Origin of the sequence: Brevibacterium linens (assembly GCF_003999335.1) — a bacterium.
Taxonomy (GTDB): domain Bacteria; phylum Actinomycetota; class Actinomycetes; order Actinomycetales; family Brevibacteriaceae; genus Brevibacterium; species Brevibacterium linens.
In genome coordinates this window covers 2,469,376-2,527,046 of record NZ_CP026734.1, presented here as the reverse complement: position 1 = coordinate 2,527,046, position 57,671 = coordinate 2,469,376, and the positions used below count along the sequence as shown (strand labels likewise).

Genomic DNA, 57,671 nt, shown 5'->3' with positions numbered 1-57,671 from the left:
GACGACCCCCGAGGAGTCGACCACTTCCTCGACCGTGAGCCAGAAGGAGCTCGACGCCGAACGCAAGAAGGCCGGCGAAGAGTACCTGGAGAAGGTCAAGGACGACCCGAAGTACAAGAACAAGTCCTCGAAGACCGACCTCGAGGTCAAGGCCCCGCCGAAGCCCAAGCCAACCGCCGAATCCTCGGCCGCTGCGAAGACGAGCGACGATTCGTCCTCCGACGAGAAGTCGAGCGATGAGAAGTCCTCCGACGAGAAGTCGAGCGATGAGAAGTCCTCCGGCGAAGGCGAAGGCACCTCCTCGGACACCTCGGCTCCGGCCTGCAGCGTGTCGTCGTCGATCGAGTCCGGTCTGCTGCCGAACGCCGTCAACGGCTACCGTGCCGTCTGCGCGAAGTTCCCCGAGGTCAAGACCTTCGGCGGACGTCGACCCGGCACCGGTTCGGACCACAACACCGGAGAAGCCGTCGACATCATGATCACCGGCTCCACCGGCGACCGCATCGCCGACTACCTCATCCAGAACCAGGGTGCTCTCAACGTCAAGTACGTCATCTGGGAGCAGCGCATCTGGATGCCCGGACGGGGCTGGAAGGGCATGGAGGACCGCGGAGGCGCGACCGCCAACCACTTCGACCACGTGCACGTGTCCTTCAACTGATCGCCGAACCCAGTGAGCGATTCTTCCCCACAGGGCGTCCTCGTCTGCGACAAGCCGCAGGGACTGAGCTCCCACGGTGTGGTCTCCCGCATCCGCCGCTGGTTCGGGACGAAGAAGGTCGGCCACGCCGGCACTCTCGACCCGATGGCCACGGGCGTGCTCGTCCTCGGCCTCGGCCGCGGCACCAAGCTGCTCACCTATATCACCGGGGTCTCGAAGACCTATTTCGCCACCATCCGTCTGGGGTCGTCGACCCCGACCGATGATGCCGATTCCGAGCCCGATCGCTTCGCGGACCCAGCCGACCTCGCCCGTGTCGACACCGCGGCCATCGAGGCCGCCGTGGCCGAGCTGCGCGGCCCCATCGATCAGGTCCCCAGCGCCGTCTCGGCGATCAAGGTCGACGGCAAGCGCTCCTATGCCCGCGTCCGCGCCGGCGAGGACGTCGCACTCAAGGCCCGTTGCGTCGAGGTCTCGGAGTTCCAGATCATCGACATCCGCTTCGCCGCCGAGGAGGGGCACATCGACGTCGACGTCGACGTCGACTGCTCGTCCGGGACGTATGTGCGCGCACTGGCCCGCGATATCGGCACCGACCTCGGGGTCTTCGGCCACCTCACCGCGCTCAGGCGGACGCGCGTCGGTGATTTCCACATCGACCGGGCCGCGACCCTGCCCGCGGACCTCGACGTTCCCGCCCCCACCCTCATCTCGCTCGCCGAGGCGGCCCGCACCCTGTTGCCGGTCGTCACCGTCGATGCCGGTCAGGCCAGGGCGCTCATGCAGGGGAAGACTGTTCCGTCCGGCGACTGGCATGCCGACCCCGCCCCCGACGCTGTTGGCCGGGCCGCCGCCGACACCGGCGGCTCAGAGAACCGCGAAGTGGCCGTCGTCTGCGACGATGCGCTCGTCTCCGTGGCCGAAGTTCGTCGCAGCGGCGGGCTGAAGTCACTGACCGCCTTCGCTATCGACCTCGCCTGAACGGGATCCGGTCGCTCCGCTGTCACAATGGAAAATGTTGTATTTGATAAATACAATCAAAAGTCTTGTATCTCTCGGTGCCATCTGATCTACTTGTCCTATGTTCGTCTTGACCATCGACCAGCAGGACTCGCGCTCACACGCCGACGCCGTGCCCCGCATCCTCGAGGCGCTGGCGCCGATCGAGACGATCGTCCCCTTCGCCCGCACCATCGGTGACGAGGTTCAGGGGGTCCTCGACGACCCTGATGCCGTCGCCGAGGCGGTCCGCCGCGTCGGCGTCGACGCCGGCTGGCATATCGGGATCGGAATCGGTGAGGTCGAACGGCCCCTGCCCGAGACCACCACCGAGGGCAGGGGAGCGGCCTTCTACGCCGCGCGCCAGGCTGTCGAAGCGGCGAAGTCCGCACCTGCAAACCTCGTCGTCGGTACCGACCCGGACAGTGACCATCGCGGCCTGGCTGAGGCGGCCCTGCGGCTGCTCATCAGTACGCTGAGCGAGCTGCGCAGCCACTCCCGCGGCTACGTCGGCTTCCGCCTCGACCACCCCGAGGCGACTCAGGCCGAAATCGCCGCAGAGTTCGACGTCTCCCAGCAAGCCGTCTCCCGGGTGCTGTCGGCCGGTCCCGCCGACATCGTCGCCGGCGCCGAGCACCTGGCTCGGCACCACCTCGCCCGCCTCCAACGAGCCCTGTCGGAAGGAGCCGCACATGTGGACTGAGGTGCTCGTCGCCATCGCCGCCGCCCTCGTCGCGGCGTTCATCGGCTGGCCGCTCGTGCCGCTCCTCCTTCGCCTGACCCATGCGGGCCCGGGAACCAGGCCCGCACACACCGGGGCCGAGGACCTCGAAGTCCTACGCGGCGGACTGTGGATCGGCATCGTCGAACGCGCACTCATCGCCGGAGCCATCGTGCTCGGACGACCCGAGCTCATGGCCGTGGTCATCGCGGTCAAAGGACTCGGTCGCTTCGCGGAGATCAAATCCTCGGCGGCCGCGGGGGAGCGGTTCATCATCGGCACCTTCGTCTCCATCGCCCTGGCCTCCCTCCTCGGCGTCATCGGCTGGGCGATCGTGGCCTGACCGGGGTCTCCCGGGTCTTCCCCGCCTCGGCGAGGTCCGGGTTAGGAGGCGGAAGATCTCTGCGATAATCTGAGTCGGTGCACGGAAGGAGCGAATGTCTGGTGGAGCTGTATCACGGACTCGGTGAAGTCGAGGTCGACGCTGTCGGCACCGTCGTCACCCTCGGCAACTTCGACGGCGTGCACCGCGGACACCAGACGGTCCTTGCCACCGTCGCCGCCCTGGCCCGGCAAGAGGGCCTGCGCTCGATCGCGATGACCTTCGACCCGCACCCGCGCACGGTCCACCGCCCCGACGACCCGACCGTGATGATCACCTCGACCCGGCAGCGCGCCGAGCTCATCGCCGCCACCGGAATCGACGGCCTGCTCATCCAGCCCTACGACCTCGACTTCGCCGCCCAGTCGGCCGAGGAGTTCGTGCGCAGATATTTCGTCGAAGCCCTGCACGCGAAGATCGTCGTCGTCGGCGACGATGTCCGCTTCGGGCGTGACAACGAAGGCACGATCGAGACTCTGCGCAGCCTCGGCGAGAAATTCGGCTTCCGGACCGAGACGATCGACGAGGTCGGGCGCGGGGGACGGTATTCGTCCTCCCGGATCCGGGAGCAGCTCACTGCCGGTGATGTCGCCGAGGCGGCCGATCAGCTCGGGCGCTACCACGCACTCCACGGCACCGTCGTCCACGGCGATGCCCGCGGACGCGACCTGGGATTCCCGACGGCGAACCTCTCGGACAATCCCGACGGACTCGTCCCCGCCGACGGCGTCTACGCCGGCTGGGCGACGTTCTCGGGTGAGGATCAGGCGTACCCGGCGGCGATCTCCGTGGGCACGAACCCGACCTTCCAGGGACAGGTCCGACGGGTCGAGGCGTACGTGCTCGACAAGGAGTTCGGCGAATTCGACGTCTACGACCGTGAGATGACTCTCGAATTCGTCTCGCGCATCCGCGGGCAGGTCGCGTTCACCGGGATGGACGACCTCATCGTGCAGATGCATGAGGATATCGCCGATGTGCGCGAGGTCCTGCACACCTGATAAGCTGATCTCTGCCGTTTTCACCGGTCGCGGTCCCATAGGGCAGAGACTTCAGGTCCCTGCGCCGCGCAACGACACGAAGGAGAACTCCATGGCTCTCGATACCGCTGTGAAGCAAGAGATCATCAAGGAATATGCAACTCATGAGGGCGACACCGGTTCTCCCGAGGTCCAGGTTGCACTGCTGACCCGCCGGATCACCGATCTGACCGAGCACTTCAAGGATCACAAGCACGACCACCACTCGCGTCGTGGCCTGCTGCTCCTCGTCGGCCAGCGTCGCCGCATGCTCAAGTACCTCGCGAAGGTCGACATCGAGCGTTACCGTTCGCTCATCAAGCGCCTCGGCCTGCGCCGCTGATTCGAGTCTGCTGATCAGCACCGTCTGATCGGACCGTCTCGAACTGTTCGGAAGCGTCCCACCTCTCGGTGGGGCGCTTTCGTGCTTCTGCGGTAGACTCATGCGTGGACGCACATGCCATGGACGTTTCGGTCTTCGGTAGTGGCCTCCGGAGGAACGCGCGCTGACACAGGCTTGCAGATGCAAGTGGCTGCCGGCACCGGTTCCGTGGGCCCCGATCGATGACCGGCGTGGATCCATGCATCGTCCACTGCCAATATCCCGCCGGAAGGGCGCGGGGCTTCGCACTGTGCAATGCAGGGCGCTGCCTCTTCGCGCCGAGGGGCCTCCCTCGAGCGTTGCAGGTCTTGCGATGACCGCCGCGCACCGGCACAAACTAGGAGACTACGTGGGACTCAACCCTGAATCCGCCGTTGCCCATATCGACAACGGCAGCTTCGGCAAACACACCATTCGCTTCGAAACCGGACGACTTGCCCAGCAGGCCGCCGGATCCGCCGTCGCCTACCTCGACGACGACACCATGCTGTTCTCGGCCACCTCGGCCGGAAAGAACCCCCGTGAGGGCTTCGACTTCTTCCCGCTGACAGTCGACGTCGAAGAGCGCATGTACGCCGCCGGCCGCATCCCCGGCTCGTTCTTCCGCCGTGAGGGACGCCCCTCCACCGATGCGATCCTCACCTGCCGCCTCATCGACCGTCCGCTGCGCCCCTCGTTCGTCAAGGGCCTGCGCAACGAGGTTCAGGTCGTCGTCACCGTGATGTCGGTCAACCCCGACCACATCTACGACGCCCTGGCCATCAACGCCGCTTCGATGTCGACCCAGCTGTCCGGTCTGCCGTTCTCCGGCCCCATCGGCGGTGTGCGCATCGCGCTCATCGACGGCCAGTGGGTCGCCTTCCCGAACCACTCGCAGCTTCAGGACGCCGTGTTCAACATGGTCGTCGCCGGTCGTGTTGTCGGTGACGACGTCGCCATCATGATGGTCGAGGCCGAAGCCACCGACAACGCCATCGACAAGATCAAGACCGGTGCGCAGGCCCCCACCGAGGAGGTCGTGTCCGAAGGTCTCGAAGCTGCGAAGCCGTTCATCGCAGAGCTCTGCCGCGCGCAGTCCGAGCTCGCCGATCGTGCCGCGAAGCCGACTGTCGAATTCCCCGTCTTCCGCGACTACGAGGACGACGTCTTCGAAGCGGTGAAGGAACTCGCCGAGGCGAAGCAGACCGAGAACTTCACCATCGCCGACAAGCAGGAGCGCGAAGCCGCCGGCGCCGCACTCCTCGACGAGCTCTTCGAGAAGCTCGGTGAGCGCTTCGAAGGCCGTGAGAAGGAGATCGCGAACGCGCTCAACGCGCTGACCAAGCAGGTCGTGCGCAAGCGCATCCTCACCGAGCAGGTCCGCATCGACGGTCGTGGGCTCAAGGACATCCGTCCGCTCACCGCCGAGACCAACGTCGTCCCGCGCGTGCACGGTTCGGCCATCTTCGAACGCGGCGAGACCCAGATCCTGGGTATCACCACGCTCAACATGCTCAAGCTCGAGCAGACGATCGATTCGCTCTCACCCGAGACCTCGAAGCGCTACATGCACCACTACAACTTCCCGCCCTATTCGGTCGGTGAGACCGGTCGTGTGGGCAGCCCGAAGCGTCGCGAGATCGGCCACGGAGCGCTGGCCGAGCGCGCCCTCGTGCCCGTTCTGCCCAAGCGCGAGGACTTCCCGTACGCGATCCGCGAGGTCTCCGAGGCCCTCGGTTCGAACGGTTCGACCTCGATGGGTTCGGTCTGCGCCTCGACGCTGGCCATGCTCTCGGCCGGTGTGCCGCTGCAGGCGCCCGTCGCCGGCATCGCCATGGGACTCGTCTCCGATGTCATCTCCACCGACCAGGGCGAGCAGACCGCGTACGCGGCTCTGACCGACATCCTCGGCGCCGAAGATGCCTTCGGCGATATGGACTTCAAGGTCGCCGGTACGCGTGACTTCATCACCGCGATCCAGCTCGACACCAAGCTCGACGGCCTTCCTGCCTCGGTGCTCGGTGCCGCACTCAAGCAGGCCCGCGAAGCACGCATGGTCATCCTCGACGTCATCGCAGAGGCCATCGACGCCCCGGCCGAGATGGCACCGACGGCACCGCGGATCATCTCCGTGAACATCCCCGTCGACAAGATCGGTGAGGTCATCGGGCCCAAGGGCAAGATGATCAACCAGATCCAGGAGGACACCGGCGCGGACATCAGCATCGAAGACGACGGAACCGTCCTCATCGGTGCCACGGACGGACCGGCCGCCGAAGCCGCCCGTTCGATGATCAACGCGATCGCGAACCCGCAGGTTCCCGAGGTCGGCGAACGCTACCTGGGCACCGTGGTCAAGACGATGAGCTTCGGCGCATTCGTGTCCCTGACCCCGGGCAAGGACGGCCTGCTGCACATCTCCGAGCTGCGTAAGCTCAACGACGGCAAGCGCGTCGAGGATGTCGAGGACGTCGTCGGTGTGGGCCAGAAGGTCCAGGTTGAGATCACGAAGATCGATGACCGCGGCAAGCTCTCGCTGGCTCCGGTCACCGACGAAGACGAGAAATCGGACGAAGAGGGATCAGACAACTGATACTGAGCAGTTCGCACACCGGGGAGGGCAGCCGAATCGATCGGTCTGTCCTCCCCGGTGGTTTGACGCTGACCACCGAACACATGCCGGGCCTGGCCTCGGAGACGATCGGGATCTGGGTCGCAGCCGGGTCCCGCGACGAATCCGCCGAGACCGCCGGGTCGACGCATTTCCTCGAACACATGCTGTTCAAGGGCACCGGGTCGAGGGATGCGAAGTCCATCGCCGCGGCCTTCGACCGCACCGGCGGGGATTCGAATGCGATCACCGCCAAGGAGCTCACCTGCTACTACTCCCGGTGCCTGGTGACCGACCTGCCGAACATCACCGGGCTGCTCGTCGACATGGTCTCGAACTCCCAGCTCGATACCGAGGAGTTCGAACGCGAGCGCGGAGTGATCATCGAAGAGCTCGCCATGTCCGCCGATGATCCCGGCGACGTCCTCTTCGACGACTTCGATTCCCTGGTCTTCGGTTCGCACTCCCTGGCCCGGCCCGTGGGTGCGACGAAGGATCAGATCCGCGTGCTCGGCCACCACACGGTCATCGACCACTATCAGTCGACGTACATTCCGCCTCGTCTGGTCATCGCCGCCGCTGGCGGTGCGACCCATGAAGAGGTCCTCGCGATGGTTGAGGATGCCCTCGCCGAGGCGGGGCTCGGATCTCGTGCCGACGTCTGGTCGGGTGCGGGGAGCGTGGTTCACGGTGCGGACTCGGTGGGCACCGGCGACGCGGACGGCGGGGCCGCCTCGGTGGCGAAAGGCTCGCACCTCGGTGGGGCCGCCCGGGTGCGTCCGGAATTCCACTCCGGGAAGTCGCATACGGTCAAGGACATCGAACAGCTGGGCATCATGCTCGGCTGCGAAGGTCTGGAAGAAGGCCATGACGACCGGTTCATCTACTCGGTCATGCTCACGATGCTCGGCGGCGGAATGTCGTCGCGACTGTTCCAGAGCGTGCGCGAGGAGCGCGGACTGGCCTATGCCGTGAACTGTGTGGCCAGCCAGTTCACGGATACCGGCACCTTCGGCATCTATGCCGGCTGTACGGCCGAGAACGGTCAGGCCGTCGTCGACCTGGCCATGAGCGAATGGGACCGGTTGGCGCACGAGACGCCGAGCCAGTTCGAGCTCGACGAGATCGTGTCCCAGCTCTCAGGCTCGATGGTGCTCGGTCTCGAGTCCTCTGCGGCGCGGATGAACCGTCTCGCGCGGTCGGAGATCTTCGGGCTGCCGCTCGAATCGCCGATGGACCTCATCGAACGTGTCCGCTCGGTCACGCCCGAGGACGTCAGCGAGATGGCCGGGCGGCTGCTGTCGCGGCCCAAGGCTCTGGCGCTGGTCGGACCGGCAGCCGAGGTTGAGCTGCCCTGAGCGCGTTGCCGCGTGCAGGGCTTCGGCTCTCGGTCGCGGGATGCCCGTCAGCAGGAACGTAGAAGGGGTAGGCGAGATGGCGAGGAAGAACGCGGCGGTCCGTCGGGAGGAGATCCTGGCGGCCACGGTCGAGGAGATCGAGGCAACGGGTCTGCGCGGGCTGCGCGTCTCCGACGTCGCTGCCCGTCTGGGTTTGAGCGCCAGCCTCGTCATCTACCACTTCGAGACGAAGGAAGCCCTCGTGGCCGAAGCCTTCGACTTCGCCGGGCGGCAGGACATCGACCATGCCAGGGAACTGGCAGCTGGGGCTGCCTCGGCGAGGGGGAGTGCTTCGGCTCTCCAGCGATTGCGGGACGTCGTCGGCTGGTACCTGCCCCGCGGGTCCTCGCGCAGCTGGAAGATCTGGATCGACGGCTGGTCGGCCGGACTCGTCGACGACGCTCTGCGGTCGACGTTCGCCGCTCTCGACCAGGAGTGGAAGTCGATCCTCGTGGGCCTCATGGACGAGGCCATCGCGGCAGGCGAATGCTCGGCCCCGGACGGTGGCACCGAGGCGTGTGCGACCCGGGTACTGGCCTTCCTCGACGGTCTGGCGATCCAGGTGATGGTCAATTCGCAGGCCGTCGATTCCGGGCAACCGGGTGCCTGGGTCGACGACTTCCTCCACCGCGAACTCGGGTGAGTACGCCCCTTGACGTGGTGGGCATCGCGCCGTCAGACTTGAGTCGTACACGTTACTGAATAGCGATTCAGTAAGGCTTGGACGTCATCTGCTCCCGACTCTCCTGGAGGCCCCATGTTCATGGACATCACCTGGCAGGACTCTGTCACCGGCGCGGCAGGCTATGTCGTCATCGACACCCTCGTGCGCGGCACCGCGTCGGGCGGACTGCGTATGCGCAAGGGCTGCTCACTCGACGAAGTGCGCGGACTCGCCCAGGGGATGACCCGCAAGGAAGCCATCCACCTCCGCGAGGGCCGACACTATGTGCCCGTCGGCGGTGCCAAGGGTGGCATCGACTTCGACCCCCGCGCACCCGGAGCCAAGGACGTCCTCGAACGCTTCCTCGTCGACATCAATCCGATCATGCACGCCTACTGGGCTCTCGGCGAAGACCTCGGTGTCCGCCAGGACGACATCGACGAGATCCTCGACCGCCGCGCACTCGGCTCAGGACTGTCCGCCGTCGACAAACTCGTCGACGATCCGGCCGCCGTCGAAACCCGCGCGGACAAGGCGTTCTCCACCATCGTCGACGGCCTCGCCCAGGACGAACTCGTCGGCGGCCTCGGCGTAGCCACCTCGGTGCTTGCCGCCCTGCACGACGCCGGCCGCGCCCCCGGTGAATCCACAGCCGTCATCCAAGGATTCGGCTCCATGGGCGGAGCCACCGCCCACTACCTCGCCGAGGCGGGACTGCGCATCGTCGGCATCGCCGATGCCGACGGATTCGTCACCAACCCCGCGGGACTCGACGTCGAAGCGCTGCTGATCACCCGCGACCAGTTCGGCGGCATCGATCGCGCAGCACTGCGCCCCGAGGACCACGTCGGCGATCGTGACGACTGGCTCGCCGCCGACGCCGACGTCCTGATCCCTGCTGCCGTGAGCTACTCGATCACGCCGGACAACTGCGACCGCATCACCGCCTCACTCATCGTCGAGGCCGCGAACATGCCCGTCCTGCCCGCAGCCGAAGAGACGCTGCAGACCCGCGGCGTCACCGTCATCCCGGACTTCCTCGCGAACTCGGCGACGAACGCCTGGTGGTGGTGGGTGACCTTCGGCGACGTCGACGGCAGTTGGGACGACAGTCGCACCATCGTCACCACCACCCTGCGCGACCTCACCGCCGAAGTCCTCATCGCCGCCCGCGACCAGGGCATCAGCCCCCGGGCGGCAGCCCAGGCGAAGGTCGATGCGAACCTCGCCGCGCTCCACGCGGCCTCTGCCGAAAACACCGCCGCCCCCGCCTCGGCGCTGGAAAGCTAGCGACATGGACGCGTTCTTCGATCCCGCCAGCGTCGCCGTCCTCGGTGCCTCGAACGATTCCAGCAAATGGGGTTTCTGGCTCGCCGCCGGAGCCCTGCGCGGATCCGAGCGCCGCCGCGTCTACCTCATCAACGCCACAGCCGCCTCGATCCAGGGTCGGCCGACATTCGCCCGCCTCAGCGACCTGCCGGAGACCCCGGAGCTGCTCGTCATCTCCGTGCCCGGCCCGACCGTCGCGGCAGTCGTCGCCGAAGCACTCGAGAACGGAGTGCGCGCCTTCCTCATCATCTCCGCCCGCGTCCCCGACGCCGACGCATTGGCTGCCACGATCCGTGAAGCCGGCGGCCGCCTCATCGGCCCGAACTCCTTAGGGCTCGTCGACTCACACGCTGATCTGCTCCTGGCCTGGGGCAATTTCACCCCCGGAAGTCTTGCCGTGGTCACCCAGAGCGGACAGCTCGGCACGGAGATCGCCACCCTCGCGGCCCGCAGCGGACTCGGCATCTCCCGGTTCGCGTCGATCGGCGGCCAATCCGACGTCCGCGCCGCCGAAGTGCTCACCACCCTCGTCGACGACCCCGCCACCGCTCAGGTCGCGCTCTACCTCGAATCCTTCACCGGCGGCGCCGCCCTCGTCTCCGCCCTCAAAGCCCTGCGCGCCGCCGGGAAGCCGACGATGATCCTGACCACCGGAGCCTCCAATGCAGGAGCGCGACTGGCACGATCCCACACCGGGTCGATGACCACGGCCATGGACACCATCGACGCCGCCTGCCGGGCCGCCGGCTCCATTCGCCTGACCACCCCCGGCCAGCTCGTCGAACTCGCCGGATTCTTCGCCTCGGCCTGGCTGCCGAACGGCCCGCGCATCGGTGTGCTCTCCGACTCCGGCGGGCAGGGAGCGATCGCCGCCGACACCGCCGAGAGCTGGGGTCTCAATGTCACCGAACTGACACCGACCACGCGACAACGTGCCGCCGGAATCCTCACCGACGCCGACCACATCGACAACCCCATCGACCTCGACGGCGCAGGAGAGAAGAACCTCGACGTCTACGCGGACCTCGCCGAGGTGCTGCTGACCGATACGGACATCGACGCCGTCGTCCTGTCCGGATACTTCGGCTGCTACGGCGAGGACGTCCCCGACCTCATCGACCGGGAACTGGCCGTCGTCGACCGGTTGGGTGACCTCGTCGCCGAGGCGAAGAAACCCGTCATCGTCCACTCGATGAGCGCATCCTCGCCGGCCGTCACCCGCCTCTGGGAGCTCGGCGTCCCCGTCTGCACCTCCATCGAAGCGGCCATGCGCGTGCTCGCCCGCGCCGACTTCTACGCCGCCCATTCGGGCCGGCTCACCGAACCACTCGAACTCACCGGCCCCGTCACCCCGTGGGGCACCGGATACGCCGCCGCCCGAGCGGTGATCGAGGACGCGGGGATTCCCGTCCCTGCCGCTGTCACCGTGGGCAGCGTGGGCCCGGGGGAGACCCGCGCACCCACCGAGGCGGTCCCGGAATCCGGACTCAATCCACCGTTCGCGCTCAAGGCCGGATGGCCTGCTCACAAGACCGAGGTCGGGGGCATCGCACTGGGGTTGAACGACCTCCACGCGGTCGAAACGGCGTATGCGGACATGGTGGGCCGCCTCGGCGATGGTGAGTACATCCTCGAGGAGATGGACACACGTGACCATGTCGTCGAGATCCTCGTCGGGGGTCGGCAGGACGAGAACTTCGGGCCGCTCGTCATCGTCGCCGCCGGCGGGACGGAGACCGAACTCTTCGCCGATACGTGGCTCGAACTCGCCCCCGTCACCCATGCCGAAGCCGGTGACATGATCGCGCGGCTGAGCTGCTCGCGGCTGCTCACCGGATGGCGGGGCAGGCCCGCCGCAGACATCGACGCCCTGGCCGAGGTCATCGTCGCGGTGTCCCGACTGGTGGCCGGGAACAACGCCATCGCCGAAATCGAGATCAACCCGGTGCGAGTCGCCCCGGACGGCGCCCTGGCTGTCGACGCACTCGTCGTGACAACGGACTACCCGCCAGCGGAGAACGTGTCAGCAGGGAATGTGTCAGCAGAGAACCCGAACAGCGAGGACTGAGAATGGACCAGACGACCACCACCGGCGGGGCACATCTGGCTCGCGCACTCCAGGCCGAAGGGATCACCCGTGTCTTCGGGATCCCCGGCACCCATAACCTCGAGATCTTCGCGCAGCTGAGTGCCGCCGGAATCGCCATCGTCTCACCCCGCCACGAACAGGGCGCGGGCTATATGGCCGACGGCGCCGCCCGCGTCACCGGTGAGGTGCAGGTCGTCGTCACGACCACCGGACCGGCCGCGCTCAATGCGCTCACCGCCCTGCTGCAGTCCTTCACCGACTCCGTACCCGTCCTCCTCATCACGCCGGGCATGCCGCTGACCCACCCCGGCCGCGGCAACGGGCTCCTCCATGAGGTTCGCGATCAGTCCGCGGCTCTCTCAGCCGTCCTCACCGAGGTCATGCGGGTCACGAGTCCCGGCGAGGTGTCGCTGGCGGTGGGGCAGACACTGTCGGCGATGCGTTCGGGGCGGACCCGTCCGGCCGCAATCGAGATCCCGCTCGATCTCATCGAAGCCGCCGGCCCCGGAACACGCCACCCGTCCGTGACCCGGGCACTGCCGGCTCCCGTGCCCACAGCGATCGATGCCGCCGCCGAGGCGATCGCCGGTTCGACGCGACCGCTCATCATCGCCGGCGCCGGAGCTCACGGAGCAGGAGAGGAGGTCGCAGCGTTGGCGGAGACGCTCGGAGCGGGAATCGTCCTGTCGTCGAATGCGAAGGGACTCGTCGACGACCGCGCCGAGACCACCATCGGCGCCATCGGGGTCCTCGAACTGCTCCCCGAGCTCACGGGCGATGCCGATGCGGTCATCGCGATCGGCACCGAACTGGCCCCCAGCGACTTCTGGCCCGACCCCCTGCCGCTGCCCGACACCGTCGTGCGCATCGACATCGACGAGGTGCAGATGCTCACGAACGCTGACGTCAGCCATCCGATCCTCGCCGCCGCGAAGGACGCGACAGCCGCCCTGAACGAGCGGATGTCCGTGCAGCGGACGGAGTCCGCGACCATCGCCGCACGGGACTGGACGGGCGGCTGGAAGGCAAGGGCCGCCTCGGCGATGGAATCCGACGGTCGACCCTGGGCCGATCTCTCGACGGCACTCACCGCGTTCGCGGAGACCGACGACTCGCCGCTCATCGTCGCGGCGGACTCGACGATGGCCTGCTACTACGGGGCGCAGACCGGGTGGAAGGCCCGCCCCGGTGACCGGTTCCTCTACCCGGCAGGGGCGGGCACGCTCGGCTTCGGTCTGCCCGCCGGAATCGGTGCGAAACTCGCGGCTCCGCAGGCCAGAGTGGTCGCGGTCGAAGGCGACGGGGGAGCGATGTTCACGATCGCCGAACTCGCCGCAGCCGTCCAGGCAGGCGTGCGGATGAGCCTCATCATCGTCGACAACGGCGGGTACGGGGAGATCCGCAACGAGATGGACGACCGCGGGGACACCCCGTCCGGGGTGAAGCTGACCGGACCGGACTTCCCGGCGCTGGCGCAGGCGATGGGGGCACGCGGGGTCCATGTCGACGGGGCAGATGCGCTGCTGGCCGCTCTCACCGAGGCGGAAGCAGCAAATGGTCCGACACTCATCCACATCACCGAGGATTCCCGGGCCGGAGCGGACATGCTCGACTGACTGGGGACGAGGGACGTCGGTCGGGCGCAATGGGGCGCCCGACCTCCACTGACAATGCGAAGGAGAACCGATGAACTACACACCGTGGCCGCTGACCGATGAACAGCACGACATCCTCGACCTCGTGCGCGGATTCGCTCACGACACGATCCGACCGGCCGGTCGCCGCGTCGACGAAGCCGACACCGAATCGCCCGTCGACATCTTCACCGCAGCCGCGAAGCTCGGGATCACCGACTTCATGATCCCCGAGGAATTCGGCGGCGGCGGATTCACCGATGTCTTCACCCAATGCCTCGTCCAGGAACAGCTGTGCTTCGGGGATCCGGGCATCGGGAACTTCGTGTGCTCGAACGGCTTCTTCGCCGACCCGATCCTCGCATTGGGCACGCCGGAGCAGAAAGAGGAGTGGCTGCGACCTCTCACGGGGCCGGAGCCGAAGATCACGGCGCTGGCGACGACGGAACCCGGCTCCGGATCGGATTCGGCGTCGATCATCACCCGGGCGGATGCCGTCGACGGCGGGTACGTGCTCAACGGGCAGAAGGCCTGGATCTCGAACGCGGGGCTCGCCGACTTCTACGTCGTCTTCGCCAAAACCGACTCCTCGCAGCGTTCGCGCGGGATCAGCGCATTCCTGCTGCCGCGGGAGACCGAGGGGATGGAGTTCGGGGCGCCGATGAAGAAGATGGGACAGCGGGCCATCGTGTGTCGGGAGATCTTCCTCTCCGACGCCTTCGTGCCCACTTCGGGCCGCCTCGGCGAGGAAGGGCAGGGCTTCTACGGACTCATGCGCACCTTTGACAACTCACGGGTGGTGCTCGGGGCTGCGGCGCTCGGCACGGCACGGGCGGCCTTCGAATATGCGCGTGACTATGCGCGAGAGCGCACACAGTTCGGGACGAGGATCATCGATCATCAGGCCGTGGCGTTCCGGCTGGCGGATATGTCCTCGCGGATCGACGCCGCGTGGCTGCAGGTGCTCAACGCGGCGCGGATGCTCGACGCCTGTGACGCCGTGGGCCGGGAGAAGACGACGGCCGCGGCGGCCATGGCGAAGCTGAACGCCTCGGAAACGGCGATGTTCTGCACCTGGGCGGCCGTGCAGACCCTCGGCGGATGGGGGTATTCGCGAGAGCACCCGGTCGAGCAGTGGATGCGCGATGCCAAGCTCGAGGAGATCGAGGAGGGCACCTCGGACATCATGCGGCTGCTCATCTCACGCAACCTCGGGTGAAACCGTCACCGGCACGCAGGTGGCGGTGGCAGGTTGACGTCGGGGCCGCCTCGGTGAGGGAGTCAGCCTTTCCGGAACGGCGTCGAGATGTCACCTCGCGTCATATGGAATAGGTTGCCGAATCCCCTTGTTGTCCGAGATGAGACCCTGGGATAGGGTCGAAATGAAGCCACCGATGTGGTGGTCATCAAATCTGATCAGGAGGAATCTCATGGCTGAGCAGTACACACTTCCGGAACTGCCCTACGACTACTCCGCTCTTGAGCCGCACATCTCGGCTCGCATCATGGAGCTGCACCACGACAAGCACCACGCCACCTACGTCAAGGGCGCCAACACCGCCGCCCAGCAGCTGGCCGAAGCCCGCGAGTCCGGCAACCTCGCGAATGTGCCGAAGCTGACCCGCGACCTCGCGTTCAACCTGGGCGGTCACGTCAACCACTCGATCTTCTGGAACAACATGTCCCCGGACGGTGGAGACAAGCCGGTCGGTGAACTCGCCGCAGCCATCGACGACCAGTTCGGTTCGTTCGACAAGTTCCGCGAGCACTTCACCACCGCGGCCACCACGATCCAGGGCTCCGGCTGGGCCGTCCTCGTCTACGACCAGCTCGGCGGGAACCTCTTCATTGAGCAGCTCAAGGACCAGCAGTCCGACATCCAGCTCGGGGGCACCCCGGTTCTGCAGCTCGACATGTGGGAGCACGCCTTCTACCTCGATTACCAGAACGTCAAGCCCGACTACGTCAAGGCTTGGTGGAACATCGTCAACTGGGCAGACGCCGGCGCACGCTTCGACCGCGCAGTCGCTCAGACCAAGGGCCTCCTCCTCGGCTGAGACCCCAATTGCTACCTGACGGCGGCTCAGCAACCTCGCGCGAGGTTGCTGGGCCGCCGTCACGTAGTAACAAGAGTGTTCGGAGGGTCACTGGATGTGAAGAGAACTGCCGTGGGTCGCTAGACTGACTGGCGGAGATCGTTCCGGTCGCTTCGCTTCGGCCAGACCGGCACACCTCGCAGGGATCATCGCACAAGGAGTCACAGCATATGAGCATTCGCGTAGCCGTCATCGGAGCCAAGGGTCGGATGGGATCCCACGCCGTCGATGCGATCAACGACGCCGAAGGACTCGAACTCGTCGCCGCACTCGGCAGCAGCGATTCGCTGGAGACCCTGCTGGAGCAGAACATCGACGTCGCCGTCGAACTCACCGTGCCCAAATCCACCGAGGACAATGTCCGCTTCCTCGTCGAGAGCGGCATCGACACCGTCGTCGGCACCACCGGCTGGGACAACGACCGTCTGGCCCGCCTCGAGGACACACTGAAGGACCACCCCAAGACCGCGGTGCTCATCGCCCCGAACTTCTCGATCGGTGCCGTCCTGGCCATGCGCTTCGCCGAACTCGCGGCTCCCTACTTTGACTCGGCCGAAGTCGTCGAGATCCACCACACCCGCAAACTCGACGCCCCGTCCGGCACGGCGAACCACACGGCCCAGCGCATCGCCGCCGCCCGCAATGCCGCCGGACTGCCCGCCGTTCCCGACTCCACCGAATCCGATCCGCAGGGTGCACGCGGCGCCGTCATCGACGGAATCCACGTCCACGCCATCCGTCAGCAGGGCATGAACGCCCACGAGGAGATCCTCTTCGGCTCCGACGGCGAAGCCCTGACCATCCGCACGGACTCGCACTCCACCTCGGCGTTCATGCCCGGCATCGTCACCGCCGTGCGGTCCATCGCTGATTACACGGGGCTCATCCACGGCCTCGAGAACATGCTCGACCTCTGATGTCGAAGGCCAAGATCGGGGCGATCATCGTCTCCGTCGTCCTCGTCTTCTACTTCGTCCTCATGGGCCAGCGGGCGTGGATCCTCGTGCGCGAACCCGCGATGATCCCCACGATCATGGGCATCGCCCTGTTCGTCCTGCCCGTCATCGGCGCCTGGACGCTCATCGTCGAACTCGTCTTCGGTGCCCGTACGGAGAAGCTCGCGCGCATCCTCGGGGAGGAAGGCGGACTGCCCGTCGACGACCTGCCCAGGACACCGGGCGGGAAGATCATCCGCGAGGCCGCCGACAGGGAATTCGTGAAGTACCAGGCCGAAGCCGAGGCCGCACCCGAGGACTGGCGGTCCTGGTTCCGGCTCTCGTGTGCCTACGATGCCAGCGGCGACCGCAAACGAGCGCGCGCCACGATGCGCAAATCGATCAGCCTTTTCCGGGACGGTCAGAAGCAGGGCGCTTAGGTCCCGGCGACGCCACCCTGATGATGCCCGCGATTCCGCCTTCCAACGGGCCGCGGGCGCTGACAAATGCTTTCCACAGCAGAGGCAGCAGCACGAATGTGAGTGCGTGGATGACGAACTCGAGAGTCTGCTCGTCCGTCGTTGCGGACTCCTCCATCGGATTGCCGACGATCTGAGATCTCGTGATCTCCAACAGCACGACGTGCGCCGAATACACGCTCAACGGCATCGATCCCGGCGCCGACAACGGTGCAAGCGCCCACGACCGACGACCCAAGAGCACCGCAGCAGCCTGGCAGGCAGCGATCGTCATCACCGCGGTGCCGCCTGTGGAGAGCAGATCGAACGGCGTCCCCGAATGCGGTCCCGCGATCGCCAGCCACCACCACGACGTCGCCGGAGTGACCCCGTAGCTGCCGGTGAACAGGGCCGCCGTGAGATCCGTGCCCCACATCTGCGACACCTCCACGAGCGCGGCATCACCGCCGTAGACATTGAGCAGAATCCACGAAGCACCGCGTCCGAGAACGAAGAGCCCGAGTCCGGCGGTGAACAGTGCAAGCAGGTGGCGTCCGATGTCGAGCTTCGCCACGGCCATGCCGAGTAGAATGTACGACAGCCACTGGAGCACCGGGTAATAGCCGGTGAGGAAGAGGTCGGTGAGCATCGTCCCCGGCGTTGCGAAGTCGAAGAAGCCCATCGGCAGGTAGCTCGGTTCGAGGAGGAACGTCGAACGCACCCACATCGAGACGACGGGGGAGACGACCATCCAGACCCCAGCGATCGTGAACAGCGCCCCGGCCCGCAATCGCAGGAAGAACAGGGCGAGGGCGAACATGATCCCGTAGTTGACGAGGATGACCGCGAGCAGTCCAGAGATCGACCCGAGGCAGAGCCCGATGAGGACGATGGCCGCCGCCCTGATGAGCACGCTCGGCGCCGCATCGCGCAAGCGGCCCGATTCCGCCATCCGTGACCGGGTCGAGAGCACCAGAGAGCAGCCGGCGAGGACGGCGAACAGCGCCGAGGCGCGCCCGGCGAAGATCGCTGCCCAGGTCGGCATCCCCGTCTCGTCGCCGAGCGCGAAGATGTGCGTGACCATCATCGCCAAGAGAGCGATCCCGCGGGCGACATCGAGTCCGATGAGGCGACCGTCGGGGCTGAGCCGCCGGGCAACCCTCGCCGAGGTGGCCGTGGAGTCCGCGTCGTGCGCTCGGTGAGGTTCCGCCGGGTGAGAGCTCATGGAACGATTCTCACACGACATCACATCTGCTCGCCTGCCCTTGCCAGCTCCCGGGGTATCTTTATGCCATGACCTTCAACCCGAACGCCGATATCAGCGGCAACAGGACGAGCAGACGCGGTCGCAACACCGCGATCGTCGGGGGCGGCGGCGTGGGCATCGTCGGCCTGCTCGTCTTCCTCATCGGACCGCTGCTCGGCGTTGATGTCACCGGGCTGATGGGCGGCATCACCCCGGACGACGGAGGCAGTCAGAATCAGTCGAGCGGGGCGAGCATGTCGCAATGCGATACGGGTGAGGACGCGAACACGAACATCGACTGCCGAATGGCCGGAGCACAGGTCGTCCTCGACGACTACTGGGCACAGAAGGTCGACGGCTACGAACCGCCGGCGATGACACTGGTCGACGGCCAGACGTCCACGGCGTGCGGAACCGCTTCGAACCAGGTCGGGCCGTTCTACTGCCCGGCCGATCAGGGCGTCTACATCGATCCGAGCTTCTTCGACATACTGCGTCAGCAGTACGGTGCCTCGGCCGATGAGCTCGCCCAGCTCTACATCGTCGGTCACGAATGGGGTCACCACATCCAGAACATCACCGGCGTGATGAGCGAGCACCCGAACAACGGCACCGGACCTGAGAGCAACGGCGTGCGCACCGAACTCCAAGCCGACTGCTACGCCGGTGCCTGGCTCGGCAAAGTCACCACACTCACCGACGACAACGGCACTCCTTATCTCGAAGAGCCCACGAAGGAACAGCTCGACGATGCCCTCAACGCGGCCTTCGTCGTCGGCGACGATCACATCCAAGAGCAGTCCGGATTCGTCAACCCGGAATCCTTCACCCACGGGTCGAGCGAACAGCGCCAGAAATGGTTCACCACCGGATACAACGAGGGGCTGAACAGCTGCGACACCTTCGCGGTGTCGGGCAGCGAGCTCTGACAGACCGATTCGTTCGGCGGCAGGGGCGCCGCCCTTTCGGCGATGGGCAGCAGGGGGCCAACCCTTGCCGCCGTTCGTCATGCGGTGATATGAATAACTGAGGCAGCCCCAACGAGGGGCAGCCACCCAGCACCTCACGACGAACTGATCAAGGATGATCATGTCTCAGCTGTTCCCCCACCTCTTCGAACCCATCACGATCGGCTCGACGACGATCCGCAACCGCATCGTCTCCTCCGGCCATGACACCGTCCTCGACGATCACGGCCACATCGGCGACGACCTCGTCGCCTACCATGAGGCCCGTGCGCAGGGCGGAGCCGGACTCATCGTGCTCCAGGTCTCCGGCGTCCACGAAACCGCCCGATACACCAGCCACGTGCTCATGGCCACCGACGAATCCTCCGTCCCCGGATACCGGGCCGTCGCCGAGGCGGTCCACCGCCACGGAGCCACGATCGTCGCCCAGCTCTTCCACCCCGGCCGCGAAGTCATGGACGGCGAGCGCGGAATGGCACCCCGGGCCAAGGCCCCGAGCGATGAACCGCAGGAACGCTTCAAAGTCGTCCCCGAAGCGCTGACCACCGCTGAGGTCAGAGACATCATCGCCGGCTACGGGCATGCAGCGAAGCGCATCGTCGAATCCGGAATCGACGGCGTCGAGATCGTCGCCAGCCACGGCTACCTGCCCATCCAGTTCTTCAACCCCGCCGTCAACACCCGCACCGACGAGTACGGCGGCTGCCCGGAGAATCGTCGCCGGTTCCTCGCCGAGGTGGCCCAGACCGTCCGCGCCGCCGTCGGACCCGATGTCGTCGTCGGCGTGCGGGTCTCCGGTGAGGAGAAGACCGAGGACGGGCTCGTCGCCGCTGAGATCCTCGACCTCATCGACCACCTCGACTCCCTGACCGCCGACGCCGACGACACCGACGGCGTCGCCGACGTGGCCGACGCCGCCGACGGCGTCGACTGCCTCGACTACTTCTCCATCACGGCTGGCGATTCCTCCACCCTGCAGGGTGCCGTCCACATCGTTCCCTCGATGCAGATCGACCCCGGATACGCGACGAACCTGTCCGAGCAGGTCAAGAAGATCACCGACAAGACCGTCATGGTCGCCGGCCGCATCAACCAACCCCACGAAGCCGAAACCGCGATCGCCGAAGGCCGCACCGACATGGCGATCATGACCCGCGCGATGATCTGCGACCCGGAGATCGCGAACAAATCTGCAGCCGATAACGTCGACGAGATCCGCGCCTGCATCGGCTGCAACCAAGCCTGCATCGGCCACTTCCAACAGGGTGTGCCGATCTCGTGCATCCAATACCCCGAATCCGGTCGGGAACTGACCTTCCTGCCCCGACCGACGGTGCGCACCAGACGCAAGGTCCTCGTCATCGGCGGGGGACCGGCCGGACTCAAGGCCGCAGCGGTCGCCGCCGAACAGGGCGACGACGTCGTTCTGTGCGAGAAGGAGCCCCACCTCGGCGGGGCGGTTCAATTGGCGCAGGAACTGCCGTACCGGTCCGAGTTCGGGGGAGCGGCGACGAACCTGACCGCCGAGGCGGCCCGCGCCGGCGTTGACATCCGCACCTCCGCACCGGCCACCCAGAACCTCATCACCGAGGTGGCCCCCGACCATGTCATCATCGCCACCGGTGCCGAACAGCGCATGCCCGCCCTCGAGATCGCCGACGACGCGTTCGTCATCGGCGCCCGCGACTATCTGCGGGAGTCCCCGGACCTGCCGGTCGGGCGCGTGCTCGTCACAGACTGGAAGGGCGACTGGATCGGACTCGGCATCGCCCTGCGCCTGGCCGAAGCCGGACGCCAGGTGACTCTGGCGACCGCGGCGAACTTCGCCGGTGCCGCGATCCAGCAGTACACCCGCACCCTGCTCGTGTCCCAAGCACTGCGGACCGGCCGGGTGCAATTCGTCAACGACGCCCGCCTCGTCGGCGTCGATACCGACACCGGGTACCTGCAATCCACACTCTGCGAGGTCGTCCACGAGGTCGACGGCGTCGCCGCGACGATCGTGTCGGCGGCACCGCGATCGGTGCCGGTCGACCTCGACGTCGGGGCCGCCTCGGTGACGGTGATCGGCGACGCCCTGGCCCCGCGCACGGTCGAGGAGGCCGTGTACGAAGGTCTGACCGCGGCGACCGATCTGGCCGAACGACGAGAATCGGTCACGGCATGAGCCCGCGCCCGGCTCAGCCGACCGAACAGGCCGAGGCGAAGAAGTTCGCGATCATCCAGGCGACCCTCGACGCCATCGTCGCCAAAGGTCCCGCCGCGGTCCGACTCGGGGACGTGGCGAAAGCAGTCGGCATGTCCATCGGCACCGTGCAGCACTACTTCGAGTCCCGGGACGACCTGCTCGCCCAGGCGTTCTCCTTCCATACCGCGACGGTGCTGCTGCACCTCGAAGAGATGGCGAAGCCGGGCGATGACCCGCGCGGTCGGATGGCTCGCTATCGCCTGCACGATGCGTTCGCTGCCGTCCATGGGGTGGGCATGCACGAGCAGCGGTCGCGGATCTGGCTCGAACTCGTCACCGCCGCGCGCACGGACGAAGGCCTGCAGAACTGTGTCGATGCCGTGTTCGCCGGATGGCGGAGACTGTTCCGGACGATCGTCGACGATGGGCTGAAGAGGCACGAATTCGAGCTCTTCCAGCTCTCCGCCGCCGAGGTGGTCGACACGTTCGTCGCCATCATCGACGGCTTCGACCTGGCCACCGTCGCCGGTCACGGTCCCGCTCCGTCCACGATGACGCGGATCCTCATCGAGACCGCGGACCGTCTGCTCGAAGGGTAGGGGCATCGCACCCGAGCGACGGATACGGCGACCGGCTCACAGCCTGGCGATCGTCTCCACGTCTTCGCCGAACTCCCGGGCTGTCTCCTCGGACACCGTCGCTCGCGTCGCCCGCAGAGCCTCGAGGTAGTCATCGGTCGAGAGCACTTCTGTGCGGGATGAGATATCGACCTGCTGTTGGCGAAGCGACGACGCCAGAGCTTCCTGCGATGCACGCCTCGCCGCATATTCGATATCGGCCGGGGTCAGCCCGTCACTGGCATGGACGAGCACCTCGAGATCGACACCGGCGATCGTGTGTTCGGGAATGTAGCGCGACCAGATCGCCTCCCGGGCGGTCGCATCGGGCAACCCGATGGGAATGACATAGTCGAAGCGTCCATGCCGCAGGAACGCCGCATCGAGGGCGCGGACGAAATTCGTGGCACAGATGAGCAGCCGGCCCTCTCGATCTCGAAACTGACCGACCTGCTTGAGCAGCTCGTTCGTCACACCCTGCGTCGGCGACGGCGGCTCACCCCCGCGCTTCGACGCGATCTCCTCGACCTCATCGATGAACACCACGGCATGCTCGAGCTCGTTGATCTGCTCGAACGTCGTGCGCAGACCCGCGGCCACACCGCCGGGCTCACCGGACAGACGCGACGGAAACACCTCGACGAACGGCCAATCCAACCGCGACGCCACGGCCTTCGCAAACGTCGTCTTTCCCGTCCCCGGAGGACCGAAGAGCATCACCGCCCGAGGCGGGACCACCCCGAAATGATCCGCGAGATCCGGTTCGGCCAAGGGCACGACGAGGCGGTCCTCGAGCATGTCCTTCTCCTCCTGCATCCCGCTCACCCCGTCCCAGAGGTGACGCGGCAGGATCCGTCCGCCCACCGTTTTGAGTCGGTCGAGTTCGCGACGCTGGACGGGCAGAAGCCGTTCGACGTACTTCAAGCCGGACCGGGTCTCGAACCCGTTGGCCACCAGACCATCGCAGGCCGACGTCCCTGCGGGAATGAGCATCGACAGCTTTCCCAAGCCCAGCGGCATGAGACGGCGTTCGAGCGCATCGAGCAGCCCCGCCTCGGCGCGGGTGCCCTGCTCCGGATCGGCACGGACCGCCTCGAGGACATGGAAGAACACGAGCACCCCCTGACCGTGGGCGGCGCGGCCGACGGCGGCACCGACGATCTCCTCATCGCGGACGGCCACGACGGCCTGATTGCGCTGGCAGGCGGCCAGCACCTCGGAGAGCGGATAGAGCGGAGGAGCGGCCGCGGATTCCGGGACGGCGGCTTCGAAGAGACGGATGATTCCGTCGAGGTCATCATCATGGAAATCGCGGATGCGGGTGCGGGTCATCGAAAACTCCTGAGTTTCGGTGGCAGGCAGGGCACAAGCGTAGACGATCGGACGGACACGGGTGTGATCCGTCTCTCACTGTGACTGCATGAGCGCCGCATCCGAGGCGAACGACACCCGCAACGCGGGTGGACCACTGCACTGATGAGACGACGTGGGCGGTATCCTTGGGTCTATGGCGATTCTCGGTGATCAGGCAGCAGCGACTGCCATTGACGCGTTCGGTTCCGTCGGCACTGCAATGGTGACTCCATTCAAGCGCGACGGCAGCATCGACTATGCGTCCGTGGAGAAGGTGGCGAACCACCTCGTCGAGCTCGGCAACGACATGCTCGTCGTCTCCGGCACCACCGGCGAATCACCGACGACGACCGACGACGAGAAGGTCGAACTCATCCGCGTCGTCCGCGGAGTCATCGGCAAGCGGGCCAAGATCGTCGCCGGCACCGGCAACAACGTCACCGCACACACCATCGACCTCTCCCGCCGCTCGGCCGATGCCGGAGCCGACGGGATCCTGCTCGTCACCCCGTACTATTCGAAGCCGACCCAGCCGGCGATCGAAGCCCATATGCGCGCGGCCGCCGACTCCACCGACCTGCCGGTCATGCTCTATGACATCCCCGGCCGCGCCGGTGCCCCGATCATCACGGACACCCTGCTGCGACTCTCGGACCACCCGAACATCCTCGCGGTCAAGGACGCCAAGGGCGACCTCTTCGCCTCCTCGTTCGTCATGAACAACTCCTCGCTCGTGTACTACTCCGGCGAGGACGCCCTCAACCTGCCGCTGCTGTCCCTCGGCGCACTCGGACTCGTGTCCGTGGCCGGACACGTCTGCTCGGACCGGTTCGCCGCCATGGTCTCCGCAGTGGCGAACAACGACCTTCACACCGCACGCACCCTCTCCCGCGACACCGCGGACGTGGTGGATGCGCTCATGAACCACATGCCGGGAGTGATCTCGGCGAAGGCCGCTCTGCAGGCCCAAGGAATACTCGACAACCGCGACGTGCGTATGCCGCTGCTCCCAGCTGATGAGGATCAGATGGCGTTCGTCGCCGCCCAATTGACCAGGAGTGGTTACCTCAGTGAATAATGCATTGACCCAAGAACTGTCCCTCCCGCCGAAGATGGACAGAGAAGCCGTCCGCATCGTCGCGCTCGGCGGACTCGGCGAAGTCGGCCGCAACATGACCGTCTTCGAATACCACGGCAAACTTCTCATCGTCGACTGCGGTGTGCTCTTCCCCGAAGAGGACCAGCCCGGCGTCGACCTCATCCTCCCCGATTTCTCCTACCTCGACGACCGCCTCGATGACATCATCGGCCTCGTGCTCACCCACGGCCACGAAGACCATATCGGTGCCGTTCCCTACCTGCTGCGCCGCAAGGGCGACATCCCGATCCTCGGTTCGCAGCTGACGATCGCGCTCATCGAAGCCAAGCTCAAAGAGCACCGCATCAAACCCATCACCCGCGTGGTGGCCGAAGACGATGTCGACCAGCTGGGTCCCTTCGACCTCGAGTTCGTCGCCGTCAACCACTCGATCCCCGACGCCCTGGCCGTGTTCATCCGCACCGGCGCCGGCAACATCCTGCACACCGGTGACTTCAAGATGGATCAGCTGCCGCTCGACGGCCGCATCACCGACCTGCGCGCCTTCGCCCGCCTCGGCGAAGAAGGCGTCGACCTGTTCATGACGGACTCGACGAACGCCGAGGTCCCCGGCTTCACCGCGCTGGAGAAGGACATCGGGCCCGTGCTCGAGAACCTCTTCGGCACCGCCGAGCGCCGCATCATCGTCGCCTCGTTCTCCTCCCACGTCCACCGCGTGCAGCAGGTGCTCAACGCCGCCACCGCCCACGGCCGCAAGGTGGCCCTCGTCGGCCGCTCCATGGTGCGCAACATGAAGATCGCCGAAGACCTCGGCTACCTCAACGTGCCGGCCGGAACGCTCATCGACATCAAGAAGGTCGACGACTACCCCGAGGACCAGATCGTCCTCATGTGCACCGGCTCCCAGGGCGAGCCGATGGCCGCCCTGTCGCGGATGGCCAACCGCAATCACCGCGTCGACGTCGGCGACGGCGACACCGTCATCCTCGCCTCCTCGCTCATCCCCGGCAACGAGAACTCCGTGTTCAAGGTCATCAACGGCCTGATGAAGCTCGGCGCCCGCGTCATCTCGAAGGCCGATGCGAAGATCCACGTGTCCGGCCACGCCTCCGGCGGCGAGCTGCTCTACTGCTACAACATCGTCAAACCCCGCGGCGTCATGCCCGTCCACGGCGAATGGCGTCACCTGCTGGCCAACGCCCGCCACGCCGAGGCGACCGGAGTCGACCCGAATAACATCGTCCTGGCCGATGACGGCTGGGTCGTCGACCTCAAGGACGGCCACGCCGAGGTCGTCGGCGCCGTCGACTGCAACTACGTCTTCGTCGACGGTTCGTCGGTCGGTGAGATCACCGAGGCGGACCTCAAGGATCGCTTGGTCCTGTCCGGTGAGGGCTTCGTGACGATCTTCATGGCCGTGAACTCGCAGACGAAGTCGCTCATCGCCGGACCCGAGATCCACGCCCGCGGTGTGGCCGAGTCCGATGACGTCTTCGACTCGATCATCCCGAAGGTGCAGAAGGCCGTCGAGGATGCCCTGCGTGACGGCACCACCGATCAGTACCAGCTCCAGCAGGTGGTGCGCCGCACCACCGGCCGCTGGGTGTCGTCGAAGCTGCGCCGCAAGCCGATGATCGTCCCCATGGTCGTCATCGTCTGAGACCCGGTCTTCGAGCGGCTCCGTCGTTGAGCGGCTCGACTGTCGGCGGGCGGCTGCGCCGACGAACCCACGAACGCCCGCAGGTGCCTGACGGTCCTGCGGGCGTTGTCGCGTTCCGGACGAATCGCGTTCTGATCGGCACATCGCGTTTGAACCCGATGCCTGGATCAGAAGGCGATGACTCCTGTGCCAAAAGGCGATGACACCCGGCGCGGGAACGATCCGCGCGGACGGCAGCGTCAGGTGCGGGAACGATCCGCGCGGACGGCAGCGTCAGGTGCGGGGACGATCCGCGCGGACGGCACAGTCAAGCGCGGGCGGCAGTCAGGTGCGCGTGGTGGGCTCCGGATCGTCGTCGGCCGTGCCTTCGCTGCCGCCGGCCGCCGCCTCGACGCCGACCCCGGCAAGCGGCTTGCCCGGTGAGCGGCGGAGCATCACGACGACGACGGCGAGGCCGATGATGATCGCGGTGAGGACGACGGTGCCCGCATTGAAGCCCAGACCGTTGAGGCCGATGAACGCCAGAGCGCCCGCGGTCAGCGAATAGACGAGCATCGGGATCGACGTCCGCCGGATGAGCTCGCCTTCCCGACCGATGAGGCCCACCGTCGCCGAGGCGGCCACGACGTTGTGGACGGCCACCATGTTCCCAGCGGCGCCGCCGACCGCCTGTGCCGCGACCACGGTCTCGGGGCTGGCGGCACCGATCGCGGTGCCGGTGGAGAACTGGAACTGCGAGAACATGACGTTCGAAACCGTGTTCGACCCTGCCACGAATGCACCCAGCGCACCGGCGAACGGGGCGAACAGCGGCCAGGCGTCGCCCACGGAGCTGGCGGCCGCCTCGGCGAGGGTGACCGGCATCGAATCCAGGCCGGCACCGTTGTAGTCGGCGCCGGAGTTGATGAACACGCGCACCAGCGGCAGGGAACACAGCAGAGCAACGGCAGCGCCGGCGATCTGCGAACCGGCGATCTGCCAGGAGCCTGCGATCTGCTTACTCGTCATCCGGTGGATGAAGTACGTCAGCCCGCAGGCGAGGACGAAGATCGCCCCCGGCGACCACAGCAGATCCATATTCTGGCTGATCGGGGTGCCGAAGATGTTATCGATCTTGATCACGGCCGGACCGGTGAGGAACTCCTTGATCGCGGGCACATTGCGCGTGATGAGCAGCAGGGCGACGACGATGAGATAGGGCGACCAGGCGCGGGCCAGCGACATCTTCTTCGTCAGCTGCGCCTTCTCCTTGTTCGGGTCGACGGTGCCCATCCAGGTCGCCGGCCATGTCTCACGCGGAGCGAAGTCCCAGGTCTTCTTCGGCATGAGGAAGCCCATCCGGGAGGTCGTCACGACGATGGCCAGACCGATGAGTCCGCCGAGCAGCGACGGGAACTCGGGTCCGAGCACATTGGCCACGATGAGGTAGGGCACGATCATCGCCACAGCCGCATAGATCGCGAACGGGGCGATGGCCAGACCGTCGGCGAAGCGCCGATTGGCACCGAAGAACCCGGTCATCATGCACGACAGCAGCAGCGGGATGAGAATGCCGCAGCAGGCGTGGATGAGCGCGACCTGAGCGGCGGTGTGAGCGACGAACTCGGCCTGGCCGAGGCCGAGCTGACCGGCGCGTTCGGCGACATCGGCCGACATCGAGCCGTCCTCCTGAGACAGGCCGGTACCGATGCCCACGACCATCGGGGTGCCCACGGCGCCGAAGCTCACCGGAGTCGACTGGATGATGAGACCGGCGAGGACCGCGGCGATCGCGGGAAAGCCGAGGGCCAGCAAGAGCGGGGCGACCACGGCCGCCGGAGTGCCGAAGCCGGCGGCACCCTCGATGAAGGAGCCGAAGAGCCAGGCGATGATGATGACCTGCACGCGCCGGTCCGGGGAGATCGCGATGAACCCGGAGCGGATCGTCTCGATCGCTCCGGACCGGGTGACCGTGGCCAGCAGCAGAAGCGCGCCGAAGACGATCCACAGCAGTCCGATCGCGACGAGGAGGCCCTGGACGACCGATGCGCCGATCGTCACCCACTCGATCTGCCAGGCGAAGTTCGCCACGAGCGCGGCAGCGATCAGTCCGATCGGCATGGCGTATTTCGCAGGCCACCGGAATCCGATGAGAAGGATTCCGGCCAAGAGAATGGGGGAGAGGGCCAAGAGAGCTGCAACAGCGAGGTTGTCCACTTTTCAGTCCGATCCGCGGCGTCGTTGCCGCCTCGGTGAGTCCACGAGAAATGTCCTTCTCATCCTCTCCGGCCCCTTGGGCGGTGTCAACGAACACACCGTCTCGAATGCAGGATATGGTTTGACGAGACGTGCATCACCTCATATTCTTTCGTTGTGTGAACAAACATTTTCACAATGTGAAAGTTTCGCAGTCAAAACCCCGTTGACCAGCGAACATATCGCATCACCAGATGTGGATAAGGACGCAGCACCGATGTGCTGACTAAGGAGAACCATCGATGACCGCTCATATCGAAAACCTGGACATCCCCGCCGGGATGGAGATCACCGGTGAGCTGCCGGACGGGGCTGAGAAGGTCCTCACGCCCAAGGCGCTTGAGCTCATCGTCGATCTGCACCGGAAGTTCAACGGCGACCGTCTCGAGCGCCTCGAGGCTCGCAAGAAGCGCCAAGCCGAGATCGCCGCAGGCAAGGACCTCGACTTCCTCGAAGAGACCGCTGAGATCCGCAATGATCCGTCCTGGCAGGTCGCCCCTCCGGCACCCGGTCTCGAAGACCGCCGCGTCGAGGTCACCGGCCCCACCTACAAGAAGATGACGATCAACGCGCTCAACTCCGGCGCGAAGGTGTGGCTGGCCGACCAGGAAGACGCGAACACCCCGCAATGGGATTCGGTCGTCCAGGGCCAGATCAACCTGCTCGACTCGCTCACTCGCGACATCGACTTCACTTCGCCCGAGGGCAAGGAATACAAGCTCGCCCCCGACGAGGAGCTGCCGACCATCGTCGTGCGCCCCCGCGGCTGGCACATGCCCGAGAAGCACATCCTCATCGACGGTGAGGAGACCTCCGGTTCGCTCGTCGACTTCGCGCTCTACTTCTCGACCGCCGGCCAGATCCAGATCGAGAAGGGCCGCGGCCCCTACTTCTACCTCGCGAAGATGGAGTCCCACCTCGAGGCCCGCCTGTGGAACCAGGTCTTCGAACACGCCGAGGATGCCTTCGGCCTGGCCCGCGGCACCATCCGCGCCACCGTGCTCATCGAGACCTACACCGCAGCCTTCGAAATGGAGGAGATCCTCTACGAGCTGCGCGAGCACTCGGCCGGCCTCAACGCCGGACGCTGGGACTACATCTTCTCCGTGATCAAGAACTTCCGCTCCCGCGGCTCCGACTACCTGTTGCCGGACCGTTCGGACGTGACGATGACGGTGCCGTTCATGCGCGCCTACACCGAACTGCTCGCACGCACCTGCCACAAGCGCGGCGCTCATGCCATCGGCGGAATGTCCGCGTTCGTCCCCTCGAAGGACGAAGCCGCGAACAAGGCCGCCTTCGACAAGGTGCGCGAGGACAAGTCGCGTGAGGCCTCCAACGGCTTCGACGGCTCCTGGGTCGCTCACCCCGGAATGGTCGCCCTGTGCAAGGAGGTCTTCACCGAGACCCTCGGCGACAAGCCCAACCAGATCGACAATAAGCGCGAAGACGTCAACGTCACCGCCGCCGATCTGCTCGACGTGAAGTCGACCCCGGGTGCGATGACCGAGGCCGGCCTGCGCACCAACGTGTCCGTCGGCATCCAGTACCTGCGCGCCTGGCTCGAAGGCAACGGCGCGGTCGCCATCAACGGACTCATGGAGGACGCCGCGACCGCCGAGATCTCCCGCTCCCAGGTGTGGCAGTGGCTGGACGCCGGAATCACCCTGGACTCCGGTGAGAAGGTGACCAACGAGCTCGTCGAGCGCATCGTCGCCGAGGAGGTCGCCAAGCTGCCCGGTGACGACGCAGGCTGGAAGGACGCCACCGACACCTTCGTCTCGGTCGCCCTCGATCCCGAGTACGTCGACTTCCTCACCCTGCCGGCGTACGCCCGCATGCCGTGATCCGTACGTCGTGATCTGCGCGTCGTGAGCGACTCCGGCCGCACCGCGCGCCCTGACCAGGGCATGCAGGTACGCGGTCGGTGACGACGCCGAACGCCTCCGAAATCTGTGCCTCGCGCACCGATTTCGGAGGCGTTCTTCGTTAAGCTCGACATACACACGCATGCAGCGCAGCGCCCGAGACAGCAGGAACGGAAGATGCGGATGAGCCTGACCACAGACGAACTGCCCCGACTGGCCAGTCCCAGCAGCATCGCCGAACTCTCCGAGCTCATGGCCCGCGCCCACGCCGAGAACCGTACCGTCGCTGTGTTCGGCGGCGGCACTGCCTTCGACGATCATCCGCCCGCGTCCACTCCGGGCCTGCTCATCGACCTGACCTCGATCGCCGAGGTGGCCGACCATTTCAACGCCGGCGACACCATCCGGGCCGGAGCCGGAACCCGGATCAGCGCCCTGACCAGGTTCGCCGCCCGATCGGGACAGGAGATTCTCGCTGACCTTCCCCGCGACCGCATCGACGCCGGCGCCACCCTCGGCGGAATGATCGCCACCGCGGCCACCGGGCCGCGCCAACTGCGCCGGCCGCGGCTGGCTGAGACAGTCCTGTCCGTGACGACTGTCGCCGCCGACGGGACCATCGCCCGCACAGCCCACGGCCTCCATCCGGATCTGGGCCGTCGCGCTCTGCCGCGCCTCATCACCGGATCCTGGGGGACCCGGGCGATCATCGCCCAAGCCGAGATCCGTCTGACCGAGCGACCCGAAACGCAGAGATTCGTGTGGATTCCCGGCACCGAGGCGGCCTGCGACCTTCTGACCGCCCGTCGCGTTCCCGACGCGGTCGTCAGCGAACGCCCAGCCGGTTCGCCGGCGGCGACAGTAGTTCTCATCGAAGGGGAGACCGACGCAGTCGAGGAGGAGGTGGGCCACCTCGTCGATCGTGTTCCCGGCGCGACTCCGTGCGCCGAGCCGGAATGGTGGGGTCGCAGAGCGCGGCTGGCCGCGACCATCGAGCTGTCGGTGGCACCGAGCTTCATTCCGACCCTCATCGATGCCGTCGACCGGCTGGAGACGACGATCGGCTATCCGCTGCAGCTGCGCGGCAGCGCGACAGGGTCCTTCGAACTGGGCGTCGGCGCCCCGGATTCCGAACCCGGAGTGGCCACGCGCGTGGTCCTCGAACATCTGCGCAGCTTCGGACTGCACTTCATCGCCGCCCGGCTCATCCATGCGCCCGCATCGGTCTGGGATGAGGTCGACGCGTGGGGCCCGCAGCCGGGCCGGCAGGGTCTGGTAGAGCTCAAGTCGCTCGTCGATCAGCGCGGAATCCTCGCCCCGGGCCGCGGAATCGCCGGGGTCTAGCGCCGCGCGACTGACGCGTCACGACTGGCGCCGCGTACCGGGCCGCGACCTGTCCCGCGCTTCTACTTCACCAACAGCACCGGGCACTCGGCTTCGAGGATGACCTGCTGCGTACTCGACCCGAGCAGCAGCTTCACGATGGGTGAGCGGCGCTTCGTGCTCATGACGATCATCGCCGCGTCGTGCTCCTCGGCCAGGCCGAGGATCTGCTCGGCCGGATCGGGACCGGCACGGTGGACGGCATACTCGAGTCCCGCCTCGGCGAGGGCCGTGCCCAACTTCGTGCACTCGGCCAGGGGAGAGGTCGACGGCGCGGTCGTCGTATCCGTGCCGAACACGACGGCCTGCACCGCTGCGTTCTCACGGCGGGCCGCGGCGATCGCCTGTTCGAGCACTTCGTCCGAGGAATCGGGGCGCAGCGCCAGGACCACGGTGCGCGAGGCCGAGCCGATGCCCGGTGACGCGGTGACCTGCCGAGACGGAACGGGGAAGCGGGGCTGTGAGGTCGAGTAGAGATCAGTCATCTGGGGCCTCCGCTCAGCCGATTCCGATGACGCCGACGGCCACACCGACTGCGAGCATGACGAGGGCGACGATGAGCGCCCGCCACAGCACCTTCTTGTGGTGATCGCCGAGCTCGACGCCGGACAGCGACACGAGCAGCAGGATCGCGGGCACCAGCGGTGACTGCATGTGCACGGGCTGGCCGGTGATCGAGGCGCGGGCCATGTCGGCTGCGGAGATGCCGAAGTGGGAGGCCGTCTCGGCGAGCACGGGCAGGATGCCGAAGTAGAAGGCGTCATTGCTCATGAAGAACGTCATCGGGATCGACAGCAGACCGGTGATGACGGCCATGTAGGGGCCCATTGCGTTCGGGATGACGTCGACGAGCCATGCGGCCATCGCGTCGACCATTCCGGTGCCGGACATGACGCCGGTGAGCACGCCTGCGGCCATGACCATGGCCACGACGGAGATGATCGCAGTCGCGTGGGAGGCGAGTTCCTCCTGCTGGTCCTTCATCTTCGGGAAGTTGACGATGAGTGCGATGACGGTGCCGATCATGAACAGGTACGGCAGCGGCAGGATGTCGATGATGAGCAGGACCATCACGGCCACGGTCAGGGCCAGGTTGAACCAGAACAGCTGCGGCCGCAGGGTTGCGCGGTTGGGATCGAGTGCGGTGTTCGTCAGGCCCGAACCAGTTTCGGCGGATCCGTCTGTGTCGCTTCCGGAGGCGGGTCCTGCCTCGGTGGTGGTGCCATCGTTCGCCGAGGCGGTCGACCCGAATCCGTGTCCGTGTCCACCCGTGGTCGCACCGTTCCCGCCGCCCGCGGACGAACCCGCGGTCGTGCTGGCTCCGGCCACGGCGCCGACGAGGTCCCTGCGACGGTTCGACCCGCGGTCGGAGGCCCAGGCGACGCCGTTCTTGGCCAGGCGGCGGCGTTCGGAGATGCCGAGCACATAGGTGAAGACGAAGCACACGAGCAGGCCGGCCACCAGGGAGGGGACCATGGGGACGAAGATCTCGTTGGCGTCGATCTGCAGCGCCGAGGAGGCTCGGGCCGTCGGTCCGCCCCATGGAACGATGTTGAGGGTGCCGTTGATGAGACCGGCCACGCAGGTGAGCACCACCGGCGACATCTCGAGACGCTGGTAGATCGGCAGCATGGCCGCGGTGACGACGATGAACGTCGTCGATCCGTCGCCGTCGAGCGACACGGCACCGGTGAGCAGCGCAGTGCCGAGGACGACCTTAACGGGGTCGTTGCCGGCGACCTTGAGGATGAACTCGACGAGCTTGTCGAAGAGGCCGACGTCGATCATGATGCCGAAGTAGATGATGGCGAAGAGCAGCAGCGCTGCCGTCGACGACATCGAGGCGATCGCGTCCATGACCATCTCACCGATGCCCAGACCGGCCCCGGCGAAGAGGCCGAAGATGGTGGGCACGAGGATGAGTGCGAGGATCGGCGAGAGTCGTTTGGTCATGATCAGTGTCATGAAGACGGCGATCATGGCGAAACCGAGAATGACAAGCACGAGCTTCTCCTTCGAAGGCGAATGTGAGGCTCGAAACACCGTAGGGCCCAGATCACGGGCTCCGCGCGTTTGTGTGCGCTGATGACTTTTAGATCGTTGCGTGCCTTTTGCGCATTGCGCTCAAACGCGGCTACGCTGAGCGCGTGCCCCGGCCCCATCGTTCGTTCTCCCGTCGTGTGCTGATCTCTCAGCTCGCGCTCGTCATCGTGATCCTTACCCTGATCACCGGCGTGTTCGCGTGGATGGGAGCGCGCACCGTCACCGAGGTGACCGAGACGAAAGCGCTGGCCACTGCCCGCACGCTGGCGATCGATCCGGACGTCCGAGCCGCCGCCACGCAGGCCTCGGCCGAACACGCCGATGAGCCCGATGAGCAGATCGTGGAATCGATGTTGGCGATCACCGGTGATCTGCGCGACCGGTCGGGGATCACCTTCGCCGTCATCACCGACGACCGCGGCATCCGACTCACCCACCCCGACAGGTCGAAGATCGGTCACAAGGTCTCGACATCGCCGGATGAGGCGCTGGCCGGTCGCGAGAACGTCTCCCACGAATCCGGAACTCTGGGCGAGACGGTGCGGGCGAAGGTCCCGATCTATTCGACCGAGGACGGAGAAACTGTCGTCGGTGAGGTCTCGGTCGGCATCTTCGCCTCCGTGCTCGATGCCGATGTCCGCCGCGAACTCATCCTGCTCGGCACTGTGGCCGTGTTCGCCCTGGCGCTCGGCGGAGTCGTGTCGGTCATGCTCGGGCGCCGGCTGCGCAGGGAGACGCTCGGCATCGGACCCGAAGAGCTCGCCGAGATGGCCCGCGACCAAGGCGCCGTGCTCCACGGCCTCGACGACGGAGTGCTCGGCTTCGACACGAACGGGAAGCTCACGCTGAGCAACTCGAACGCGAAGGAGCTGCTCGGGACCGCCTCGGTGAAGCACGTCGACCATGCGAACGGCACGGTGGACGCGAACGGGGCAGCCGCCTCGGCGGGGGGATTCCGACCGCGAACTGGCCGCCGTCTCCGACGAGGAACTCGTCAATGTCCCCGACGAGGTCACCGCGCTCATGGCCGATGCGCCCGCGGACGGGGCGCTACGGCGGAGGATCACGATCAACGACCGGATCCTGTTGGCCACGGCCGTGCGGGTGCAGCGCGATGGGGTCTCCGTCGGCGGCGTCGTGACCCTGCGAGACGAGACGCAGATGCTGACGATGGCCCGCCAGCTCGAATCCGTCACCGCGATGGCCAGGGCATTGCGCACTCAACGTCACGAGTTCGCCAACCGGCTGCACACCGTGCTCGGACTCGTCGATACGGGTGCCACTGATGAGGCCCACACCTACCTGTCCTCCCTCCTGGGAACCGGGCCGATCACGACACCGGTCGAGGACATCGACCTCATCTCCGATCCGTACCTGCGGGCCGTCCTCGAAGCGAAGGGGACGACCGCCGCCGAAGCGGGAGTGACCCTGGCCGTGACACCGGACTCCCTTGCCGTGGGCGCGGTCCGCGACCCGGAAGCGGTCACGCTCATCCTCGGCAACCTCATCGACAACGCCGTGCGCGCGGCCGTGGCGGGGCAACGGTACGCCGGGGACGGGGGCCGGGTCGAAGTGGAAGTGCTCAGCTCCGGGACGGAACTGCACGCGGTCGTCACGGACACCGGCGACGGGATCGACGACGAGGTGGCGGGACGGATCTTCGACGAGGGATTCACAACCTCGACGGCCGCCTCGGCGCCGGATTTCGGGATCGGACTGACCACGGGAACCGGCACCGGGGACGGTCACGGACTCGGCATCGGACTCGCGCTCTGCCGCCGGGTCGCGCAGAAGGGCGGGGGAGAGGTGTGGCTCATCGACGGACACGATCCGGACCTCGGCGGGGCGAGCTTCGGCGTACGCCTGCCCGATGCGCTCGACGATCCTGACGGCGCGGGTGACGACGGCGACGACGGCGATGCGGTCGCTGACGGTGCGGGCGACGTGACAGCGGCAGGCTGCGCGGGCGGCGCGGGCGCTGACGGCGCGGGCGATGTGACGGTCGCCGACGACGATTTCCCAACTGGTGAGGAGAGATGATGGTCAACGTTCTCGTGCTCGATGACGACTTCTTCGTCGGGCAGATCCATGCCCGCTATGTCGACGAGGTGCCCGGCTTCACGGCGCTCGAACCCGTCCGCGACCTGAAGACAGCGCGCGAGATCATCGCCGAGCACGACGTCGACCTGCTTCTCGTCGACTATGTGCTGCCCGAGGGCACCGGTGTCGACCTCATCCGCGAGACCGATATCGATGCGATCGTGCTCTCGGCGGTCACGGATCCGCAGGTGGTCCGCTCGTCGCTGCGGGCCGGCGCGATGACGTACATCGTCAAGCCCTTCGCAGCCGAGGTGCTGCAGAACTTCCTGCGCCGCTACGCGAGGTTCCTCCGCTATTGGGAGCGGGAGAAGGTCGGTCAGGCCGACCTCGAGCGGCAGCTGCGCCACCTCCATGATGCCGCGGCCGTCGGCGGAACCGGGGCGAGCCCGGCGGGATCGTCGACGACGACGCGGATCCTCGCCGCACTCGAGGAGGCGAGCGGTCCGATGACGGCACTCGAGGTCGCCGAGGCGGTCGGTGCCTCCCGTGCCACCGCGCAGCGGCATCTGGCGAAGCTCGCCGAAGCGCGCACGATCACGGTGTCCCTGCAGTACGGGTCGACAGGCCGGCCCGAGCACCTCTACGCGACCCGCTGAGGTGGGGCACATCTCGCTGACAACTTGGTGAACCTGCAACAGCCTGGTGCAGGGACCGAGCTGATGCACGTTCACCAAGCTGTCGATTCGCAACGCTCCTTCGCCATCACTCTCGATCGGCGGTTGCGCTGCTGCCGAGCAGATCGAGTTCGCGGGGGAGTGCGCGCATCCGCACGAGCGGGGAGGCGAGTACCGGCAGTGAGCCGAGCAGCGCACAGGCCGCCAAAATCCACATCGTCGTCGTCACCCCGAGCCAGTCGCCGAGGATGCCGGCGAGAAAAGCGCCGAGCGGCATCGGCCCCCATACGAGGAAGCGGATCGAGGCATTCATGCGGCCCAGCAGCGGCTTCGGGCACAGGCGCTGGCGGAAGCTCACCTGCGCAATGTTGTAGACGACGACCGCCCAGGTCGCAAGGAACCAGCTGATCAGCAGGGTCGGCAGTGCCGGCAGGACGGTGGCGAGCGGGACACCGAGGAAGCAGAGGCCGCCGGTCAGCGCGGACAGGGCGATGCTCGTTCCTTCGCCGAGGATCTTCTGCGCCCATGCGGCAGAGAGCGCACCGAGGATGCCGCCGGCCGAGGCGACGGACATGATGATGCCGAGCTCGACCTGGTGCAGTCCCAGCGTGGTGAGGGCGTACAGCACGAAGAGAGCGAAGATGCCCGACGACGCGAAGTTCGTCAGACCTGTGCAGGCAGTGATCCGGCGCAGCAGCGGGTGGCCGATGACGAAACCGAGTCCCTCGCGGATCTCGGCGACGAAGCCGGCCCGCACCTCGGCCGGCCGTGGGGTTTCGCGGTGTCGGATGAGCCCGACGAGGATGCTGGAGAGTCCCATGCAGATGCTCGTCAGTCCCACGGTGAGCGGGGCGCCGATCGCGGTGACCAGTCCGGAGGCAAGCGTAGGGCCGGCGACTCCGGCAGTCTGCTGGCTGGCTTGGAGCTTGCCGTTGCCGTCGGAGATCGCATCGCTGTCGACGAGCTCGGGCAGATAGGACTGATTGGCGATGTCGAAGAAGACACTGACGATTCCGACTCCGGCCGCGACGAAGTAGAGCTGGACCATGCTCAGGGCGCCGACCATCCAGGTCAGCGGGATGGTCAGGAGGATGGCGGCGCGGATGATGTCGCCGGAGACGATGACAAGTCTCTTCGGCAGACGGTCGACCCAGGCCCCGGCGGGCAAGCTGATGAGCAGGAAAGCCGCGGATTCCAGGGTTGCGAGCACTCCCATTTCGAAGGCGTCGGCGTGGAGGAGCTGCACGGCGATGAGAGGGAGGGCGAAGAGGACGAGCTCGGATCCGAACACGGAGACCGTGTCGCCTGCCCATAACTTCATGAAGTCACGGTGTCTCCACAGTGAGACGTGTTTCGGCCGTAGTGGTGAAGCGGGACCGTGTTGCTGTTGTGGTTCGCTCGATGGCGGTTGGTCGGATGTGGCCATGGCTCTTCCTCGAGACGGCGGGCGGAGGATCAGTGATTGAGCGTCAGTGATTGAGGGTTGTCAATCAGTAATGCTCCACGAGCGATTGAGGGAAGTCAATCACTCGACGGGATTGATTGACTTCTCCCGATCACTCGCTAGCGTTGAGGCATGAGCGATGACACACCCGCCGCGGCCTCCCTCGCCCGAGCAGTCGAGCGCCGGGACGCCACCGAGGCCGAGGCCAAAACGCTGGCCTCGAGTATTCGCATCCGAATCCTGCGGCTGTGCCTGGACGAAGCCCTGAGCAATCGTGAGATCGCCGAGGCGACCGGCCTCAATCCCGCGACCTCGCTCCACCACGTGCGGATGCTCGCCGACACCGGCTTCCTCGAGGCTCAGGAGGCGCGGAGGGGCAGGCGCGGGTCCCGAGAGATCCCGTACCTCGCCACGGGCAAGAGCTGGTTCCTCAACACCGGTGACATGACGACCGAGATGCTCGAGGCCTTCACCGCCGAGTTCACCGCCGCACCCTATGAGGAGCGGACGATGGGGCGGATGGCCGCGATGCTCACGGCGGATGAGGTCGAGGAATTCCGGTCGCGGATCGATGAGCTGTTCGAAGAGTTCCGCAGTCGGCGCAAGAAGGACGGCGCCACTCAGTGGGGTCTGTTCATCGCCATGCATCCGAGCGATTCGCATGCCCGCTGACGGCGCTCGGAATCCCGCTGATGACGCCGGGGACAGCTATGTCGACGCGCGCTGTGCGGCCGTCTATGACATCTTCGAAGGGCCAGAACGGGACGACCTCGACGTCTACGCGGCGATGGTCGAGGAGTTCGGGGCCGCCTCGGTGGTGGATGTGGGATGCGGAACGGGTACGTTCGCCACGATGCTCGCCGGTCGGGGAGTGGAGGTCGTGGGCGTCGATCCCTCGGCGTTGGCGTTGGACGTGGCGCAGTCGAAACCCCATGCCGGCAAGGTGACGTGGGTCTACGGGATCGCAGCGGACCTGCCTCCGCTGCAGGCCGGCATGGCTTTCATGACAGCCAACGTGGCGCAGGCGATTCTCGGAGATGAAGCCTGGGCGGAGACGTTGACGGCGATCCGCCGGAGACTGTCGCCGGGCGGACTCCTCGTCTTCGAATCACGCGACCCCGAGAGGCAGGCGTGGCTGGAATGGACGAAAGAGTACACCTATTCGACGGCCGAGGTCGGCGGTGTGGGTACGGTCAAGTCGTGGGTGGAATTCGACGCCGCGCACGGCGCGTTCGTCGATTTCGTTGGAATGTTGGTCTTCGAACGTGACGGCCGTCGCGTCGAACAGAGGAGCCGCCTGCAGTTTCGTGACCGTGCTGAGCTGACGAAGTCACTGGAGGACGCCGGATTCGTCGTCGATGAGATCCGTGACGCCCCGGACAGACCGGGCCGCGAGTTCGTCTTCATCGCTCGCAAGAGCCAGCTTACCTATCAGCGGAATGTCGACGCGGACCAGCCGTGCTGATTCTGCCGCGCTGGGCAGGTTAAGTGTGCGCAGATTGCCAAAATCCGGCGGTGGAAAACGTGCAATCTGAGCCCACTTATCTCGCTCAACGCCGTGCTCAGTTCTAGTTCGCCGCCATTTCTGCCTTCTTGAGCGCCGTCGGGAGAAGATCTTCGGTCAGGTAGTCGCTGACACCGTTCATGGCTTCCTCGTCGATGGCGGGGCTGGTTTCGCCTTCGAACGCCATCTGATGAACTGTCAGCAACTCACCGGCCCAGGAGACGTAGCACTCTGACATCGCGATCTTCCCTTGGCCCAAGAAAGTTCCGTTGTAGGCCGCAGTGCAGAAGCCTTCGCCCTTGTTGCCTTTGGGTTCGAAGACGTCGACCGACTCGGCAGGCTCAGCGTTGATCGACTCCTGGCAGTCGTTGACAGTCTTGCGGAGTTCTTTGAGCAGCGGTTTCGAGCCATTCTCAAGTCTGGACAATGAGGTCATGATGTATGAACCGCCATTGTCGCCGGACTGATCAAAGGTTCGGGCGGCAGAGACTCCGTCCAATTCTGATGAGTGAGCTGCCATGGCGCCGACGATGCATTCTGACTGTGAGGAAGCGGCATCGGCAGAGCTGTCGTCGGAGTCAAACGGATTGACTGACTGCTCTTCCTTCTCTCCGAACTTGACGTCGTCACCGACAGTGAAGCCACTGGGCAGGTCCTCCAGTGAGAGGATTCTGTCGCTGTATTCGTCGCCGCTCAGAGCCGCGCGTTCGTCGGCTTCCTGAGATTCGACAGCTGCTGGATCAGGGGAGGCCTCATCCTGTTTCTGGCCTTGCCCAGCCTGATCACCGGATCCGCCAGAGCAGGCAGACAGCGTGAATGCGCAGGCCACAGCCATGATTCCGATCGTGAAGCGTTTCAACAAATTGCCCTTTCGTGAGCGGCGTTTCAGCAGGAGCCTACAATATCCGTTGTCTTTTTGATCGTTTCAGTCCAGTTTGTGGCGGACTCGCCCTTCCTCCCTTCTGGAGCGCTAGACGCAGACGGTCGATTCCAGCCCGCGGAGAGATTCAGCCGTGACGCAAAACGGATCGCGGCAGAGCATCGTCGCCGAGAAACGGGTGAAGCGTCGAGAAACGCATGTGCACACCCGTTTCTCGACACGCAGCCCGTTTTTCGGCGAGATAGGCATTCACTCCGCATGGTGTCGAATGCAGCACTTCCAGCCTGCAGGCCGGCACTCCGCTGCCTTGCGCAACCTTCTCGCCAACACCCCAGGTGACCTCGCCAACACCCCAGGTGACGTCGAAATCTGTCGGACTCGCCTCGGCTGCCGAAGCCCCTGCCGACCGCCGCGCCACACGCCGAAACCTGCGGATTTGCTGGGCAGGAGCCAGGTATCGTCCTAAGATGAGTGACATGGCGACCAGAACGACTTCCCCCGCTTCTGGTTCCGGGAAACGCACAGCGCGCAAAAACGCTGGTCGGTCCGGTCAAGCGGGGACCGAAGAACCCGGGACAAACGTTGTCACCGGTGCATGGAGGGGAGTGGCCCACATGGCCGGAAACCGTGCGCGAAAGACTCTCAGCGACGAACCGACCGATCAATCACCGACGAAGCGGGACGGCACAGCCTTCTTCCTCATCGGACTCTCGATCATCATCGCCGCCTTCGAATGGTGGAACATCCCCGGCGCGATGAGCGACGCCGTCCGCGGAATCGTCGAAGGCACCTTCGGCCGAGTGGCACTCGCCCTGCCGGTGGTCTTCACCTGCTATTCGATCCGCCTGTTCCTGCGCGGCGACGACAACCGCGGCAACAACCGCATCCTCATCGGGATGATCTTCGGTCTGCTCGCCGCCTCTGGGCTGGCCCATATCGCCGCCGGCAACCCGACCTTCACGAACTCCCGCGAAGCCATGGCCAACGGGGGAGGCGCGCTCGGATTCGTCGTGTCCTCGCCGCTGGTCATCGCGACGACCGTCTACGTCGCCGTGCCGCTGCTCGTCCTCCTCGGGCTGTTCTCCCTGCTCGTGGTCACCGCAACACCGGTGCGCGCGATTCCCCGCCGACTCACCGACCTGTACTACCGACTCACCGGCGGTGCCCGACCCGCGACCGACGCCGAGGCGGCCGAGACCAAACAGTCCGACCTCGTTGCCGAGAACGGCCGCACCTCCGACCTCAAACCCGTCATGGGCGCCAAGCGCCGCAGTCGCAAGAAGAAGACCGAGATCCCGGATGCCGACTCGGATGCCGCCGCCGACGACACCGCCACGAAGGCCTACGACAAGGCGTACATCCACGAGAACGACGTCAGCGACGAAGAGGCCGACACCACCCGGATCGAGACCAGCCCGGAGCCGAAGCTCAAGCCCGGCCAGCGCCGCCCCACCAAGGCCGAACGCGAGATGGCCGAGCTGAAGAAGACCATCGGGATGGACGACGATGCCGCGAACCAGGCGAAGAAGTCCGAGCCCGCTGCCGCCTCGGCGCCGGTGCCGATCACGAACGCACCCGCACCTCCGCCCACGGAGCAGCTGCCCGAACGCGTCGAGCAGCTCACCCTGGCCGGCGACGTCACCTACACCCTGCCCGCCTCCGACAACCTCCAGCCCGGACCTCCCGCGAAGGAACGCTCCGAGGCCAACGACCGTGTCGTCGAAGCCCTGCGCGATGTGCTCGAGCAGTTCAAGATCGACGCCGAGGTCACCGGATTCTCCCGTGGCCCCACAGTCACCCGCTACGAGGTGGAACTCGGGGCCGGAACGAAGGTCGAGAAGGTCACGGCGCTGTCGAAGAACATCGCCTACGCCGTGGCCAGCGCCGACGTGCGCATCCTCTCGCCGATCCCCGGCAAGAAGGCCATCGGCATCGAGATCCCGAACACCGACCGTGAGAACGTCGCCCTCGGCGATGTGCTCCGTTCGAAGGCCGCCCGCAAGACCGACCACCCGATGGTCATGGGTGTGGGTAAGGACGTCGAAGGCGGATTCGTCGTCGCCGACCTCTCGAAGATGCCCCACCTCCTGGTCGCCGGTGCCACCGGTGCCGGTAAGTCGAGCTTCGTGAACTCCATGATCACCTCGATCATGATGCGCGCGACCCCCGACGAGGTCCGCATGATCCTCGTCGACCCCAAGCGCGTCGAGCTGACGATCTACGAAGGCATCCCGCACCTGATCACCCCGATCATCACGAATCCGAAGAAGGCCGCCGAGGCACTCGAATGGGTCGTGCGCGAAATGGACGCCCGCTACGACGACCTCGCGCACTACGGCTTCAAACACGTCAAGGAGTTCAACAAAGCCGTTCGCGAAGGTCGGATCCACCCGCCCGCCGGCTCCGAGCGCGTCCTCCAGCCCTACCCGTACCTGCTGGTCGTCGTCGACGAGCTCGCCGACCTCATGATGGTCGCCCCGCGCGACGTCGAAGCCTCGATCCAGCGCATCACGCAGCTGGCCCGTGCCGCCGGCATCCACCTGATCCTCGCCACGCAGCGACCCAGCGTCGACGTCGTAACCGGCCTCATCAAGGCCAATGTGCCCTCACGTCTGGCGTTCGCGACCTCATCGCTGGCCGACTCGCGAGTCGTGCTCGACCAGCCCGGCGCGGAGAAGCTCATCGGACAGGGTGACGCGCTGTTCCTGCCGATGGGTGCGGCCAAACCGATGCGCGTCCAGGGAGCCTGGGTCAACGAGTCCGAGATCGAGAAGGTCGTCGAGCACGTCAAGAGCCAGCTGACCCCGAACTACCGCGAAGACGTGGCCGTCGAAGCACCGAAGAAGCAGATCGACGAGGACATCGGAGACGACCTCGAACTGTTGCTCCAGGCGATCGAACAGGTCGTGACCACGCAGTTCGGATCGACCTCGATGCTCCAGCGCAAGCTGCGCGTCGGCTTCGCCAAGGCCGGTCGCCTCATGGACCTCATGGAGTCCCGCGGCATCGTCGGACCCTCCGAGGGATCGAAGGCCCGCGATGTGCTCGTGCGCCCCGACGATCTGCCCGGCACCCTGGCCATCATCAAGGGCGAGACCCCGCCCGACGGTGATTCGTCCGGCGCGGCGGCCGACGCCCCGACCGACGGGGGCCAGGGCCACGGCCAGTCCGGATCCGGGCACGCGTCGGCGGCCGGGGACTACGACGAGGAGTTCGACGACGACTACGGGAACACCTCCCACGGCTCGGCGTCGTCCAGCTCAGCATCGTCCGACCGATACGCGAACGGAGTCGGCCATGCCGGCGACCTCACCGTCGGCGACGTCGACCCGGAGACCGGGCTCGAGGTCGTCGAAGCTGCAGGAGAGGACGCCTGGCAGCTCACCGGCCGCTGATCCGATCCGAACCCCACCCCTCGCCGAGGCGGCTCACCGTTGCGACGGTGCGCCGCCTCGGCGATTGTCGTCGTGAATCTCATGGTTGGGATGATCTGCTCAGCTCACTCCGATAGGCTGGATGCGTGAACGATCGAATCGAGGCCGGAGCCTCCCAGCAGCCCGCAGCGGAACCGAGTCCGTGGAACATTCCGAACGCACTCACGGTGCTGCGCATCATCATGGTGCCCCTGTTCCTCGTGCTCCTGCTGACCGACGGCGGCAACGATGTGACCCTGCGCTGGTGGGCGCTCGTCGTGTTCCTGCTGGCCATGTTCACCGACTTCGTCGACGGCTACCTGGCCAGGCGGAACAACCTCATCACGAACTTCGGCAAGATCGCCGATCCCATCGCTGACAAATCGCTCATGGCAGCCGCGCTCATCGGTCTGGCGATCATCGCCGAACTGCCCTGGTGGGTGCCCGTGATCATCCTCGTGCGCGAATTCGGCATCACCGTGCTGCGGTTCTTCATGATCCGCATCGCCGTTATGCCCGCCTCGCGCGGGGGCAAGATCAAGACCGTGCTGCAGACGGCGGCGATCGGGCTGTTCCTGGTGGTCTTCCCGCTCTCGGACGTGGCGCCCTCCGTCGTCTCCGACATCCTCCTCGTCGTCGCCTGGGTCATCATGGCCGCGGCCATCGTCGTCACCATCGTCACCGGCGTCGACTATTGCGTGCAGGCGGCGAAGCTGTACAAGGACGCGAAGAACGGCAAGAATGCGCCGAGCGGCGGGGATGGGCCGAGCGCCGGGGACACGCAGACCGGCGGGGACACACAGCGTGGCTGAGTCCGAGCTGACGGCGACCGCGCGTCGCATCATCTCCACCTGCTCTCAGCTGGGGATCTCACTGGCCTCGGCAGAGTCGCTGACCGGGGGACGCTTCGTCGCCTCGCTCGTCGACGTGCCGGGCGCGTCGGCCGTGGTGCGCGGGGGGCTGGTCACCTACGCCACCGACCTCAAGGCGAGCCTGGCCGGAGTGAATGCCGACCACCTCGAGGAGACCGGACCGATCGACCCGGTCGTCGCCGCGCAGATGGCCGTCGGCACGGCAGTGCAGTGCGTCGCCGACATCGGGATCTCCTGCACCGGGGTCGCCGGTCCCGATCCGCAGGACGACAAGCCCGTCGGACTCGTCTACACGGCGATCGCCTTCGGCGGGAAGGCGAAGGTCCTCGAGCACGAGTTCACCGGTGACCGCGACGCCATCCGCAGTCAGACGGTACAGGCGATGGCGGTCAACCTCGACGAATTCGTGCGCGAACTCGCCTTCGGGCCGGAAGCCGGGCAGGGGACAGCCGATCGTGAGTCGGTCGCGGAATAACGCCGACCGCTGTGGGGTTGACCGGGTGATGACCATCGGACGAAAATTCTCCAAAGTCTTCGAATGGACTGGCAATACCATCCGCTCGGGGCACCAGGTTGGTGCTGTGTCACGGCCAGGTTGTAAGGTTGTTGGAACTACATTGACGGGACGCGCTGACAAAGGGAGGGCCGCGTTATGTTACTGAGAGTCGAAATCGGCGACGCACTACGTTCTGCCCGCCGTCGTCAAGGACGCACCCTTCGCGATGTCTCGACCGGAGCCAGCGTTTCGCTGGGCTACCTCAGTGAGATCGAGCGCGGACAGAAGGAAGCCTCTTCGGAGCTGCTGTCGGCGATCTGTGAAGCACTCGATCTGCCGCTGTCGGCACTGCTGTCGTCCGTGTCCGATCGCTTCGCTCTCGAAGAGGGCGTGCAGATCCCCGACACCATTCCGCAGGAGCTCTCGGACAAGATCCTCGGTCACCCCGAGGGATACTCTTCTCCGCGCCTGGCTGCCAAGCCCTGATGCGGCATACGCTCTACTGGATCCTCATGAACGAGGAGTTCGGTGAGGCTCGCGCCGCCTCCCTGCACACCGACCTCACGCTGAGCTCATTGGGTTCACGAACCGCGGAGCAGGCATTCGAAGCCGGTGTCGAACCTCGCGATATCTGGATCGCCGTGTGTGACTCCATGGGCGTTCCCGAATCCCGACGCCTGGGCAAGGAGAAGCCGCGCTCGACTCCGTTCTGATTTCTCGAAGGTGCGCGAAACCTTCTCTGTCGGCGTGATGTCGGCCGAGTGTAGACTGACCGCATGAATCAGGCCGTCCCGTTCATCACCTTCCAGCCCAGCCGCGGCCAGAGCGCCGCCGAAGCCATGGCCACCTATGTCGAGCTCTTCGCCGACGGGCGAGTGATCCTCGACAATCGCTACGGTGCCGAGGGACCGGGTGCCGAGGGCACGGTCATCATGTCCGAGATCGAGATCGCCGGCCAGAGACTGCGGTTGAGCGACAGCTTCGTCGCCCACGAGTGGGACATCACCCCTGGCGTCTCGCTCATGGTCGACTGCGAATCGGCCGAGGAACTCGAACGCCTCTTCACCGCACTGAGCGCGCAGGGGACTGTGTTCATGCCGCTCGACGACTACGGGGTCGGACCGTTCGGGTGGGTGGGCGACCGTTTCGGTCTCACCTGGCAGCTGGGCCTGGCGTCGGCCTAGATTCCGCGGAGACACGCGACACACCCGAATATATAGAACACCTGTTCCCATGTGGGTTATCCTGGTGAGGAATCACGGGACCTGTGACCATGAGTGGCTGGTTATCCACGGGGGAATCGCTTCCTCTGTCGTTATGTCAGTGCCATCTTCTAGCCTTGGTCTCAAAGGAAAAGCAACGAAGAGGAGACGTCATGGCACGTACACCCAAGAACCTTCAGGTTCCCACCGGCGGCGACAAGTCGAAGGCGCTCGAAGCCGCAATGGGCCAGATCGATCGCAACTACGGCAAGGGCGCGATCATGCGCCTCGGCGACGGTGTGCGTGAGCCCATCGCCTCCATCCCGACCGGTTCTGTCGCTCTCGACATCGCTCTGGGCATCGGCGGTCTGCCGCGCGGTCGCGTCGTCGAGATCTACGGTCCGGAATCCTCCGGTAAGACCACCGTGGCTCTCCACGCCGTGGCGAATGCACAGAAGGCCGGCGGAATCGCCGGGTTCATCGATGCTGAGCACGCACTGGACCCCGAGTATGCGAAGAAGCTCGGCGTCGACACCGATCAGCTCCTCGTCTCCCAGCCGGACACCGGCGAGCAGGCTCTCGAGATCGCCGATATGCTCATCCGCTCCGGTGCGCTGGACATCATCGTCATCGACTCCGTCGCAGCCCTGGTGCCCAAGGCCGAGATCGAAGGCGAGATGGGAGACAGCCACGTCGGTCTGCAGGCTCGTCTGATGTCGCAGGCTCTGCGTAAGATCACCGGTGCCCTGGCCCAGTCGAAGACCACCGCGATCTTCATCAACCAGCTGCGTGAGAAGGTCGGCGTCTTCTTCGGTTCCCCGGAGACCACCTCGGGCGGTAAGGCCCTGAAGTTCTACGCCTCCGTGCGCATCGACGTCCGCCGCATCGAGACCCTCAAGGAAGGTCAGGACGCGGTCGGCAACCGAACCCGTGCGAAGATCGTGAAGAACAAGGTCGCTCCGCCGTTCAAGCAGGCCGAGTTCGACATTCTCTACGGCCACGGCATCTCCCGCGAAGGCAGCCTCATCGATATGGGAGTCGACAACGGCATCGTGCGCAAGTCCGGTTCCTGGTTCACCTACGACGGCGATCAGCTGGGTCAGGGCAAGGAGAACGTCCGCAACTTCCTCCGTGACAACCCCGGCCTGGCCGAAGAGATCGAGCTGAAGATCAAACACAAGTTGGGTCTCATCCAGGTCGACGAACCCGAGGACGGCGCCGAGGCGGTCGGAGAAGCTCAGACGGATGACGTCGAAGTCTCCTGACGCCTCGTCGACTGACGACGAGTACAGCGGCCACGGGCCCTCCGCAGCGACCGATACGGTCGGTGCGGGGGACTTCGGCCGGAACGACTCGTCTCAGACCGAGAAGCTCTCGCAGCTGCGCAGCGCGATCTCGGAGATCGACCAACGTCATGCCGAAGGGGAGGCCGGATTCTTCGCCGGTCTCTCCGGCCTCGACGACGGTGATGTCGACGGCGGCAACGGTCGTACCGGCAGCCGAAAGAGTTCCGGGTCGCGTTCCAGTGCTGGCTCGGGAAAACGGTCGGGGAAATCTGCACGAGCGGCATCGAAGGCCGACACGACAGCCGGTTCGAAGCGCAAGAAGAACTCGAGCGGCTGGAAACGACAGCAGCAGGAACCGGACAACGGGTGGGTCGAGGGCGGTACCGACTCGACTCCGGATTTCATCGACGTTCCTGATTTCCTTGCCGCCGAGAATGATGGTCCAGATTTCCTTGATGGCAGCGACGGTCCGCCCGATTTCGCTTCCGGTCCCGGGCTGAGCTTCGATGACGACGAGGACGAGGCGCCCGACTTCGATGCGGACTACGCCCAGGCGAAGAAGACGGCCATGAACATGCTCGCCATGCGCGATCACTCCAGCGATGAACTGCGCAAGAAGCTGCTCAAACGCGACCTCATGCCCGAAGCGATCGATGTCCTCATCGAAAAATTGCAGAACTCGCGGCTGCTCAACGACGAAGAGTTCGCGCACCGGTTCGCACGGGCACAGCGAGAGAACCGGAAACTCTCCCGGTCCGTGCTCAAACGCGAACTGAGCAAGAAGGGCATCAGCCCCGAACTGGCCGCCGACGCAGTCGCCGACATCGACGGCGAGGAAGAGCTCGCCCGCGAAGTCGCCGAGAAGAAGGCCGCCTCCACACGGCGCCTCGACTATGCGGTGCGGGAGCGTCGGATCCTCGGCATGCTCGCCCGCCGAGGCTTCCCCTCGGCGATCTGCATCAAGGTCACACGAGACGTGCTCGCCGACGACTGAAACGGCACCCGGGGAACAGCTAGAATAGGTGCGCCATGACTGAACTGATTGAATCCCCGACGACATCCGGCACCACCCCTCGCAGCTACGAGGTCAAGACCTACGGATGTCAGATGAACGTGCACGACTCCGAGCGTCTGTCCGGACTGCTCGACGACGCCGGCTACGTTCAGGCGAAAACCGACGACCAGGCTGACGTCGTCGTCTTCAACACCTGCGCCGTCCGCGAAAACGCGGACAACCGCCTCTACGGCAACCTCGGCCAGCTCGCGAAGGTCAAAGAGAACCACCCCGGTCTCCAGATCGCCGTCGGCGGATGCATGGCACAGAAGGACCGCGACACCATCGTGAAGAAGGCCCCCTGGGTCGACGTGGTCTTCGGCACCCACAACATGGGTTCCCTGCCGGCGCTGCTCGAACGCGCTCGCCACAACGAGGAAGCCCAGGTCGAGATCCTCGAAAGCCTCGACGTCTTCCCCTCCACCCTGCCCAGCCGGCGCGAATCCCAGCACTCCGGGTGGGTGTCGATCTCGGTCGGCTGCAACAACACCTGCACCTTCTGCATCGTGCCCAGCCTGCGCGGCAAGGAGAAGGACCGTCGTCCCGGCGACATCCTCGCCGAAGTCGAAGCACTCGTCGCCGACGGAGTCGTCGAAGTCACCCTGCTCGGCCAGAACGTCAACTCCTACGGTGCCGAATTCCGCGACAAGGGAGCATTCGCGAAACTGCTGCGCGCCGTCGGCAACGTCGACGGGATCGAGCGGGTCCGCTTCACCAGCCCGCACCCGGCGGCCTTCTCCGACGATGTCATCGACGCAATGGCAGAGACCCCGACCGTCATGCCGCAGCTGCACATGCCGCTGCAGTCCGGTTCGGACACGATCCTCAAATCCATGCGGCGGTCCTACCGGACCAAGCGATTCATGAACATCCTCGACACCGTGCGCGAGCGCATCCCGCACGCGGCCATCACCACAGACATCATCGTCGGTTTCCCGGGAGAGACCGAAGAGGACTTCCAGGGCACGATGGACATCGTCCGCCGTGCTCGGTTCTCCCAGGCCTTCACCTTCCAGTACTCCATCCGCCCCGGCACACCCGCGGCCACGATGGACAACCAGGTGCCGAAGGACGTGGTGCAGGAGCGATTCGAACGCCTCACCGCACTCCAGGACGAAATCGCCTGGGACGAGAACAAAGCCCAGATCGGCCGCGAGGTCGAGGTGCTCGTGACCAAGCTGCCCCACGCCGATTCCCCCAGGCTGAGCGGTCGGGCCGAAGACAATCGCCTCGTCCACGTGGGAATCCCCGAGGGTGCACAGATGCCGCGGCCCGGTGACTTCGTCACCGCCACCGTCACCGAGGCGAAGCCCTACTTCCTCCTCGCCGATTCCGGATTCTCCGTGCGCCCGTCCCGCGCCGGTGATGCCTACGACCGGGCACAGGCGGACAGCTGCGGTGCACCGAGCCCCGGCCAGGGCTCGGCCGGCGCGACGAACCTCGGCATGCCGACCATCCGCACCCGCGGCTGAGATGGGCGCCTTCGCCGTCATCCCGGCAGCCCCCGTGCTGCTCGAGAACATCGACCACAGCGAAACCACTCGCATGGTCGAACTGCGGACCGTGCTCCACAACACCGTGAGGTCGCAGTCCGATTGGGCGCTGCCCATCGAGACGCTGCCGCCCGTGGCCGGGCTCGGCGGTTGGGGGATCGACCGTGGAGTCGATACTCGCACGGGTCGATTTCTGGCCGGATCCGACTGGGTCGATAACGTTGCGTCCCTGACGACGGACGAACGCAGACTCGCCGAGGCGGCCGACCCGGCCATCATCGTCGCGATCCTTCACGCTCACGCCGCCGACGTCGGCATCGGCCCGTTCGGATCGAGCGAGAATCTTCTGCTGCCCATCGACCTCTCGGGTGCCGCGACAGAGGACGCGCCCTTGGCCCCGATCGACGGTGCCGAGGACTTCGATCGTGCTGTCGTGGAGACACTCACCTCCGGGCCCACGATCGACACCGCAAGACTGGTCGAAATCTGTGTACGAGCGGAGACCATGGCCGCGAATCTCAGCGTGCTAGCCGCAGGAATCCGCCACCTCGTCGACCACGGTGCTCGGGTGTCGACGCTGGAGCCGGTCATCGACGAACGTGTCCACGAAGTGCGGTCACTCTGCGGAACCGGAAGCTGGGGGTGATCGCCGATGGCTGAGGACAACGCGCCGATCATCACCATCGTCGGAGCCACTGCCACCGGGAAATCGGACCTGGCGCTGGATCTGGCGGGCCGCCTCGGCGGAGAGATCATCAACACGGATTCGATGCAGTTCTATCGCGGGATGGACATCGGCACGGCGAAGCTGCCGGTCGATGAGCGTCGGGGGATCGCGCACCATCTCATCGACATCCTCTACGTCACCGAAGAGGCGAACGTCCAGGACTTTCAGGCACGTGCGCGGGCGGCGATCGCGGACATCCGGGGGCGTGGACTGCGGCCGATCCTCGTCGGCGGGTCCGGGCTCTACGTGCGTGCTGCGGTCGACCATATGGAGTTCCCGGGCACCGACCCTCAGCTGCGGGCCCGCCTAGAGGCCGAGGTCGCCGTCGACCGGTGGGCGCTGCATCAGAAGCTGCGCGAACTCGACCCGAAAGCGGCCGAGAAGATCACCGTCAACGACCAGCGACGCATCGTTCGAGCCCTCGAGGTCATCGAACTCACGGGCCGTGCCTTCAGCGCTCAGCTGCCGGACTATCAGGAGATCGAACCGACCATCCATCTGGGCCTGAGCGTGGACCGAGCCGCGCTTCACGAGCGCATCGCCGCTCGCGTCGACCTCATGTGGGATCACGGATGGGTCGATGAAGTGATTCGGCTCCTCGACGCCGGACTGGCCGAAGGCAAGACGGCGTCGCGCGCCATCGGGTACGCACAGATCCAACGCCACCTGTCCGGAGAGCTCACCGCCGCCGAGGCGAAGGATGAGACGACGATCCGCACCCGGCAGTTCGCACGCCGGCAGGACACCTGGTTCCGTCGTGATCCGCGCATCCACTGGATCGACGGCAGTGCCGCCGACGCCGAGCAGAACCTGGCGGCCGCCCTCGACGTGCTGGGCGGGCACTGACGACATAGCGGCCGAGCCCGACATGGCGGCCGCGCTCGACGTCCTGAACGGGCATTGAAGACCTGAGCCGACCGTCACCGATAGGATGGAGCCATGAGCACTCCGGATACCCCGTTCGCCGCCTGGTCCGATGTCACCTTCGTCAAGGGACACGGCACCCAGAACGACTTCGTTCTGCTCTCCGACGACGACAGCAGGCTGGAGATGCATCCCGAAGCCGTGGCCACGCTCGCCGACCGGCGGGCCGGACTCGGCGCCGACGGCATCATCCGCATCGTCCGCTCCGCCGCCAGCGGCATCCCGGGAGCCGCCGAACAGGCCGACGCCGGTGCCGAATGGTTCATGGACTACTACAACAGCGACGGCAGCCTCTCCGAGATGTGCGGCAACGGCGTACGCGTCTTCGCCCACGCACTCGTGACCAGCGGCCGCGTCTCCGCCGAGGCCCGCGATATCCTCGTGGGCACCCGCGACGGAATCAAAACCGTGCGCACCACCCTCAACCCGGCCCTGGGGGTCCAGACCGGAGACGACGTCGTCGACACCGGCACGCCCGGACCCGGATCCGCCAGCGACGCCTGGTACACGATCGACATGGGCGAATGGTCACTCGACCCGTCGAGCAGCGTGCTCGTGACCACCGGAGGCATCGAGGTCGCCCGCCCCGGACTGCGCGTGTCCACCGGCAATCCGCACACCGTCGTTGCCCTGGCCGAGAACTCCGAACTCGCCGCCGCCGACCTGCGTGATGCCCCCGTCCTCGACCCCGTGCCCGCACAGGGCTCGAATGTCGAATACATCGTCATGGAGCCCGCCCGATCCGATGTGGCCGGGGGAGAAGGCGCCCTGCGCATGCGCGTGTTCGAACGCGGCGTCGGTGAGACCCGCTCCTGCGGAACCGGCGCCTGCGCGGCCGCGATCGCAGCCCACCACTGGGCAGGCGAGAAGTCACCTCTGCAGTGGAGAGTCGACGTGCCCGGCGGTCAGCTGCGCATCGAGATCGAACCTAATGCCGAAGGCACGAGCGGACGCGTCAGCCTCGCCGGACCCGCGGTCCTCGTCGCCGGCGGCACGATCAGCTGAGCTCAGCCGCGCTCGACCGTGAGCACGCGGAAGCCCTTCGACGATCCCGTGCGCACGACCTCGAAGCCGTCACCGAGCATCCCGGCGATCCACTTCTGCAGGGAATCGGCACCGAGGTTCTTCGACACGACGAGATCGGCGCGACCGCCCGGGGCCAGACGCGGCAGCCACGTCTCCAGGAGTTCGTGCAGTGCGTCCTTGCCGATGCGGATCGGGGGATTCGACCGGATCGCGGCGAACTGCAGGTCGGTGGGAACATCGGCGGCGGTGACGGTGTTGATCGTATCGAGACCCAGCCTGCGCGCATTCGCCGCGGTGGTCTCCAGGGACCGGGAGTTGACGTCGAGCGCCCACACTCGCACAGCCACCTCGGCGTCCTGGGCGTCCAAAGCCGTGTGCAGGGCGATCGGACCCCACCCGCAGCCGAGGTCGAGGACATCGCCGGCCGGCGGCTGAGGCAGATGCCGCAGCAGCACAGCCGTGCCGAGGTCGAGGCGAGTGGGCGAGAACGTGCCGGATACGGTTTCGACGGTGACGGCGCGGCCGGCCAGATCGAGGTTGAGTTCCCGCGACTTGGCCTCGCTGCTCGGCGATTCGGTGAAATAGTGCTCTGACACGGTTTCAGTGTAGACGGCTGTGGGAGAATTGATGGACACCACCGTCGGTGCGCACCGCCACGACCGGTGCGAGGCATGACGACGTCGGCACGAGAAGTCCCGTGCGGACGGCAGAGAACAAAGGAATGAATGACGTCTGAAGACAAAGAGCGTCGCAACGCGATGCTCGACCGTGTGCTCTCCCGAGGCGCCCAAGCCCTCGACGATCACGACACCACCCCCGAGGACGACCAGTTCGACCTCGCCGAGCGCGCCGCGCTCACCCGCGTGGCCGGACTGTCGACCGAACTCGAAGACATCACCGAGGTCGAATACCGTCAGGTCCGCCTCGAACGCGTCGTCCTCGCCGGCATCTGGAACACCACCCAGGCCGAAGCCGAGAACTCGATCCGCGAACTCGCCGCACTGGCCGAAACCGCCGGTTCCGACGTCCTCGACGCGCTCATCCAGCGCCGCGACAAGCCGGATCCCGGCACCTTCCTCGGCAAGGGCAAGGCCGCCGAGCTCGCCGAGGTCGTCGCCTCCGTCGGCGCCGACACCGTGATCATCGACTCCGAACTCGCCCCCAGCCAGCGGCGCGGACTCGAGGACGTCATCAAGGTCAAGGTCGTCGACCGCGTCGCGCTCATCCTCGACATCTTCGCCCAGCACGCGAAATCCCGCGAAGGCAAGGCCCAGGTCGAACTCGCCCAACTCGAATACCTCCTGCCGCGTCTGCGCGGTTGGGGTGAGTCGTTGTCCCGGCAGGCCGGTGGTCGTGTCGCCGGCGGTGCCGGAATCGGCTCCCGCGGACCCGGTGAGACGAAGATCGAACTCGACCGTCGCCGCATCCGTGCGCGCATGTCGAAGCTGCGCCGGGAGATCAACGCCATGGCGCCGTCTCGAGAGACGAAGCGGAAGAACCGCGCCCGCCATCATGTGCCGTCCGTCGCGATCGTCGGGTACACGAACGCGGGCAAGTCCTCCCTGCTCAACCTGCTCACCAACGCCGAGGTGATGGTGCAGAACGCCCTGTTCGCCACCCTCGATCCGACCGTTCGGCAGGCCAAGACCGCCGACGGCATCGTCTTCACCTACACCGACACCGTCGGGTTCGTCCGCAACCTGCCCCACCAGCTCGTCGAAGCCTTCCGTTCGACCCTGGAGGAGGCCGCCGGTTCGGATCTGCTCCTCCACGTCGTCGATGCCTCCCACCCGGATCCGCACGGTCAGATCCAGGCCGTGCGCAATGTACTGGGGGACGTGGAGACCGGGGACATCCCCGAACTTCTCGTGTTCAACAAGGCCGATATCGCCGAGGAGGCTGTGATCACCGGCCTCCGCGCGGAGTACCCCGACGCCCAGTTCGTCTCCGCCGTCTCGAAGGAAGGGATCGACGACCTCATCGAGGCCATCGAGAACCGCCTCCCCGTCCCGGATATCGACATGACCGTGCTCATTCCCTATGAACGCGGTGACCTCGTGTCGAAGATCTACGCCCTCGGCACGGTCGAACACGAATCGCACGGCACGGAAGGCACCAGCCTGCAGGCGAAGGTGCCGACCGAACTCGTCGACGAACTGCGCGAATTCCAACGTCCGGACCTGGTCATCGACGAGTGAAAGCAGTCGAGAACCTCCTCGAATCCGCTGTCGGCGCCATCGGCGGATCGCCACGTGAGGGTCAGCAGGAGATGGCGCAGGCGGTCGCCTCGTCGCTGGACAAGGGAATCCATCTGCTCGTGCAGGCGGGAACCGGTACCGGCAAATCGCTGGCCTACCTGGTGCCTGCCGCCGAGTACGTCACCCGTACCGGCGGGAAGGTCGTCGTGTCCACGGCGACCCTGGCCCTGCAGACGCAGATCATCCACCGCGACCTGCCCCGGCTGTTCAAGGCCGTGAAGAAGGACCTCGACCCGCTGCCCCGAGCGGCACTGCTCAAGGGGCGGCGGAACTATGTGTGCAAGCACAAGCTCGCCGGCGGATACCCGGACGAGGGCGAGGGCATGCTCTTCGACCTGGGGGCCGACGCCGAGGCGGGACGCAAACCCACCGAACGCTCGGGCCTGGGGGAGGAGATCCAGCGGATCCGCACCTGGGAGAAGACCACCGACACCGGTGACCGGGACGACCTCCTGCCCGGTGTCAGCGATCGCGCCTGGTCACAGGTGTCCGTCAACGCCTTCGACTGCCTCGGATCGAACTGCCCGCTGTTCACCGAATGCTTCGCCGAAATCGCCCGGAACAAAGCCGCCGAAGCCGATATCGTCGTGACGAACCATGCGCTGCTGGCCATCGACGCCTTCGGGGAATCGAACGTGCTGCCCGAACACGATGTCATCATCATCGACGAGGCCCACGAGCTCAAGGATCGGGTGACCGGCGCCCTGTCGGGGCAGATCAACACGAGCATGCTCTCGGCGGCGACGAGCTCCGTGCGCAAGCACACCACTGTCCAGGACGGGGTCGTCTCGCTGCTCGACTCCGCCGCGGCGGCACTCGAACGCGCCCAGACCTCGGTGCCCGAGGGACTCATCCTGCATATGAGCGAGGCCCTCGGTCTGGCACTGGCGCAGATCCGTGACTCCGCCCGCCAGATCATCAACGACATCGGCGGCAAGACCGAGGATGCCGATGCCGGTCGGCAGATGGCCAAGGCGCGCTGCCAGGAGATCTTCGAACTCGCCGAACGCTTCTGTGACCCGGGCAAGAACGACGTCATCTGGCTGTCGCGCTCGACCTTCCGGGAGAAGGAGACGACGAATCTCGTCGTCGCGCCCTTGAGCGTGGCCGGGACCATGCGCAACGGCATCTTCGAAGAATCCACGGTTGTGGCCACCTCGGCGACTCTGTCCCTGGGTGGCAACTTCGACGCGGTGGCAGCCTCGTTGGGACTATTCGGACCGGATGCCCCGAAATGGGACAGCCTCGATGTCGGATCCCCGTTCGACTACGGGAAGCAGGGGATCCTCTATGTCGCTTCTCACCTGCCCAAACCCGGACGCAGCGGGCTGAGCGAGGAGGCGCTGACCGAACTCGAGAAACTCGTCGAATCCTCGAACGGCGGGGCACTGGGCCTGTTCTCCTCCCGGGCGGCGGCCAATGCGGCAGCCGAACACCTGCGGACGAAGTTCGATTTCCCCATCCTGCTCCAAGGCGATGACGGCCTGCCGGCGCTGGTCTCTCAGTTCACGGCCGACGAGGAGACCTGCCTGTTCGGAACCATGTCACTGTGGCAGGGAGTCGATGTGCCGGGACGGACGAACCGCCTGGTCGTCATCGACCGTCTGCCCTTCCCTCGCCCCGACGATCCGCTCATGCAGGCGCGAGCACGCGATGCCGACCAGCGGGGAGTCAACGGATTCATGGCGGTGTCGGCCACGCATGCCGCACTGCGTCTGGCTCAGGGCGCCGGACGCCTCATCCGGTCGACCAAGGACAGGGGAGTGGTGGCCGTGCTCGACTCACGGCTGCGCTCGGCCCGGTATGCCGGGTTCCTCGTCAATTCGATGCCGCGGATGTGGCCGACGACGAATTCCGGTCTCGTCCGCAAGAGCCTGGCACGGCTGGCCGAAACCGACGAAGGATGACACAAAGGCCCGCGACCGATTCGGTCGCGGGCCTTTGCGTTCAGACTGCGGAGAGCCGGCAAAGGGTCAGAGGCGACGGATGACGGCGACGACGAGGCCCATGATCTGCGCGTAGGTGCCGTCGATGGGTTCGTAGTTCTCGTTCTGCGGCATCAGCCACTGCTGACCGGCCTTGCGTTTGAGCGTCTTCACCGTGGCCTCGCCGTCGAGCAGGGCGGCGACGATCTGACCGTTGTCAGCTGTGTGCTGCTTGCGCACGACCACCCAGTCGTCGTGGCAGATGGCGGCCTCGATCATCGAATCGCCGACGACCTTGAGCAGGAACATCTCACCTGAGCCGACGACCTGGGTCGGCAAGGAGAAGACATCGTCGACTTCCTGTTCGGCCAGGATCGGACCACCGGCGGCGATGCGTCCGACGACCGGCACCTGCACGGTGTTGTTGGCCAGCTCCT

At 66.1% G+C, this 57,671-nt stretch carries 51 protein-coding genes (2 of these 51 only partly in view); 42 read left to right on the top strand and 9 right to left on the bottom strand.

Features of this window, described 5'->3' with window-relative positions; translation table 11 throughout:
* The 16 genes from CXR29_RS11430 to CXR29_RS11355 form a co-directional block, all read left to right on the top strand.
* On the top strand, positions 1–661 hold the 3' portion of the coding sequence (locus CXR29_RS11430) for a VldE C-terminal domain-containing protein (protein ID WP_127364586.1). The gene continues 254 nt to the left of window position 1, outside the view; only the last 661 of its 915 coding nucleotides appear in the window; the start codon falls outside the window, past its left edge; the stop codon is at positions 659–661.
* A gap of 12 nt (positions 662–673) precedes the next feature.
* Complete coding sequence (truB, locus tag CXR29_RS11425) at positions 674–1,642, top strand: tRNA pseudouridine(55) synthase TruB (RefSeq protein WP_127364585.1); 969 nt, start codon at positions 674–676, stop codon at positions 1,640–1,642.
* Between the two features lie 100 nt (positions 1,643–1,742).
* Positions 1,743–2,363, top strand: coding sequence for a hypothetical protein (locus CXR29_RS11420; RefSeq protein WP_127364584.1), 621 nt, complete (start codon positions 1,743–1,745; stop codon positions 2,361–2,363).
* Complete coding sequence (locus CXR29_RS11415; protein ID WP_127364583.1) at positions 2,353–2,724, top strand: hypothetical protein; 372 nt, start codon at positions 2,353–2,355, stop codon at positions 2,722–2,724. Before CXR29_RS11420 ends, CXR29_RS11415 begins: the two co-directional genes overlap by 11 nt.
* Positions 2,725–2,825: 101 nt before the next feature.
* On the top strand, positions 2,826–3,764 hold the full coding sequence (locus CXR29_RS11410) for a bifunctional riboflavin kinase/FAD synthetase (protein WP_101553694.1): 939 nt from the start codon (positions 2,826–2,828) through the stop codon (positions 3,762–3,764).
* Positions 3,765–3,855: 91 nt separating this feature from the next.
* On the top strand, positions 3,856–4,125 hold the full coding sequence (rpsO, locus tag CXR29_RS11405) for a 30S ribosomal protein S15 (RefSeq protein ID WP_039210907.1): 270 nt from the start codon (positions 3,856–3,858) through the stop codon (positions 4,123–4,125).
* Between the two features lie 388 nt (positions 4,126–4,513).
* Positions 4,514–6,736, top strand: coding sequence for a polyribonucleotide nucleotidyltransferase (locus CXR29_RS11400; protein ID WP_127364582.1), 2,223 nt, complete (start codon positions 4,514–4,516; stop codon positions 6,734–6,736).
* A 62-nt stretch (positions 6,737–6,798) separates the two neighbouring features.
* Positions 6,799–8,112 (top strand): M16 family metallopeptidase, encoded by a 1,314-nt coding sequence (locus tag CXR29_RS11395; RefSeq protein ID WP_241241429.1) that lies wholly within the window; start codon positions 6,799–6,801, stop codon positions 8,110–8,112.
* Positions 8,113–8,188: 76 nt separating this feature from the next.
* The gene (locus CXR29_RS11390; RefSeq protein WP_101595191.1) at positions 8,189–8,794 is read left to right on the top strand and encodes a TetR/AcrR family transcriptional regulator; all 606 of its coding nucleotides are present in this window, start codon (positions 8,189–8,191) and stop codon (positions 8,792–8,794) included.
* Positions 8,795–8,908: 114 nt separating this feature from the next.
* Positions 8,909–10,105, top strand: a complete 1,197-nt coding sequence (locus CXR29_RS11385; protein WP_127364581.1) for a Glu/Leu/Phe/Val dehydrogenase dimerization domain-containing protein — start codon at positions 8,909–8,911, stop codon at positions 10,103–10,105.
* Positions 10,106–10,109: 4 nt separating this feature from the next.
* Positions 10,110–12,212, top strand: a complete 2,103-nt coding sequence (locus CXR29_RS11380) for an acetate--CoA ligase family protein (RefSeq protein ID WP_127364580.1) — start codon at positions 10,110–10,112, stop codon at positions 12,210–12,212.
* A gap of 2 nt (positions 12,213–12,214) precedes the next feature.
* Positions 12,215–13,849 (top strand): thiamine pyrophosphate-dependent enzyme, encoded by a 1,635-nt coding sequence (locus CXR29_RS11375; RefSeq protein WP_127364579.1) that lies wholly within the window; start codon positions 12,215–12,217, stop codon positions 13,847–13,849.
* Positions 13,850–13,919: 70 nt separating this feature from the next.
* Positions 13,920–15,086 (top strand): acyl-CoA dehydrogenase family protein, encoded by a 1,167-nt coding sequence (locus CXR29_RS11370; RefSeq protein WP_127364578.1) that lies wholly within the window; start codon positions 13,920–13,922, stop codon positions 15,084–15,086.
* Between the two features lie 211 nt (positions 15,087–15,297).
* Positions 15,298–15,924, top strand: a complete 627-nt coding sequence (locus tag CXR29_RS11365) for a superoxide dismutase (RefSeq protein ID WP_101553700.1) — start codon at positions 15,298–15,300, stop codon at positions 15,922–15,924.
* Positions 15,925–16,133: 209 nt separating this feature from the next.
* On the top strand, positions 16,134–16,880 hold the full coding sequence (gene dapB / locus CXR29_RS11360; protein ID WP_127364577.1) for a 4-hydroxy-tetrahydrodipicolinate reductase: 747 nt from the start codon (positions 16,134–16,136) through the stop codon (positions 16,878–16,880).
* The gene (locus CXR29_RS11355; RefSeq protein WP_127364576.1) at positions 16,880–17,338 is read left to right on the top strand and encodes a tetratricopeptide repeat protein; all 459 of its coding nucleotides are present in this window, start codon (positions 16,880–16,882) and stop codon (positions 17,336–17,338) included. The genes dapB and CXR29_RS11355 overlap by 1 nt, the downstream gene beginning before the upstream one ends.
* On the opposite strand, the gene CXR29_RS11350 is transcribed toward CXR29_RS11355, so the two are convergent.
* Entirely contained in the window at positions 17,301–18,581 is a 1,281-nt protein-coding gene (locus CXR29_RS11350) for a heparan-alpha-glucosaminide N-acetyltransferase domain-containing protein (protein ID WP_127364575.1), read from the bottom strand. The genes CXR29_RS11355 and CXR29_RS11350 overlap by 38 nt on opposite strands.
* Positions 18,582–18,649: 68 nt before the next feature.
* Here CXR29_RS11350 and ypfJ point away from each other — a divergent pair, with 68 nt between their 5' ends.
* The 3 genes from ypfJ to CXR29_RS11335 all read left to right on the top strand — a co-directional run bounded on the left by ypfJ (position 18,650) and on the right by CXR29_RS11335 (position 22,357).
* Positions 18,650–19,531, top strand: a complete 882-nt coding sequence (ypfJ, locus tag CXR29_RS11345) for a KPN_02809 family neutral zinc metallopeptidase (RefSeq protein ID WP_127364574.1) — start codon at positions 18,650–18,652, stop codon at positions 19,529–19,531.
* A gap of 160 nt (positions 19,532–19,691) precedes the next feature.
* The gene (locus CXR29_RS11340; RefSeq protein ID WP_127364573.1) at positions 19,692–21,737 is read left to right on the top strand and encodes an oxidoreductase; all 2,046 of its coding nucleotides are present in this window, start codon (positions 19,692–19,694) and stop codon (positions 21,735–21,737) included.
* Positions 21,734–22,357, top strand: coding sequence for a TetR/AcrR family transcriptional regulator (locus CXR29_RS11335; protein ID WP_127364572.1), 624 nt, complete (start codon positions 21,734–21,736; stop codon positions 22,355–22,357). The genes CXR29_RS11340 and CXR29_RS11335 overlap by 4 nt, the downstream gene beginning before the upstream one ends.
* A 36-nt stretch (positions 22,358–22,393) precedes the next feature.
* Here CXR29_RS11335 and CXR29_RS11330 read toward each other — a convergent pair whose 3' ends face one another.
* The gene (locus tag CXR29_RS11330; RefSeq protein ID WP_127364571.1) at positions 22,394–23,707 is read right to left on the bottom strand and encodes an ATP-binding protein; all 1,314 of its coding nucleotides are present in this window, start codon (positions 23,705–23,707) and stop codon (positions 22,394–22,396) included.
* A 175-nt stretch (positions 23,708–23,882) separates the two neighbouring features.
* On the opposite strand from CXR29_RS11330, the gene dapA reads away from it, so the two are divergent.
* Together dapA and CXR29_RS11320 are read left to right on the top strand one after the other, a co-directional pair.
* The gene (gene dapA / locus CXR29_RS11325; RefSeq protein ID WP_025779713.1) at positions 23,883–24,806 is read left to right on the top strand and encodes a 4-hydroxy-tetrahydrodipicolinate synthase; all 924 of its coding nucleotides are present in this window, start codon (positions 23,883–23,885) and stop codon (positions 24,804–24,806) included.
* 34 nt (positions 24,807–24,840) lie between these two features.
* Positions 24,841–26,487, top strand: a complete 1,647-nt coding sequence (locus CXR29_RS11320) for a ribonuclease J (protein WP_101553797.1) — start codon at positions 24,841–24,843, stop codon at positions 26,485–26,487.
* A gap of 324 nt (positions 26,488–26,811) precedes the next feature.
* Here the strand turns inward: CXR29_RS11320 and CXR29_RS11315 are convergent, their stop codons facing one another.
* Positions 26,812–28,683, bottom strand: coding sequence for an L-lactate permease (locus tag CXR29_RS11315; protein WP_127364570.1), 1,872 nt, complete (start codon positions 28,681–28,683; stop codon positions 26,812–26,814).
* A gap of 281 nt (positions 28,684–28,964) precedes the next feature.
* Here CXR29_RS11315 and aceB point away from each other — a divergent pair, with 281 nt between their 5' ends.
* Together aceB and CXR29_RS11305 are read left to right on the top strand one after the other, a co-directional pair.
* Positions 28,965–30,569, top strand: coding sequence for a malate synthase A (aceB, locus tag CXR29_RS11310; RefSeq protein ID WP_101595216.1), 1,605 nt, complete (start codon positions 28,965–28,967; stop codon positions 30,567–30,569).
* A gap of 204 nt (positions 30,570–30,773) precedes the next feature.
* On the top strand, positions 30,774–31,934 hold the full coding sequence (locus tag CXR29_RS11305) for an FAD-binding oxidoreductase (protein ID WP_164742812.1): 1,161 nt from the start codon (positions 30,774–30,776) through the stop codon (positions 31,932–31,934).
* A gap of 62 nt (positions 31,935–31,996) precedes the next feature.
* Here CXR29_RS11305 and CXR29_RS11300 read toward each other — a convergent pair whose 3' ends face one another.
* Together CXR29_RS11300 and CXR29_RS11295 are read right to left on the bottom strand one after the other, a co-directional pair.
* Complete coding sequence (locus tag CXR29_RS11300; protein ID WP_101553711.1) at positions 31,997–32,458, bottom strand: universal stress protein; 462 nt, start codon at positions 32,456–32,458, stop codon at positions 31,997–31,999.
* 13 nt (positions 32,459–32,471) lie between these two features.
* Complete coding sequence (locus CXR29_RS11295; RefSeq protein WP_127364568.1) at positions 32,472–33,977, bottom strand: CitMHS family transporter; 1,506 nt, start codon at positions 33,975–33,977, stop codon at positions 32,472–32,474.
* A 143-nt stretch (positions 33,978–34,120) separates the two neighbouring features.
* Between CXR29_RS11295 and CXR29_RS17705 the strand changes: the two genes are divergently transcribed.
* From CXR29_RS17705 to CXR29_RS11285, 3 genes are read left to right on the top strand one after another with little or no spacing between them, the layout of a single operon-like run.
* Entirely contained in the window at positions 34,121–35,302 is a 1,182-nt protein-coding gene (locus tag CXR29_RS17705; protein WP_241241428.1) for a sensor histidine kinase, read from the top strand.
* Positions 35,229–36,056 carry a sensor histidine kinase gene (locus tag CXR29_RS17700; RefSeq protein WP_241241427.1) on the top strand — a complete coding sequence of 276 codons (828 nt, stop codon included), beginning with the start codon at positions 35,229–35,231 and terminating at the stop codon, positions 36,054–36,056. The genes CXR29_RS17705 and CXR29_RS17700 overlap by 74 nt, the downstream gene beginning before the upstream one ends.
* Complete coding sequence (locus tag CXR29_RS11285) at positions 36,053–36,712, top strand: response regulator (protein WP_241241426.1); 660 nt, start codon at positions 36,053–36,055, stop codon at positions 36,710–36,712. The genes CXR29_RS17700 and CXR29_RS11285 overlap by 4 nt, the downstream gene beginning before the upstream one ends.
* A 106-nt stretch (positions 36,713–36,818) precedes the next feature.
* Here CXR29_RS11285 and CXR29_RS11280 read toward each other — a convergent pair whose 3' ends face one another.
* Entirely contained in the window at positions 36,819–38,156 is a 1,338-nt protein-coding gene (locus tag CXR29_RS11280) for an MFS transporter (RefSeq protein ID WP_164742811.1), read from the bottom strand.
* Positions 38,157–38,306: 150 nt separating this feature from the next.
* On the opposite strand from CXR29_RS11280, the gene CXR29_RS11275 reads away from it, so the two are divergent.
* Both CXR29_RS11275 and CXR29_RS11270 read left to right on the top strand, forming a co-directional pair.
* Positions 38,307–38,846, top strand: a complete 540-nt coding sequence (locus tag CXR29_RS11275; RefSeq protein WP_101553715.1) for an ArsR/SmtB family transcription factor — start codon at positions 38,307–38,309, stop codon at positions 38,844–38,846.
* A complete protein-coding gene (locus CXR29_RS11270; protein ID WP_127364567.1) occupies positions 38,836–39,639 on the top strand; it encodes a class I SAM-dependent methyltransferase in 804 nt (267 codons plus the stop codon). Before CXR29_RS11275 ends, CXR29_RS11270 begins: the two co-directional genes overlap by 11 nt.
* Before the next feature lie 103 nt (positions 39,640–39,742).
* Here CXR29_RS11270 and CXR29_RS11265 read toward each other — a convergent pair whose 3' ends face one another.
* Positions 39,743–40,537: a hypothetical protein gene (locus CXR29_RS11265; RefSeq protein WP_101553717.1), complete on the bottom strand. Its 795-nt coding sequence runs from the start codon at positions 40,535–40,537 to the stop codon at positions 39,743–39,745.
* Positions 40,538–41,172: 635 nt separating this feature from the next.
* Here CXR29_RS11265 and CXR29_RS11260 point away from each other — a divergent pair.
* The 12 genes from CXR29_RS11260 (at position 41,173) to dapF (ending at position 53,030) form a co-directional block, all read left to right on the top strand.
* A complete protein-coding gene (locus tag CXR29_RS11260; RefSeq protein WP_206516207.1) occupies positions 41,173–43,953 on the top strand; it encodes a DNA translocase FtsK in 2,781 nt (926 codons plus the stop codon).
* Positions 43,954–44,078: 125 nt separating this feature from the next.
* Positions 44,079–44,783 carry a CDP-diacylglycerol--glycerol-3-phosphate 3-phosphatidyltransferase gene (pgsA, locus tag CXR29_RS11255; RefSeq protein WP_127364565.1) on the top strand — a complete coding sequence of 235 codons (705 nt, stop codon included), beginning with the start codon at positions 44,079–44,081 and terminating at the stop codon, positions 44,781–44,783.
* The gene (locus CXR29_RS11250; protein WP_241241425.1) at positions 44,776–45,318 is read left to right on the top strand and encodes a CinA family protein; all 543 of its coding nucleotides are present in this window, start codon (positions 44,776–44,778) and stop codon (positions 45,316–45,318) included. The genes pgsA and CXR29_RS11250 overlap by 8 nt, the downstream gene beginning before the upstream one ends.
* 177 nt (positions 45,319–45,495) lie before the next feature.
* On the top strand, positions 45,496–45,825 hold the full coding sequence (locus CXR29_RS11245) for a helix-turn-helix domain-containing protein (protein ID WP_062244061.1): 330 nt from the start codon (positions 45,496–45,498) through the stop codon (positions 45,823–45,825).
* Positions 45,825–46,052: a DUF3046 domain-containing protein gene (locus tag CXR29_RS11240; protein WP_101553721.1), complete on the top strand. Its 228-nt coding sequence runs from the start codon at positions 45,825–45,827 to the stop codon at positions 46,050–46,052. The genes CXR29_RS11245 and CXR29_RS11240 overlap by 1 nt, the downstream gene beginning before the upstream one ends.
* 63 nt (positions 46,053–46,115) lie before the next feature.
* Positions 46,116–46,523 (top strand): VOC family protein, encoded by a 408-nt coding sequence (locus tag CXR29_RS11235; protein WP_127364564.1) that lies wholly within the window; start codon positions 46,116–46,118, stop codon positions 46,521–46,523.
* Positions 46,524–46,714: 191 nt separating this feature from the next.
* Positions 46,715–47,806: a recombinase RecA gene (gene recA, locus CXR29_RS11230; RefSeq protein ID WP_127364563.1), complete on the top strand. Its 1,092-nt coding sequence runs from the start codon at positions 46,715–46,717 to the stop codon at positions 47,804–47,806.
* Positions 47,787–48,821, top strand: a complete 1,035-nt coding sequence (locus CXR29_RS17695; RefSeq protein ID WP_241241424.1) for a regulatory protein RecX — start codon at positions 47,787–47,789, stop codon at positions 48,819–48,821. Before recA ends, CXR29_RS17695 begins: the two co-directional genes overlap by 20 nt.
* Before the next feature lie 35 nt (positions 48,822–48,856).
* Complete coding sequence (gene miaB / locus CXR29_RS11220) at positions 48,857–50,353, top strand: tRNA (N6-isopentenyl adenosine(37)-C2)-methylthiotransferase MiaB (RefSeq protein ID WP_127364562.1); 1,497 nt, start codon at positions 48,857–48,859, stop codon at positions 50,351–50,353.
* A gap of 1 nt (position 50,354) precedes the next feature.
* On the top strand, positions 50,355–51,020 hold the full coding sequence (locus CXR29_RS11215; RefSeq protein WP_127364561.1) for a hypothetical protein: 666 nt from the start codon (positions 50,355–50,357) through the stop codon (positions 51,018–51,020).
* A gap of 6 nt (positions 51,021–51,026) precedes the next feature.
* Positions 51,027–51,947, top strand: coding sequence for a tRNA (adenosine(37)-N6)-dimethylallyltransferase MiaA (miaA, locus tag CXR29_RS11210; protein WP_127364560.1), 921 nt, complete (start codon positions 51,027–51,029; stop codon positions 51,945–51,947).
* Positions 51,948–52,040: 93 nt separating this feature from the next.
* Complete coding sequence (gene dapF / locus CXR29_RS11205; RefSeq protein WP_127364559.1) at positions 52,041–53,030, top strand: diaminopimelate epimerase; 990 nt, start codon at positions 52,041–52,043, stop codon at positions 53,028–53,030.
* A 2-nt stretch (positions 53,031–53,032) separates the two neighbouring features.
* On the opposite strand, the gene CXR29_RS11200 is transcribed toward dapF, so the two are convergent.
* Positions 53,033–53,647: a class I SAM-dependent methyltransferase gene (locus CXR29_RS11200; RefSeq protein ID WP_127364558.1), complete on the bottom strand. Its 615-nt coding sequence runs from the start codon at positions 53,645–53,647 to the stop codon at positions 53,033–53,035.
* Positions 53,648–53,776: 129 nt separating this feature from the next.
* On the opposite strand from CXR29_RS11200, the gene hflX reads away from it, so the two are divergent.
* Both hflX and CXR29_RS11190 read left to right on the top strand, forming a co-directional pair.
* Positions 53,777–55,249: a GTPase HflX gene (gene hflX, locus CXR29_RS11195; RefSeq protein WP_127364557.1), complete on the top strand. Its 1,473-nt coding sequence runs from the start codon at positions 53,777–53,779 to the stop codon at positions 55,247–55,249.
* Positions 55,246–57,216 carry an ATP-dependent DNA helicase gene (locus CXR29_RS11190; RefSeq protein WP_127364556.1) on the top strand — a complete coding sequence of 657 codons (1,971 nt, stop codon included), beginning with the start codon at positions 55,246–55,248 and terminating at the stop codon, positions 57,214–57,216. Before hflX ends, CXR29_RS11190 begins: the two co-directional genes overlap by 4 nt.
* 66 nt (positions 57,217–57,282) lie before the next feature.
* On the opposite strand, the gene lexA is transcribed toward CXR29_RS11190, so the two are convergent.
* Positions 57,283–57,671, bottom strand: the 3' portion of a protein-coding gene (gene lexA, locus CXR29_RS11185; protein ID WP_092012603.1) for a transcriptional repressor LexA. The gene runs 367 nt beyond the window's last position; the window shows 389 of its 756 coding nt (coding positions 368–756); the start codon falls outside the window, past its right edge; it ends in the stop codon at positions 57,283–57,285.

What these genes read in the sequence shown, in the direction of transcription:
- hflX (WP_127364557.1), top strand. Translation starts at nt 53,777, where the DNA reads ATGACGTCTGAAGACAAAGAGCGTCGCAACGCGATGCTCGACCGTGTG.
- dapB (WP_127364577.1), top strand. Translation starts at nt 16,134, where the DNA reads ATGAGCATTCGCGTAGCCGTCATCGGAGCCAAGGGTCGGATGGGATCC.
- CXR29_RS11275 (WP_101553715.1), top strand. Translation starts at nt 38,307, where the DNA reads ATGAGCGATGACACACCCGCCGCGGCCTCCCTCGCCCGAGCAGTCGAG.
- CXR29_RS11215 (WP_127364561.1), top strand. Translation starts at nt 50,355, where the DNA reads ATGGGCGCCTTCGCCGTCATCCCGGCAGCCCCCGTGCTGCTCGAGAAC.
- CXR29_RS11415 (WP_127364583.1), top strand. Translation starts at nt 2,353, where the DNA reads ATGTGGACTGAGGTGCTCGTCGCCATCGCCGCCGCCCTCGTCGCGGCG.
- CXR29_RS11270 (WP_127364567.1), top strand. Translation starts at nt 38,836, where the DNA reads ATGCCCGCTGACGGCGCTCGGAATCCCGCTGATGACGCCGGGGACAGC.
- CXR29_RS11335 (WP_127364572.1), top strand. Translation starts at nt 21,734, where the DNA reads ATGAGCCCGCGCCCGGCTCAGCCGACCGAACAGGCCGAGGCGAAGAAG.
- CXR29_RS11300 (WP_101553711.1), bottom strand. Translation starts at nt 32,458, where the DNA reads ATGACTGATCTCTACTCGACCTCACAGCCCCGCTTCCCCGTTCCGTCT.
- CXR29_RS11305 (WP_164742812.1), top strand. Translation starts at nt 30,774, where the DNA reads ATGAGCCTGACCACAGACGAACTGCCCCGACTGGCCAGTCCCAGCAGC.
- rpsO (WP_039210907.1), top strand. Translation starts at nt 3,856, where the DNA reads ATGGCTCTCGATACCGCTGTGAAGCAAGAGATCATCAAGGAATATGCA.
- CXR29_RS11240 (WP_101553721.1), top strand. Translation starts at nt 45,825, where the DNA reads ATGCGGCATACGCTCTACTGGATCCTCATGAACGAGGAGTTCGGTGAG.
- dapF (WP_127364559.1), top strand. Translation starts at nt 52,041, where the DNA reads ATGAGCACTCCGGATACCCCGTTCGCCGCCTGGTCCGATGTCACCTTC.
- recA (WP_127364563.1), top strand. Translation starts at nt 46,715, where the DNA reads ATGGCACGTACACCCAAGAACCTTCAGGTTCCCACCGGCGGCGACAAG.
- CXR29_RS11340 (WP_127364573.1), top strand. Translation starts at nt 19,692, where the DNA reads ATGTCTCAGCTGTTCCCCCACCTCTTCGAACCCATCACGATCGGCTCG.
- CXR29_RS11380 (WP_127364580.1), top strand. Translation starts at nt 10,110, where the DNA reads ATGGACGCGTTCTTCGATCCCGCCAGCGTCGCCGTCCTCGGTGCCTCG.
- CXR29_RS11285 (WP_241241426.1), top strand. Translation starts at nt 36,053, where the DNA reads ATGATGGTCAACGTTCTCGTGCTCGATGACGACTTCTTCGTCGGGCAG.
- aceB (WP_101595216.1), top strand. Translation starts at nt 28,965, where the DNA reads ATGACCGCTCATATCGAAAACCTGGACATCCCCGCCGGGATGGAGATC.
- CXR29_RS11320 (WP_101553797.1), top strand. Translation starts at nt 24,841, where the DNA reads ATGGACAGAGAAGCCGTCCGCATCGTCGCGCTCGGCGGACTCGGCGAA.
- CXR29_RS11420 (WP_127364584.1), top strand. Translation starts at nt 1,743, where the DNA reads ATGTTCGTCTTGACCATCGACCAGCAGGACTCGCGCTCACACGCCGAC.
- CXR29_RS11235 (WP_127364564.1), top strand. Translation starts at nt 46,116, where the DNA reads ATGAATCAGGCCGTCCCGTTCATCACCTTCCAGCCCAGCCGCGGCCAG.
- CXR29_RS11365 (WP_101553700.1), top strand. Translation starts at nt 15,298, where the DNA reads ATGGCTGAGCAGTACACACTTCCGGAACTGCCCTACGACTACTCCGCT.
- miaA (WP_127364560.1), top strand. Translation starts at nt 51,027, where the DNA reads ATGGCTGAGGACAACGCGCCGATCATCACCATCGTCGGAGCCACTGCC.
- CXR29_RS17695 (WP_241241424.1), top strand. Translation starts at nt 47,787, where the DNA reads ATGACGTCGAAGTCTCCTGACGCCTCGTCGACTGACGACGAGTACAGC.
- CXR29_RS11260 (WP_206516207.1), top strand. Translation starts at nt 41,173, where the DNA reads ATGGCCGGAAACCGTGCGCGAAAGACTCTCAGCGACGAACCGACCGAT.
- CXR29_RS11375 (WP_127364579.1), top strand. Translation starts at nt 12,215, where the DNA reads ATGGACCAGACGACCACCACCGGCGGGGCACATCTGGCTCGCGCACTC.
- miaB (WP_127364562.1), top strand. Translation starts at nt 48,857, where the DNA reads ATGACTGAACTGATTGAATCCCCGACGACATCCGGCACCACCCCTCGC.
- CXR29_RS11350 (WP_127364575.1), bottom strand. Translation starts at nt 18,581, where the DNA reads ATGAGCTCTCACCCGGCGGAACCTCACCGAGCGCACGACGCGGACTCC.
- CXR29_RS11330 (WP_127364571.1), bottom strand. Translation starts at nt 23,707, where the DNA reads ATGACCCGCACCCGCATCCGCGATTTCCATGATGATGACCTCGACGGA.
- ypfJ (WP_127364574.1), top strand. Translation starts at nt 18,650, where the DNA reads ATGACCTTCAACCCGAACGCCGATATCAGCGGCAACAGGACGAGCAGA.
- CXR29_RS11385 (WP_127364581.1), top strand. Translation starts at nt 8,909, where the DNA reads ATGTTCATGGACATCACCTGGCAGGACTCTGTCACCGGCGCGGCAGGC.
- dapA (WP_025779713.1), top strand. Translation starts at nt 23,883, where the DNA reads ATGGCGATTCTCGGTGATCAGGCAGCAGCGACTGCCATTGACGCGTTC.
- CXR29_RS11390 (WP_101595191.1), top strand. Translation starts at nt 8,189, where the DNA reads ATGGCGAGGAAGAACGCGGCGGTCCGTCGGGAGGAGATCCTGGCGGCC.
- CXR29_RS11370 (WP_127364578.1), top strand. Translation starts at nt 13,920, where the DNA reads ATGAACTACACACCGTGGCCGCTGACCGATGAACAGCACGACATCCTC.
- CXR29_RS11355 (WP_127364576.1), top strand. Translation starts at nt 16,880, where the DNA reads ATGTCGAAGGCCAAGATCGGGGCGATCATCGTCTCCGTCGTCCTCGTC.
- CXR29_RS11245 (WP_062244061.1), top strand. Translation starts at nt 45,496, where the DNA reads ATGTTACTGAGAGTCGAAATCGGCGACGCACTACGTTCTGCCCGCCGT.
- CXR29_RS11280 (WP_164742811.1), bottom strand. Translation starts at nt 38,156, where the DNA reads ATGGCCACATCCGACCAACCGCCATCGAGCGAACCACAACAGCAACAC.